Source organism: Melioribacter sp. Ez-97 (genome assembly GCF_051488665.1).
In the GTDB taxonomy this organism is placed as follows: domain Bacteria; phylum Bacteroidota; class Ignavibacteria; order Ignavibacteriales; family Melioribacteraceae; genus Melioribacter.
Genome location: NZ_JBPSEG010000020.1, coordinates 1 through 41,498, shown reverse-complemented (window position 1 = coordinate 41,498; position 41,498 = coordinate 1). Strand labels below are relative to the sequence as shown.

Annotated in this window: 31 protein-coding genes and 1 CRISPR repeat array; of the genes, 11 read left to right on the top strand and 20 right to left on the bottom strand. The window is 41.8% G+C overall.

Annotated features, from left to right (window positions below; translation table 11 throughout):
• Positions 1-30: 30 nt before the first annotated feature.
• A CRISPR array of direct repeats spans positions 31-758; the repeat unit is 46 nt; unit sequence CTTGGTTTTAATATGTCAAAGAAAAAATTTGAAAGCAAATCACAAC.
• A gap of 2,102 nt (positions 759-2,860) precedes the next feature.
• The 8 genes from ACSSWA_RS14575 to ACSSWA_RS14540 form a co-directional block, all read right to left on the bottom strand.
• Positions 2,861-3,697 carry a prohibitin family protein gene (locus ACSSWA_RS14575; RefSeq protein WP_437357325.1) on the bottom strand — a complete coding sequence of 279 codons (837 nt, stop codon included), beginning with the start codon at positions 3,695-3,697 and terminating at the stop codon, positions 2,861-2,863.
• Positions 3,698-3,706: 9 nt separating this feature from the next.
• Complete coding sequence (locus ACSSWA_RS14570) at positions 3,707-4,300, bottom strand: aminotransferase class IV (protein ID WP_437357323.1); 594 nt, start codon at positions 4,298-4,300, stop codon at positions 3,707-3,709.
• Entirely contained in the window at positions 4,284-5,249 is a 966-nt protein-coding gene (locus tag ACSSWA_RS14565) for an aminodeoxychorismate synthase component I (RefSeq protein ID WP_437357321.1), read from the bottom strand. Before ACSSWA_RS14565 ends, ACSSWA_RS14570 begins: the two co-directional genes overlap by 17 nt.
• Complete coding sequence (locus ACSSWA_RS14560) at positions 5,246-6,118, bottom strand: MauE/DoxX family redox-associated membrane protein (RefSeq protein ID WP_437357319.1); 873 nt, start codon at positions 6,116-6,118, stop codon at positions 5,246-5,248. The genes ACSSWA_RS14565 and ACSSWA_RS14560 overlap by 4 nt, the downstream gene beginning before the upstream one ends.
• 1 nt (position 6,119) lies before the next feature.
• Positions 6,120-7,487: a DNA repair protein RadA gene (gene radA / locus ACSSWA_RS14555; RefSeq protein ID WP_437357317.1), complete on the bottom strand. Its 1,368-nt coding sequence runs from the start codon at positions 7,485-7,487 to the stop codon at positions 6,120-6,122.
• Positions 7,488-8,219 carry an ABC transporter ATP-binding protein gene (locus ACSSWA_RS14550; RefSeq protein ID WP_437357315.1) on the bottom strand — a complete coding sequence of 244 codons (732 nt, stop codon included), beginning with the start codon at positions 8,217-8,219 and terminating at the stop codon, positions 7,488-7,490.
• A gap of 120 nt (positions 8,220-8,339) precedes the next feature.
• Positions 8,340-9,851 carry a NapC/NirT family cytochrome c gene (locus ACSSWA_RS14545; RefSeq protein WP_437357313.1) on the bottom strand — a complete coding sequence of 504 codons (1,512 nt, stop codon included), beginning with the start codon at positions 9,849-9,851 and terminating at the stop codon, positions 8,340-8,342.
• 137 nt (positions 9,852-9,988) lie between these two features.
• On the bottom strand, positions 9,989-10,648 hold the full coding sequence (locus tag ACSSWA_RS14540; RefSeq protein WP_437357311.1) for a hypothetical protein: 660 nt from the start codon (positions 10,646-10,648) through the stop codon (positions 9,989-9,991).
• Positions 10,649-10,794: 146 nt separating this feature from the next.
• On the opposite strand from ACSSWA_RS14540, the gene ACSSWA_RS14535 reads away from it, so the two are divergent.
• The 7 genes from ACSSWA_RS14535 (at position 10,795) to ACSSWA_RS14505 (ending at position 18,772) form a co-directional block, all read left to right on the top strand.
• Entirely contained in the window at positions 10,795-12,294 is a 1,500-nt protein-coding gene (locus ACSSWA_RS14535; protein ID WP_437357309.1) for a sensor histidine kinase, read from the top strand.
• Positions 12,291-12,962: a response regulator transcription factor gene (locus ACSSWA_RS14530; protein ID WP_437357307.1), complete on the top strand. Its 672-nt coding sequence runs from the start codon at positions 12,291-12,293 to the stop codon at positions 12,960-12,962. Before ACSSWA_RS14535 ends, ACSSWA_RS14530 begins: the two co-directional genes overlap by 4 nt.
• A gap of 95 nt (positions 12,963-13,057) precedes the next feature.
• Complete coding sequence (gene truA, locus ACSSWA_RS14525; protein ID WP_437357305.1) at positions 13,058-13,861, top strand: tRNA pseudouridine(38-40) synthase TruA; 804 nt, start codon at positions 13,058-13,060, stop codon at positions 13,859-13,861.
• A 3-nt stretch (positions 13,862-13,864) separates the two neighbouring features.
• On the top strand, positions 13,865-14,788 hold the full coding sequence (locus ACSSWA_RS14520) for a mechanosensitive ion channel family protein (protein ID WP_437357303.1): 924 nt from the start codon (positions 13,865-13,867) through the stop codon (positions 14,786-14,788).
• Complete coding sequence (locus ACSSWA_RS14515) at positions 14,781-15,656, top strand: DMT family transporter (protein WP_437357301.1); 876 nt, start codon at positions 14,781-14,783, stop codon at positions 15,654-15,656. Before ACSSWA_RS14520 ends, ACSSWA_RS14515 begins: the two co-directional genes overlap by 8 nt.
• Before the next feature lie 8 nt (positions 15,657-15,664).
• Entirely contained in the window at positions 15,665-17,380 is a 1,716-nt protein-coding gene (locus tag ACSSWA_RS14510; RefSeq protein ID WP_437357299.1) for an amidohydrolase, read from the top strand.
• A gap of 15 nt (positions 17,381-17,395) precedes the next feature.
• Positions 17,396-18,772: a M20/M25/M40 family metallo-hydrolase gene (locus ACSSWA_RS14505; protein WP_437357297.1), complete on the top strand. Its 1,377-nt coding sequence runs from the start codon at positions 17,396-17,398 to the stop codon at positions 18,770-18,772.
• Positions 18,773-18,775: 3 nt separating this feature from the next.
• Here the strand turns inward: ACSSWA_RS14505 and ACSSWA_RS14500 are convergent, their stop codons facing one another.
• From ACSSWA_RS14500 to ACSSWA_RS14480, 5 genes are read right to left on the bottom strand one after another with little or no spacing between them, the layout of a single operon-like run.
• Positions 18,776-19,465, bottom strand: coding sequence for a potassium channel family protein (locus ACSSWA_RS14500; protein ID WP_437357295.1), 690 nt, complete (start codon positions 19,463-19,465; stop codon positions 18,776-18,778).
• A gap of 15 nt (positions 19,466-19,480) precedes the next feature.
• Positions 19,481-21,241 carry a TrkH family potassium uptake protein gene (locus tag ACSSWA_RS14495; protein ID WP_437357293.1) on the bottom strand — a complete coding sequence of 587 codons (1,761 nt, stop codon included), beginning with the start codon at positions 21,239-21,241 and terminating at the stop codon, positions 19,481-19,483.
• On the bottom strand, positions 21,238-22,245 hold the full coding sequence (locus ACSSWA_RS14490; RefSeq protein ID WP_437357291.1) for a mechanosensitive ion channel family protein: 1,008 nt from the start codon (positions 22,243-22,245) through the stop codon (positions 21,238-21,240). The genes ACSSWA_RS14495 and ACSSWA_RS14490 overlap by 4 nt, the downstream gene beginning before the upstream one ends.
• On the bottom strand, positions 22,245-26,732 hold the full coding sequence (locus ACSSWA_RS14485; protein WP_437357289.1) for a cation:proton antiporter domain-containing protein: 4,488 nt from the start codon (positions 26,730-26,732) through the stop codon (positions 22,245-22,247). Before ACSSWA_RS14485 ends, ACSSWA_RS14490 begins: the two co-directional genes overlap by 1 nt.
• Entirely contained in the window at positions 26,729-27,973 is a 1,245-nt protein-coding gene (locus ACSSWA_RS14480; protein WP_437357288.1) for a hypothetical protein, read from the bottom strand. The genes ACSSWA_RS14485 and ACSSWA_RS14480 overlap by 4 nt, the downstream gene beginning before the upstream one ends.
• Before the next feature lie 205 nt (positions 27,974-28,178).
• On the opposite strand from ACSSWA_RS14480, the gene ACSSWA_RS14475 reads away from it, so the two are divergent.
• Positions 28,179-28,607: a SufE family protein gene (locus ACSSWA_RS14475; protein WP_437357286.1), complete on the top strand. Its 429-nt coding sequence runs from the start codon at positions 28,179-28,181 to the stop codon at positions 28,605-28,607.
• Here the strand turns inward: ACSSWA_RS14475 and ACSSWA_RS14470 are convergent, their stop codons facing one another.
• Positions 28,608-29,516: a cation diffusion facilitator family transporter gene (locus tag ACSSWA_RS14470; protein ID WP_437357284.1), complete on the bottom strand. Its 909-nt coding sequence runs from the start codon at positions 29,514-29,516 to the stop codon at positions 28,608-28,610.
• A gap of 46 nt (positions 29,517-29,562) precedes the next feature.
• On the opposite strand from ACSSWA_RS14470, the gene dgt reads away from it, so the two are divergent.
• Positions 29,563-30,828, top strand: coding sequence for a dGTP triphosphohydrolase (dgt, locus tag ACSSWA_RS14465; RefSeq protein WP_437357282.1), 1,266 nt, complete (start codon positions 29,563-29,565; stop codon positions 30,826-30,828).
• Here the strand turns inward: dgt and ACSSWA_RS14460 are convergent.
• The 5 genes from ACSSWA_RS14460 to ACSSWA_RS14440 all read right to left on the bottom strand — a co-directional run bounded on the left by ACSSWA_RS14460 (position 30,801) and on the right by ACSSWA_RS14440 (position 37,463).
• A complete protein-coding gene (locus ACSSWA_RS14460; RefSeq protein WP_437357280.1) occupies positions 30,801-32,036 on the bottom strand; it encodes a 4-hydroxy-3-methylbut-2-enyl diphosphate reductase in 1,236 nt (411 codons plus the stop codon). The genes dgt and ACSSWA_RS14460 overlap by 28 nt on opposite strands.
• 1 nt (position 32,037) lies before the next feature.
• Complete coding sequence (locus ACSSWA_RS14455; RefSeq protein ID WP_437357278.1) at positions 32,038-32,877, bottom strand: DUF2911 domain-containing protein; 840 nt, start codon at positions 32,875-32,877, stop codon at positions 32,038-32,040.
• A 150-nt stretch (positions 32,878-33,027) separates the two neighbouring features.
• The gene (gene pruA, locus ACSSWA_RS14450) at positions 33,028-34,665 is read right to left on the bottom strand and encodes an L-glutamate gamma-semialdehyde dehydrogenase (RefSeq protein ID WP_437357276.1); all 1,638 of its coding nucleotides are present in this window, start codon (positions 34,663-34,665) and stop codon (positions 33,028-33,030) included.
• 1,207 nt (positions 34,666-35,872) lie between these two features.
• Positions 35,873-36,628: a hypothetical protein gene (locus tag ACSSWA_RS14445; protein ID WP_437357274.1), complete on the bottom strand. Its 756-nt coding sequence runs from the start codon at positions 36,626-36,628 to the stop codon at positions 35,873-35,875.
• Positions 36,629-36,833: 205 nt separating this feature from the next.
• Positions 36,834-37,463, bottom strand: coding sequence for a hypothetical protein (locus ACSSWA_RS14440; RefSeq protein ID WP_437357272.1), 630 nt, complete (start codon positions 37,461-37,463; stop codon positions 36,834-36,836).
• 1,089 nt (positions 37,464-38,552) lie between these two features.
• Here ACSSWA_RS14440 and ACSSWA_RS14435 point away from each other — a divergent pair.
• Positions 38,553-39,572 carry a hypothetical protein gene (locus tag ACSSWA_RS14435; protein ID WP_437357270.1) on the top strand — a complete coding sequence of 340 codons (1,020 nt, stop codon included), beginning with the start codon at positions 38,553-38,555 and terminating at the stop codon, positions 39,570-39,572.
• An 842-nt stretch (positions 39,573-40,414) separates the two neighbouring features.
• A complete protein-coding gene (locus ACSSWA_RS14430) occupies positions 40,415-41,227 on the top strand; it encodes a T9SS type A sorting domain-containing protein (RefSeq protein WP_437357268.1) in 813 nt (270 codons plus the stop codon).
• A 46-nt stretch (positions 41,228-41,273) separates the two neighbouring features.
• Here the strand turns inward: ACSSWA_RS14430 and ACSSWA_RS14425 are convergent.
• On the bottom strand, positions 41,274-41,498 hold a 225-nt coding region (locus ACSSWA_RS14425; protein ID WP_437357266.1), incomplete at its 5' end, for a hypothetical protein.

The window sequence follows — 41,498 nt, the reverse complement described above, 5'->3', positions numbered from 1 at the left end:
CAAAGTTATCAAATGCAATATCAATCTTTTCTTGGTTTTAATATGTCAAAGAAAAAATTTGAAAGCAAATCACAACTTGTTGTTGATTTTGTTTGAGACTGAAAACTTGGTTTTAATATGTCAAAGAAAAAATTTGAAAGCAAATCACAACATCTGTTAATGCAGGCTTCGAAACTTGCATCTTGGTTTTAATATGTCAAAGAAAAAATTTGAAAGCAAATCACAACTACTTCAACAACATCCTCACCGCCGACACCTTGGTTTTAATATGTCAAAGAAAAAATTTGAAAGCAAATCACAACTAAATTTAACGTCATTCAGAAGATGTGAAACTTGGTTTTAATATGTCAAAGAAAAAATTTGAAAGCAAATCACAACTTTCAGTTCGTCGTCGATTTCTGCATCTTGCTTGGTTTTAATATGTCAAAGAAAAAATTTGAAAGCAAATCACAACCGCCTTAAGCCTGCGCCAGTTCCCGAACGCCTTGGTTTTAATATGTCAAAGAAAAAATTTGAAAGCAAATCACAACTGTATTCATGATCGCTTTGCAATGTAACATCTTGGTTTTAATATGTCAAAGAAAAAATTTGAAAGCAAATCACAACAAAGGCGGATTGACAATATACCTGTCGTCCCTTGGTTTTAATATGTCAAAGAAAAAATTTGAAAGCAAATCACAACTATATTTACAATAGAAATTTTAACAACAAACTTGGTTTTAATATGTCAAAGAAAAAATTTGAAAGCAAATCACAACATATTACTATTTCCAAACCGACAGATTTGCCTTGGTTTTAATCCGTCAGAGACGGACAGGTATGTCAAAGAAAAAAATTGAAAGCAAATCACAACTCCATCGACAATTCCCAACGAGTTTGCCGTCTTGGTTTTAATCCGTCAGAGACGGACAGGTATGTCAAAGGAATCCCGACATCGTCGGGAGAAAGCAAATCACAACGTTTCTTGGTTATCCCCGATTTGATTTTATTGAAGTATAATAATAAATTTGTTTACCGACCTTACGGCGGCTCTTGAGCCATCGCCCCGCGGCGTTAACCGTAAGCGGTGTAGCCCAAGGCGCGGGACTTGCAAAAGGGCTACGCTTTATAATTTCCCGCTTAGTTTTAATCCTTCAGAGCAGGCTTTTTTAAAACACTTAAAGATTATTTCGAATAGATTCTACTCCCTGCGGGAGGAATGAATAAACTCAACATTTATGAATTTTCAATATTTTAAATAGTCAAAAACAGAAGATACAGATTGCAAAGACGGACAGGTATGTCAAAGAAATCCCGACAAGGTTGAGAGAGAGCAAACCATTATAAACCATAAAGGACATAAAAAGGATTGCTTTGGTAAAATATAGCGTAAGGCTTATCATTGAGAGAGCGCTCATTGATCAGCGGTTAAAACCGCATGAGCATTTCTTAAGAAACGGTACAGAATAACAGCGAATGATCCTTCATTGAACAAAATTAACGGACTAATATACCGACCAGACCTTTAGTTCAAATGAATATTCAATTATGTGAAAAAAAGCAGGTTCTATTGACAGGCAATGAATAATTAGTTATTATAAAAAACGTCTTAAAGTGCTTCCGTGAGCCTAACTTTAAGACGCCCGGCGGCAGGCGCGGAACTGTTAATACCGCCGGCTTTTTATATTTAATAATATATATTTCCTTTATCGTAAATTAGCATTTTCAGCGAGCTTGAGCGGTAAAACATTACACAAAAAGTTATTCCGTATTAATTCCGCTTCCTGCGGGAAGAATGAAGAAACTCTTCTTTTTTTTATTCAAGATTTTGATTCGTCTGACGAAGTAAAAATTTATTTTACAACATCTTGCAGAGACGGGCAGGAATGTCAAAGAAATCCCGACATGGTTGAGAGAAAGCAAATTGCAACATCTTCTTTGTTATCCTCGATTTGATTTTGTTGAAATATAAAAATAGATTTGACTGCCGACCATACGGCGGCCCTTGAGCCATCGCCCCGCGGCGTTAACCGTAAGCGGCGCAGTGCAAGGCGCGGGACTTGTTAAATTCACTGCGTTTTACTTTAAAGATTATGCGAAATACGTTTTATTACGACTTTCGTGACAGAGAGGTTTATTATTGAAATAATATTGAGTTTCTTCACCCGCAGATGGCGGGTTCAGAAAGACAGTGTGGAATATTATCTTCATTGGTTTTGGCGAATAAGGAAGGAACGTGTCCTTTGCGCTCTCAGCGGTTTAAATTGAGTTTGCTTCGTCGTTCCGCCAATTGCGGGACTCCTCGCAAAGACGGCCGTTCTTTCAGAGTTTGCTTTTTCCCGTATTTGGTTGTAGCATCGTTTTTCCTTTCGCTGCCTGTCAATACGAGTCCCGCTGTAAGCGGGACGAAGTAATCTCACTGGTATTCATCAGAGTTTGCTTCGTCGTTCCGTCTTCTTCGGATCTCCTCGCAAAGACGAAGCTTTGTTTAGAGTTTGCTTCGTCGCTCGCTTTGCTCGCTCCTCGCAAAGACAGGGACATTCCCGGTTCGGTTGTGCGGGTGTGCCGGGGTTTGGGAGTTATTAGTGCGGAAGCGCTGAAGTGCGGGCGTTAGGAGCGCCGGGGTTCAATGTTCTTCGTTAAATAGAGACGCATTTTATACGCCCAAACTATCAGCAATTGTCTGTCAACATATAACAAAGAATTTCTGATCACGAATCCCTAACCACTAATCCCTAATCCCTGATCCCTAATCTCTGATCCCTAATCCCTGATCCCTAATCCCTGATCCCTAATCCCCAATTAAACTCCGAACCGAACAATCCTATATCTTTACCGTCTCATTTGCCATTACGGATTCAAAATAACGGGAAGACCCGATTTACCCGAGCCGATAATAATAATTTTGGAATTCTGGGATTTCGACAGATTTTCCCGTGGCTTCGATTCCTTTCCATTTCAACAATTGGTCGCTGATGCCTCGCGATACGATATCCTGAAAGTCGGCTATTCCTTTTGCCTCGATTCTCTTGCGCTCGGCTTCCTGTTCTTCGCGTTTCAATACGAACTGCATTCTCTGGCTTTCCTGCTCTGCTTTCAGTTTCTCCTCGATTGCCGCAGTCAAACCGGCGGGCAATACGATCTGCCTCAACGGAGAAGCTTCGATCAAAATGCCGCGCGGGGCGACGAGCTTTTCGAGCTCGTTTCGTATTTCGGTGGCAAGCAGTTCTCTCGAATCGGTATAAAGAGCTTTGGCTTCATACTTGGCTGTAATTGCGCGGACGACCGACCGGAACTGCGGTATCAAAATTATATTTGTATAATTTTCTCCTACAGTACGATAAATTTTCGAGGCGTTTTCAGGATCGAGACTGTATAAAAGACTTATTTCGAGTTGAACAGTCAACCCTTCTTTAGAAGGCACGTTCATCAACTCTTTGATTTCCTGCGTCTTGATGCTGAACTTAATGACATTTGCAAGCGGATTTACGAAGTTTACGCCGGCTTTTAACGTCCGATCGCTTACGTTGCCCAGAAAATCGACTACGCCCACGGTGCCGGCGGGAATAACCGTGAACATTTGCGAAAACGCTATAACAATTCCGACTGCAAGCGCGCCCAATGAAAATCTGGACTCCTGATAACGTCCGGTCTTCCGCATGCTTTTGTATACAAAATATGACGCTGCGGCGATTAATAATGAAATTACAAATAACATATTTACCTCCTATTGTTTTATCGACTCCGCCGATATGACAACCTCTCCCGGATCGGTCAGAGCGTTTATGAAATGAATTTTCTTAAAGAGCGAAATGTCGGCGCGCCTGATTTCGCTTTCGATTAACATTCCCGCTTCGAGTAATTTTTCCCTCTTTGTCCCTTTCAAGAGCGGTTCTGCGGGAGTATATAATTTTGCGCCGTCGTCGAATACAAGATTATATATCGATGCGTCAGTTAATTTGTTTTTCTTAACGATTATTATTTCGTCGCTTCCGGCTTTTTTTAAAAGAGCGTTTAGCCCGCTTCTGTCTTCGTATTTGAATTGATAGTCGATATCGTCATTGAAGATTAATTTGACGGTATTAATTGTCTTCCTTTTATACGGAATATATTCTACGGAATGAATCTTGTCCGAGTAAACAATGCGGCATTTATATAATTCATCGGTAATCCCTGCCGGCAATGTAAGTATATCCTCGAGTTTGATTTCATCTTCGATTCCGTAGAGAAAATTTCGCGAGGCGTTAAATCGCCGGTTGTGGTATTCGATGTTGTAAAATTTCTTTTTATATACTTTTACAGTTTCAATTAATCGGGACATAAATTTTATTTAATAATTCCTCGTATTCGGATTCGGCGTTGCTCAAATGAGTAATGCCGCCTCCGCTTTTGTAAAACAGATTGCCGTCGATCGATTCGATAAACCGGATTAAAACGCAGCTGTCGAGCGATTCTCCGTCAAATATACCAAATATTCCGGTATAAAAGCCGCGTCTGTAATTTTCCGCGCGTTTTATAATTTCGACCGTCCGTTTTTTGGGAGCTCCCGTTACGGAGCCTGCGGGCAAAAGCGAGAATATTATGTCGCCCAAACGAAGTTTGTAATCGCGCGGCAGTTCTCCCGCTATTTCAGAACTGACCTGCAAAAGCGTTTTGTCGTGGGTTTCGATTCTGTCGATATAACGGAATTTTTCGACGCGCACGTTTTTTGCAGCAATCGACAAATCGTTCCGGATTAAATCGACTATAGTATTGTGCTCGGCGGTTTCTTTTTCGTCGCTCAATATCAATTCTTCCGCATTAGGAACAGAAGCGTCGATAGTGCCTTTCATCGGATAAGAATAAATCTTTCCGTCAAAAATTTTAACGAAGATTTCGGGCGAAAAGCAAACAAAGCGGTCTTTTAGCAAAATCTTATACTTGGCGCGGCTCCGTTCGTAAATTTGTTCCAGACTCAAATCCGTTTTAATCCGGGTGGGAAACGTAAGATTCAACAAATAAGTGTTGCCGTCGTAAATTTCCTTGAATACAATGTCGAAGGCATTTTTGTATTCCTCGAAAGAAGGCGGAAATTTTTCGAGCGTTATTTTTCCCGGGGAGGTTTCTTTCCTGGGTTTTTCGTTTATGCTGAATTTTAATCCGTACTTGTCCGCGTCTTCGGGTTTGCAGACAATCGTATTGTTCATATCGAAATCAATCAGAAAAACGAATGGTTCGGAGGCGCCTCCGTACATATTCATTAATTTAATGGCTTCGCTCTTGCCCGTCATTTTTTTAAGGTTTCTATAAATTCATCGAAATTATCGTCCAGGATATCTTTTACAACTCCGTTGCGGACGACATAAATTCTCGGCGGGGAAGAACCGATTAAATCGAAAAATTCATTGACGCCGATTAACCGGTAAGGGTAATCGTAACCGGTCAATGTTTTAAAAGAATCGACGCTTACTTCGCCTTCCGAATAAAAGAGAGTGAAAAGTTTCGAAGCGAGTTTGCGGTCTTTATCGGATTCGGCAATCTCGCTTGCCAATTCCTGACAGTGCTCGCATTCCGTATTAAAGACGGCTACGAATTTTTCGCCGCTCGAAAGATCGACTCTGCCGGCGCCTTCGAAATGCGTATAATCGGAGAACGGAAATTCGTCCGCGGATTTAAACGGAACAGCTATAAAAACAATAACTAAAGAAACGACTAATACAGACAAAGGAATGATTAAGTTTTTCGGGGATTTCTTTTCGAGTTTATATGCCGTAAAAAGAAGTATGATCAACGCGATATTTTTTAAAGCCGATTCAATCGGCGACATTGCAATGGCGCTGCCGAAGCATCCGCAATTTTGCGAATCGCCGAGAACAAATTCCGTATAAAGAAGATAGAAGGTAAATGCTGTCAGGAAAAGCGCGGCAAGAGGGAGTGTAATTCTTTTAGATTCGTACGGAAGGAAGAATAAAATGCCGAGTCCGAATTCGAATCCTATTAAAATCCGGGTAAGCGCAGCCGCAACTTCTCGGCTGACGGCTATTCCGTGATCGATAAGAATGATTTCGATTAAACCTGGTCCGACGGCTTTGGTATATGCGGAAAATAAAAATATAACGCCGAGCAGGTATTTTATTGCAACGGAAATTTTATTGTTCATATTATCTTTCGAAACTGTGTTGAAGAGCTTTATTCAAATCGTCCGTAAAAATAATTTCAAGTTTATCCTTTAGTCCGGAGTTAAGCGAAGAGAAATTCTTTTTATTTCCCGAAGGAAGAATTATTTTGCCGAATCCGAGCTTAGCCGCTTCGTTAATTCTTTTGTCGATATGCGGGACGCTTCTGATTTCGCCGCCGAGTCCGACTTCTCCTATAATTACAAGTCCGTTTTTTGCAATTCGGTTCTGGAAACTCGAAACAATTGCGGCGCATACAGCCAGGTCGATTGCCGGTTCGTCGATTCTCAAACCGCCCGCTATATTCAAAAAGACGTTTTGCGACGAGAGTTTCAAGCCGGCTCTTTTTTCGAGCACCGCCAGCAGAATGGCGAGCCGTCGGTAATCGAATCCGGTAGCCACTCTTTGCGGATTCCCGTAATATGAAGGAGTAACAAGAGCCTGAACTTCGATTAAAAGCGGTCTGGAACCCTCCAGGCTCGCGGTAACAACCGTGCCGCTTATATTACTGCTCCGTTCGTTCAGAAAAATTTCGCTCGGATTTTTAACTTCCTGAAGCCCGGTTTCGAGCATTTCGAAAATTCCGATTTCGTTTGTATTGCCGAAACGGTTTTTCTGCGAGCGGAGTATTCTGTAGGAATGACTCTTTTCTCCTTCGAATTGCAATACCGTATCGACAATATGTTCGAGTATTTTAGGTCCGGCGATAATTCCTTCCTTTGTAACGTGCCCGATCAGAACGACCGAGCAATTTTGTTTTTTGGCTGCGTTCATCAAGTCTGCAGCGCATTCGCGAATTTGCGTAACGGTTCCCGCCGTATTGTCGAGTTCGGGTTTGTAAACCGTTTGAATCGAATCGACTATGACCACCTCGGGCTTTTCTTCTTCAACTGCCGTAAGAATATTTTCAAGATTCGTTTCCGTAAGAACAGACAGAGCGCCCGCGTTGATTTTGAGTCTTTTTGCTCGCTGGCTTATTTGATTAATCGATTCTTCGCCTGTTACGTAGAGAACTTTGCCTTTTATACGGGACGCCGCCTGAAGAACGAGAGTCGATTTGCCGATGCCGGGATCGCCGCCAATCAGAATTACTGAGCCGGGCATCATGCCTCCGCCCAGAACGCGGTCGAATTCGTTGATGCCCGACTTAATGCGCATTTCGCTTTCGACTGTTGTCTCGCTCAGTTTAAAAGTTTTATAACTGCCGCTGTGCTTTTCTTTGCGGTGTTTGCCCGTTTCGATTATTTCTTCCGTAAACGAATTCCAGCTGTCGCATTCCGGGCATTTCCCGATCCATCGAATCGTTTCGTATCCGCAATTGGAACAGACATATTTTGTTTTCTTTTTGCTCATTTAAAATCCCGTTCTTTTAACGAAGTTTTTTATTACAGGATCTTTCAATTCCAGCATTTCCTCAATTCCGCCGGAAAAATAAATTTTGCCTTCGTGAATCATTGCAATCCTCTCGGCGGTCTTTTTTACGCTGAACATGTCGTGCGTTACAATTATCGAGGTGACGTTCAACTTTGTATTTACTTCTTTAATCAATTCGTCGATTGAATCCGACGTAACCGGGTCGAGTCCGGTAGTCGGTTCGTCGTAAAGAATATATTCGGGATTTGTAATCAAGGCTCTTGCAAGTCCGACGCGCTTTTTCATACCGCCGGAAAGTTCAGAGGGTTTTAAGTTTTCGGTTCCCGGCAGACCGACAAGAGAGAGTTTTTCTTCTACGAGTTTTTCGATTTCTTCTTTGGAGAAGTTATAATTATTTTCCACGAGCGGCAGACTGACGTTTTCGAAAACTGTCAACGAATCGAATAGCGCCGCGCCCTGAAAAAGGAATCCGAAACGTTTCCGCAAATCGTACAATTTTTCTTTCGGGAGATTAGCAACGGAATTGCCGTCTACAAGAATGTCGCCTTCGTCGGGCATTATCAGTCCGACAATATGTTTAAGCAGCACCGATTTGCCGCATCCGCTTTTACCGATTATGGCTATCGACTCGCCCGTATTAATCGTCAGATCGATTCCCCGGAGAACTTTATTGCCGCCGAACGATTTGTGCAGATTTTTTATTTCAATCATAACAATAAGATTTATTAGCCGAATTGAAATATATAAAAGTGCGGCGAGTTTATCGAATGGCGGGGGGTAAATGTAGACTGCGCCGGCGCAATTAATGACCGGCGCAGTTTGGAGTAATTGTTATGGATTCAAACCGGTATGGCAGTCGACGCAGAGCATCTCCTTCCATTGATCGCCTACGTCTTCGCCCGGGTGTCTGAACTCGAGCGATGAATTTACCGCCGCAACTTCGAGATTGTCCGGCGCGCCTTGCGCGTTTATCGAATGGCAGGCGTTGCAGTCTTTACTGATAAGCTTGCCGGTTTCGGTTTTGTGACGGTCGTTGTGGCAGCGGAAACACCCCATGAATTCAAGATGACCTATGTTGTTGGGATAGACCGACCACTTGACTTTCATTTCGGGAAAAATATTTTTGTCGAAAGCCTTCAATATACCGTTTATTGCTTTATCGATTTTGTTTTTTTGTTTGGCATAGACGTCGGGATAATTATCCCTGTAAAAAGTATAAATATAGTCCGTAATCGCTTTATGAGCCGAATCCGTCGTGGGAAAATCTTCTCCGAGAATATCCATCGACGCGAATTTAATCATCGGCAAATCTTGCGGTATGTCGCCGGCTATTATTGCGTCGTTGATAAAGAAAGCCGGCGGTCTGTAATTATGCGAAGGACGATTGTGACAATCCATACAATCCATTGTACGGGTTTCAAGAGTATCGAGTTCGGATTGAGAAAGCGGATTGTCCTCGTCTTGATAAATAAACGTTTTGCCCGTCTTTTTGTTCGTGTATTTTACCCACGGAATCGACTGGCGTTTTTCGTCGGACGCTTTATATTCGATTTTAATGTCGGGATTAATATGCCAGTGAATTCCTTCCTGCAAACCGAGCGCGCTCAGGTTGGCTCCTATTTTCATTGTAAGCGTAATATCCCATTCCGAATTGTTGTAATCGGAAAGATAGTGTCGTTCGTTGCGGAGTTTCCGAGCGTAGAATTTCTGAGGCCAGTGGCATTCCTCGCAGGTTTCTCTGGCAGGACGCAAATTTTTTATCGGCGTTTCGATAGGTCTTGGAACCGTTCCCAAAGTGACTGCATAGACCTGATACAAACCGGAAAGTTTGGAGCGCACATACCAGCTGGCGCCGGTTCCCACGTGGCATTCAACGCAGGCAACGCGAGCGTGGGGCGAGTTTTGATATGCCATATACTCCGGTTTCATAACCGAATGGCAAACCTTGCCGCAAAACTCGACCGACTCTGTGTAGTGAAACGCTTCGTAACTCCCGACAGCCGACGCCAGCAGAAAAATTGCCGTGCCGACGGAAAAAATCATAAACGCGTTTCTTGTCCGCAAATCGTTAAAGTCGATTGTCGGCCAATCTTTAGTCTCTGCTACCCCGACGCGTTTTTCTTTTCGAACCTTTAACCACATGCCGACCGGAATCAAAATCAATCCGAATACGAGTACGGCGGGCAGCGCTATATAAATTATCAGTCCGAGATAAGAATTATCTTTCCCGAAAATGGAACTGACGGTAAACAGAAAAACAATCATAAAAAAACTGATTAGCGCAATGGTAGCGCCGACGAGTGATACCCAGTTCTGGGTCGAATGAGGAAGTTTTAATTTCATAAACCCGCTCTTTTTATCCTATTATGTTATGAAAGTTAAAAAAATCAATTGTATTTGAAAAGAAAAAAATGGGACTGTCCGAAAACGGCGGGAGATAATTCCGGACAATCCCATTATAAGGAGTAAAGATGCGTTAATTATTCTTTTTCTTTTCTTTCTTTTTCGATGATTATCTTTTTGTGAATCTTTTGGGGAGTCGGTACGATATGCTCGCGATGCCGACAGCAGCAGCAATCGCATCTGCCCGTGAAAGGAGGCTCGCCCAATTTAATTCGGAATTTTTTCTGCATGTTTTCTTTCAGAAATTCTTCGGCTTCATCGCCTTCATAAACTTTTGTTGATTCCTTGCCGTCTTTTTTGGTTGTAACGGTTACTTTTTTTACTCCGTCTTTAATTTCAATTTTTACGTCTTTGTCGGTCTCCGCCTCGGGTGAATCGTCAGAATACCAGAACATCATGCGCCCCGGAAGGTCGATGTCGATATCCGGTGCAAAATCAAAATCGAATTCGTCGATTCCTTCCCATTCGAATTCGTCGGGATCGATATTGATTTTTATCTTAGGCGGAATCATTCCCATCAATCTTATTCTGTCGGCAAGCATCTGCGCTTCGTCGCCTTCGAATACTACTTTTCCGTCGTCAGTTTCGACCGTAATGCGCTCGACTTCGCCTTTTAGTTTTTTTAATTTGGAACGGAATTCATCTCCGGAATCCTGGGCTCTTAGCGTTATTCCCAAAAGACCGAATAATAACAGCAATACGATGAAAAATAATTTTTTGTTGTTTTGCTTTTCCATAGAACAAATCCTCCTTGTTGAATGTCTAATGCGTCATATGATACATCGTTTTTCTGTTAAATGATTCTTAAAGAATGTTAAAAAATGTTAAAACCGTTTAATTTTTTGTTTTCTTCGACTATTATAGACGCATGAAAGAGAAAAAAGTGAAAATATTGATTGCAATAATGACCGCTTCGTTAATCGGAGTGGCGATTGTGCAATTTTACCTTATCGGAAAATCGCTCAAAATCGAAGAAGAAAAATTCGACCGCAACGTCAGTTATGCGCTTATGAGAGCGACGGACAAACTGGAAAAAGGGCATACAGCCAAAGCGGTTATTAAAGAATTCGACGACGATAATTTTTTCCCGCATCGCGATTCCGGAAAGGATACGGCATTTTTTTTCGAACACGGAGACGACTTCGACTTCGATATTAATGTGATTGTTAAAGACGATTCCAACCGGATTAAGATAAATGCAAGAAATATCCGGAAACTTCCCGCTCCTCCTCCGGCAGTCTGGATACGGAAAGTTGATACCGTCATTCAAAAGAATCTGGTAACTAATGTCTTGAAAGATTTGTTTGCCGACAGGGACAGTCTCGAAAGAAAATTGAAGAAAGACGAAATAGAGAAATATCTCAAAGAAGAATTAACCGACGGTTCGATCGAAACGGATTTTTATTTCGGCGTTCATAAAATTGACGAAGACAAATTCGTTATAGTCAAAGCCGGCGCGGACACTACCGGACTGAAAAAGAGCAGATACCGCGCGCCGCTGTTTCCGCGCAGAATATTTGCCTCGCCGTACGAACTGATTGTTTATTTTCCCGATAAAGATTATTACATCTTCAAATCCCTCGCTTTAATGCTGGCTGCCTCTTTTGTGTTTATTACGGTAATTGCCTTCGTGTTTTATCAAACGGTGCGAATGTTTTTAAAGCAGAAAAAGATAACCGAGCTAAAAAACGATTTGATAAACAATATAACGCACGAATTTAAAACCCCGATATCTACAATTTCGATTGCATGCGAAGCGCTTGGGGATCCGGAGCTTGCAGTTAATGAAAAAATTGTAAAAAGATATTCCGGCATTGTAAGAGAAGAAAACGAACGCTTGAAAAGACTCGTCGAAAGTTTATTGACTACGGCGGCGCTCGAAAAAAACGGAGGTTCGTCTTTTAACCTGGTTAAAAAAGAAATATCCGTCGACGATGTCGTCAATGAATGCGTGAAAAGTTTTGCAGAAAGGGCGCGGGCGGAAAATTTCTCAATCGAAACTATAGGAATCCCTTCCGGAATTATAATTAACGGCGACAAATATCACCTGATCAATGTTCTCGGCAATTTAATAGACAATGCGGTCAAATATAATCTGAGAAAACCCGACGTTAAAATAAGCGTTTCGAAAGGCGGCAACAGATGCATTGTCGAAGTATCGGATAACGGCATTGGAATTCCGCGGGGCGAAACGGACAAAATCTTCGATACTTTTTACAGAATACCGACGGGCAATATTCACAATGTAAGAGGAAACGGTCTTGGACTCAGTTACTGCAAAAACATTGTGGAACTTCACGGCGGAAAAATCGAGGTGGTAAGCAAACCGAACGAAGGAAGCAAATTTATTATTTCATTGCCACTAGCGGGAAATAAATCATGAAAAAAATTCTTCTTGTGGAAGACGACAATAATCTCGGCGCCATTCTTTCCGAATACTTATCCTTCAAAGGTTACGAAGTAGACCATCAAACAAACGGAGAAGAAGCATGGAAAGCCTTTAACTCGGACAAATACGATATTTGCATAATCGACATTATGATGCCTAAGATGGACGGTTTTGATCTGGCAAAGAAAATAAGAAGCGCCGGCAATGCGCCTTTCCTTTTTTTGACGGCTAAATCGATGGTCGAAGATAAGATAGAAGGATTCAAACTGGGCGCGGACGATTATATTACAAAGCCATTCAGCATGGAAGAATTGATTATGAGAATTAACGCAATATTGAACAGGTATAATCACGTCAACCTTAACGGTAATGTCGAACTCGGAAAGTACAGTTTTAATTATGACGAACGGATTCTGAAAATCGAAGACAATGTAAAAAAACTGACGGCAAAAGAAGCGGAATTGCTTAAAATTCTCTGCGACAATAAAAACAAAGTAGTTGAAAAACAGATTATCCTGAAAAAATTATGGGGCGAAGATTCCTATTTTGCCGCAAGAAGTATGGACGTCTACGTTTCAAAACTTCGAAATTATCTTAAAGACGACAATTCTATTGAAATTACCACAATCTACGGTACGGGCATTAAATTAATCGTCAAATAAACCGTAACGTTTCTTGTTAGTCATACCGAGCCGGTTAAGAAATCCGTTAACAATAATCATCTTTCTGATTATATTGCTTTCAAAAAATAAAACTTATGGGCAGATTCAGACTCGATATAGAATACGCAGGCACTCGTTACAGCGGCTGGCAAAAGCAGAAAAGCGGCAGGACGATTCAAGGCAAATTGATCGAAGCAGCTGAAAAAATATTCAAAGGCGAAAAAGTCGATCTTCAAGGCTCCGGCAGAACCGACGCAGGAGTGCATGCGTTGAATCAGGTCGCTCATCTGGAAGTTAAAACTATGCTTGCCCCCGAAATAATAAAAATGAAATTAAACGATTTACTGCCTGCCGACATAAATATATTGGAAGTATCGAAAGCCGGCAAAAATTTTCACGCGCGGCACGACGCCGTTGCTCGCAGTTATATTTATCAAATTTCCAGAAGAAGAACGGCGTTCGGGAAGCAATTCGTCTGGTGGATTAAGGACGATCTCGATCTCGGGCATATGAAACACGCGGGTAAATTATTCGAAGGGATGCACGACTTTGCCTCTTTTGCAGATAAAGATTCCGAAGACAAATCCACGAAGGTTCTTGTAGAAGCCGTTCAATTTAAAGAGGCGGGGGATTTGATTCTAATACGTATCGCCGGTTCGCATTTCCTGTGGAAAATGGTTCGTAGGATGGTGGGCGTTCTGGTTGAAACGGGCCGCGGTAAATTAAACGGGAAAGACGTTGAATCGTTCCTGAATACTTTTTCGCGCGAACCCGCCAGGTATACCGCTCCGCCGTCGGGGCTGTTTCTCGAAAAGGTGATTTATGAAAAAAATTATCAATGGGACGAATTAGAACCCGTTATTAATCTGACGCCGGCAATAAAATTCGGAAGGAGATAAAAAATGAGCGAATTTATCCACAGATATCTCGGAATAGACGCGGAGACTCAGATGAAAATTCTGAGCACGCTGATTTTGTTTCTTGCGCTGTCGTTTATTTACCGCGTTATTGCAAAATATATTATCGGAAGGCTGGACGACGTCAAACAAAAATATCAATGGCGAAAAATCGCTCTATACCTGAACGCATTTATCGGCTTTTTGCTGTTGTTGAGAATCTGGTTCGGTACGATTCACGGTTTGACTACGTATCTGGGTCTGCTTTCGGCGGGCGTTGCAATTGCGTTTAAAGATCCGCTTGTAAATCTCGGCGGCTGGATTTTTATTGTCATAAGAAAGCCGTTCAAACTCGGAGACAGAATTCAAATAAACAATGTTATAGGCGATGTGGTCGATATCAGAATTTTTCAGTTTTCCGTGATGGAAATCGGAAATTGGGTGGACGCCGAACAAAGCACCGGCAGAATTATACATATCCCCAACAGCGTCGTCTTTACTACTCCGCAGGCGAACTATACGGCGGGGTTCGAATATATCTGGAACGAAATTCCCGTGTTGGTTACGTTCGAAAGCAATTGGAAAAAAGCAAAGAAAATACTCGAAGATATACTCGACAAACATACCGAGCATTTCAGCGAGGCTGCGGAAAGACAGATAAAAGAAGCCGCTAAAAAGTTTTTGATTTATTATACCAAACTGACGCCGATAGTCTACGTTTCGGTTAAAGACAGCGGGGTGATGCTCACATTGAGGTATCTTACGCGCACCCGCCAGCGCAGAGCTACCGAAAATGATATCTGGCAGGCAATACTCGATCAGTTCGCTCTGCACGACGACATCGATTTTGCTTATCCCACACAAAGATTTTATAATAATCTGTTGGAAGGAAAACCCGGCACAAAACCTGGCGATCAATCCGGTGAGTAACTTAAAGATAAAATCTTATTGGAAACCCCTTGCATCGGTTGTAATCTGGGGAGCTTCGTTTATTGCAACAAAATACCTGCTCGACAGCCTGAAACCCTTGACGATTATTCTTGCGCGCCAGATTCTGGCGGTATTGCTGTTGACGCTAATCGCAATAAAAAGGGGCAGAAGCTTCAGGATAAATCTTCACGACCATTCGTGGATTTTTGTTCTGGCATTGATCGCCTCTTTTCATTTGTGGATTCAGGTAACAGGAATGCAATTTACTTCCGCCTCCAATACCGGCTGGATAATCGGTATTACGCCCGTGTTTATGGCTCTGCTCGGAATGATTTTCTTCAGGGAAAGTCTCACCGCTGGACAATGGAGCGGTATTTTGATTGCTTTCTCAGGTCTGCTTCTTTTGATAAGCAACGGGAATATTTCATCTGTAAGTTTAATAGAAAACAAAGGAGATTTTTTGATACTTGCCAGCGCATTTACATGGAGCGTCTATTCGCTGGTGGGCAAAAAAATTACTTTGAATTATCCGCCATTGATGACAATCCTTTATTTATTCATTTTTATGTCGCTTATACTAGCGCCGTTTACGATTAACGCAGAAAATATTAACGCCATTGTTAGTTTATCGGTTGAAAGTATTGCGGCTCTATTGTTTCTCGGATTCTTCTGTTCGGGAATAGCATACGTGCTTTGGGCGGAAGCTATGTACGAAATGCCTTCGTCTCACGTGGGAGCTTTTTTGTATCTTGAGCCGTTCGTTACCGTTTTCACGGCTTGGATTCTTCTTTCGGAAAGAATATCTTTATTGACATTGATAAGCGGAGTTGTCATTATTATCGGCGTAATAATCGTCAACAGAAAATGAGAGTGAGAATGATTAAAAAAATTTTTGTATTATCGGTCTTTATTGGCTTGCTTTTTAATTATGGCTGCGGGGAAAACAAGGTGAAAGACAGTTGCGATCTGGCGCTGCTTAACGGCGAGATTTACACGGTTAACGATTCGATACCCTGGGCTGAAGCGATTGCTGTTAAAGGAGACAGAATCTATAAAGTCGGGTCGAACGAGGAGATCGAAAAATATATCGCCGATTCGACTACGGTCATAGACCTGAACGGCAAATTCGTTATGCCCGGCTTCATCGACAGTCATGCGCATTTAATCGGAATCGGCGAAAGTTTGATCGATGTCGATTTAAGAGACGCTAAGAATTGGGACGAAGTTATAGCCGCGGTTGCAAAAGCGGCATCCGAAATGCGACCCGGCGAGTGGATTATCGGACGCGGATGGCATCAGGAAAAATTCGATCCCGAGCCGGAGCCGAATGTTGAAGGCTATCCCGTTCACACGGCGCTGAGCAATGCGGTTCCTTATAATCCCGTAATGTTGACTCACGCAAGCGGACACGCCGTCTTTGCCAATGCAAAGGCAATGGAATTGGCGAAAGTTGACACTATAACCGCCGACCCGCCTGGCGGCAGAATTGTACGCGATTCTACGGGCAATCCGATCGGCGTATTCGAGGAAAATGCGGAAAACATAATAAGAAATGTCTACGAAAGATATCTTAGTGAGAGAAGCCGTGAAGAATTGAACGCTTCGGTAATTAAGAAAATCAAACTCGCTTCCGATCTCTGCTTGAAAAACGGAGTCACAACGCTGCACGATGCGGGCGAGACTCTGGAAACCATTGAATTAATCAAAAAGTCGGTCGATTCGAATTACGTAAAGCTCCGTTTATATGTAATGATTAACGATACGCTCGACAAGCTAAAAGGGAAACTGAAAGATTATAAACTAATAGGCTACGGGGAAAACCGCCTGACGGTTAGAGCTATAAAACAATATATCGACGGAGCCCTCGGTTCGCGCGGAGCCTGGCTGCTTGAACCGTATTCCGACCTTCCCGATAGTTACGGTTCGAATGTAACGCCTTTGAAAACGCTCGACAATTACTGCAGACTGGCGGCTGAAAACGGTTTTCAAATGTGCATTCATGCAATCGGCGACAGAGGCAATCGCGAAACGCTCAATCTGTATGAAAAATACTCCCGACAATATGATAATTTTAAAGACATGAGATGGCGAATTGAACATGCTCAGCACGTAACGCCATTCGACGTAAAACGAATCGCACGTTTAAATGTAATAGCGGCGATGCAGGGAATTCATTGCACTTCCGATGCGCCGTTCGTTATCGAAAGGCTTGGCGGCGAAAGAGCCGCTTCCGGAGCTTACGTATGGCGAAGTATGCTCGACCGTGGAGTTATAATTTGCAACGGCACGGACGCGCCTGTGGAATCGATTAATCCGATTGCCTCGTTTTACGCTTCGGTTACCAGAAAAAACAAAGACGGGGTAGGATTCCATACCAAACAAAAAATGACGCGAGAGGAAGCCATTAAAACCTATACGTTTAACGGAGCCTATGCCGCATTCGAAGAAAATATAAAAGGCTCGCTGGAAGAAGGGAAATTAGCCGACATAGTCGTATTGTCGAATAATTTAATTAAATGTTCCGAAGACGATATTCTTAACACGGAAGTTCTGTATACGATTGTCGGCGGTAAAATTGTTTATAAAAAATAAAGCCGGGAGGCAGAGATGAATAAGAATTTCCGTTTGATAATTTTGCCGGCAATTATTACGCTTCTTACCGTCCGGGTTGCAACCGCGCAAAATGCTTTTAAGAGAGATTTATCGATAGCCGAAATGATCGATAAAATATCGGCGGACAGTTTGAAAGCTTATGTCGTTCGATTGACGGAATTTAAAACGCGTCATTCTCTCAGCAGTCAAACAAGCGATAAGGAAGGAATTGGCGCGGCGGCAAGATGGGTTAAAAATAAATTCGAACAATTTTCTTTGAAATCAGACGGCAGGATGACTGCGGATATAGATTATTTCGAAGTCGAACCCGACGGCGGAAGAATTGACCGTAAAATAAATCTGATGAACGTTGTCGCCACATTAAAAGGAGTTGACGAAAAAGACAAACAGTTGATTGTTATAGGAGCTCATCTCGATTCGCGCGTGGCAGACATAATGGACAGCGCGTCGTACGCTCCGGGCGCAAACGACGATTTGTCGGGAGTGGCTGCCGTATTGGAATTGGCGCGCGTAATGTCTTCTGCAAAATTTCCCGCTACAATAATGTTTGTCGCTTTTACGGGCGAAGAGCAGGGACTCTACGGTTCGAGACATCTGGCGGAAAAAATCAAGGCGCTGGAATCGGAAGGGAAATATCGTTTGATTGCTATGCTCAATAACGATATGATAGGAAATACTGTGTCAAGCCAAACTAAATTGAAAGACAATATAAACGTTAGAGTATTCAGCGAAAGCGTTCCCGCTGTAGAATCCGATGCAGAAAAACGCAAACGTATTTTGTCCGGCTCGGATTACGACGGAATTTCGAGACAGCTTGCCAGATACATAAAAGAAGTGGGAGAAAGATACGTCGACCAGATAAACGTTAAATTGATTTTCAGGCGCGACCGTTTTTTGAGAGGGGGGGACCATACTCCGTTTAACCGTCTGGGCTTTGCCGCGGTTCGATTCTGTGAAATGAACGAAAATTATTTTCATCAGCATGAATACGTTCGTAAAGAAAACGGAATTCAATACGGCGATTTGCCCGAATTCATCGATTTTGAATACGCCCGTAAAATAACCGCCGTTAATTGCGCCGTTACGGCGAACCTGGCTTTGGCTCCGCCTCGTCCGGAAAACGTTAAGATCGACGTAAAGCAATTGTCAAACACAACGAAAATTACCTGGGACGAACCCGAAGGAATTAAACCCGCAGGCTACTATGTTCTTATGCGGGAAACTTATATGCCTTTCTGGGAAAAGAAAATTTTCACGGAGTCGAAAGCCATAGAACTTCCGTATTCCAAAGACAACTACTTGTTTGCCGTTCAATCGGTAGACGGGGAAGGACACGAAAGTTTGCCGGTCTTTCCCGATCCCGATTTTTAATTGTCAGTCGATGACTTTTTTAATGTCCTTTTCTTTTCCGAAGAGAACGAGAATGTCGTTTTCTTCGACTATGGTTGTAGAAGTGGGAACGCCGTAAATTCTTTGTTTTGTTAATTCTTCGCCCGTGGCTTCGTCGACTACTTTATATTCTCTTTTGATTGTAATCAAATTCAAATTGTAACGGATTCGCAGGTCGATTTCCTGAAGCGATTTTCCTATAAAGGCTTTCGGAGCGCGTATCTGGAAAATGCTGTATTCTTCTCCGATCGAAATAAAGTCGAGAATATCGTCGCTCATTAAAGTATTTGCTACTTTATTCGCAATCTCGAAATCGGGCGAAATTACCTGGTCGACGCCGAGTTTTGTCAAAATCTTTTCGTGTATTTTAGAGGTGGCTCTCGCAATTACTTTTTTGACTTTCATCTGAAGAAGCAAAACGGACGTTAGAATTGTGTCTTCGAAGTTCGTTCCCATCGAAATTATAACGGCGTCCACTTTGTCGACTCCGAGAGATCTCAGAGCTTTTTCGTCCGTTGAATCCATACGCACGGCGTAAGTAACTTTATCCTTGATGTCTTCTATAATTTCCATGTCGCGGTCGATGGCAATCACTTCGGCGCCTTTTTCTGCCAGCGAAAGCGCAACGCTCAATCCGAAATCGCCAAGACCGATAACTGCAAATTTCTTGTTCATGTTTATACCTTTTAATTAAAGTATTGAAATGTTTTCATGCGGCAATTCATAATAATCTTCCTTCGCGCCGGTCATAAAAGTATAAAGGAAAGCCAAAGGACCGACCCTGCCGATGAACATAAGCAGAACTATGATTATCTTTCCTCCCCATGTTAATTCCGGCGTCAATCCCATAGAAAGTCCTACGGTGCCGAATGCGCTGAAAGCTTCGAAAGCTACCTTGGTTAAATCGGCGCGCTCGGTTATGGTTAGCAGAAAAATACCGAATGTAATGAAGAAAATCGAGAGACCCGCTTTGATCAACGCTTTTATTATTACTTCGTTGGGAATAGCGCGGTTATATATGTAAACTTCTTTTTTGTTTTTTAAGATGGCAATCGAACCGTAAAACAAAAGAGCGAACGTTGTTGTTTTAACGCCGCCGCCCGTGCCGCCGGGAGAAGCTCCTATAAACATCAGTAAAAAAAACAATACAGCCGTGGGTGTCGTTATTAATCCGAAATCAATTGTATTGAATCCTGCGGTTCGAGCCGTTACCGATTGAAAATATGACGCGTTTATTTTTTCGAATAAATTCAAGTTCCTCAATGTATTGTGCTGCTCAAGGAAATAGAAAGAAACTGCGCCGAATATAATTAATAGAATTGTGCTGACGATTACAATGCGCGTTTGCAGCGGCAGCTTGATGGATAATTTCCCCATCTTGCTTGTGATATTTTTGAATTTCAAAAGGGATATAATCGTAGGGAATCCCAATCCGCCCAATACAATTAATATTGATATTGTGGTAGTAAACAGATGATTGTAGCGTACGGCGGGGTCCATCAAATTCATCGTAAAGAGCGAAAAACCTGCGTTGCAAAATGCCGAGACGGAATGAAAAATCGAAATGAACAGAGCATCGTTAATGTTGCTGAAAGAATTTCTGGAACTGTAGAATAAAACAGCCGCGCCTGCGGCTTCGATAATAAAAGTGATGGCAAGCAAATATGTCAATACTTTTGTAATTGCTCCGATGTTTTCTTCTTCGAGTAAATCGTGGAGCAATATCCTTTCTTTAATACCGAGACCGCCGGATAAGAAAATTGCAAAAAACGTGGTGAAGGTCATCAAGCCGAGTCCGCCGATCTGGAATAACGCCATAATTGTCAGTTTCCCGAATGTGGTAAAATACGTAGCCGTGTCGACGGTAATTAAACCGGTAACGCATACAGCGCTGGTAGACGTAAAAAGCGCGTCGACAAAAGATATTTTGCCTTCGACTGTGGCTGCGGGAAGCATTAAAGCGAACGTGCCGACAATTATGGTAAACAAAAAGCTGAATATAAAAAGCCGCGACGGGTGTATTTGAGATTGGAGCAGTTTAATGTTGTATCGCAAAGTTCCTGAAATTATTCCGACGACAATAAATATTTGCGCAAAGACAATATATAGATAAGTTATGTTCTTGAGTTTTAAAGCCGCGCCTATTCTTTCTACCAGGCTTAAATTGAAAAAAGAAAGCAAGCCTTCCAGCAAAATAAAGGAGATAATAAGCATTTCGGATTTGTGGGATTTTATATGGGCGGCTTTGTCTTCGGCAATGTACAATTGGAGAATGTGATAGAGAATGAATATGATAATAACGCCGATTGTGATAAAATGAAGCGTTCCGGCTTCGTCGCTCTTTATACGGAAACCGTATTCTACAATGATCGAAGCTATGCCGAGTATGCTCGAAATAATTACGATAATTTTGGAGAACCTGGCTATATTTTCTCGTAGTTCTTTTTTCAATTAACGGTATTTAATTTGTTTGCCACAATTTGATTAAAATGATTCAAAGTCTCTTCGTAAAATTGCCTGTCAAAAATATAAAAATTTACTTCATATGTGTAAGTGTTTTTAAGAGCGTCGAATTTTTTAAGAAACACTTCCGCTTTCTTTCGGGTGTATAAATAAGGATTGGAAAGAGAAGCTTCCTTCAAAACGTTAATTATATAGTCGTGCTCAATGGAAGAAGGAAGTTCTATTTCGAGCGTAATCAATTGTTCCCGGTTGCCGATATTTATATTCTCCACCGGGTTGTTTAAAAACAGCGAATTCGGCAGCGAAACGTTCGATCCGTTGTCGGTAACAATTATTGTGTGCCTCCAATTTATGTCCGTAACTTTTCCGGTAAAATTGCCGACGTGAATAATATCCCCTTTTTCGAAAGGCGGGTTGTAAGTCAATAGAAAACCGCCGATTAAATTTTTAACCACCGGCACAGAAGCAACCGCCAAAGTAATTACGATAATTATTAAAAACGCAAGCAGTATCTCTTTCGATACGCCGAATGTCAGATTGATAAGCAAATAGATCGCCAGTATTATTGTAATGGCTTTCAAAGCCGGAACGAAACGCGACGCATAAAAAGGAAACCGCCGGGCAAAAGCCGATTTGTTGCTCCGGTTGAGCAATCGGAATATTGTAAATGTAATAAATATCAGAAGCAGCGCTTCGAGTATCGTTATAAAATCGATGGATTTGAAAATATCCACAACGCGTTTTGACTGATACGGCTTGGAATAATTTTTCGCCGGCGATTTTATTGCTTCCTTTGCAGCGTCCGTCGATGCAATAACTGAATCTTTCGCTTCGTCTATCTGATGGATAGGCGCGGATTTCAACAGTGTGTCCCGAGTGTATACGGCGGGATTTAAAGAGCGCATTGTGCCGCGCGTTAATAAACTGTCCTGCGAAAAAGCATTGCCGGCAATTAGCAATGCCAATAATGCTATGTAATATTTCGTCTTCACTATATGATGTTTCTCTTTTTTAATTCTCTTTCGATTAATTTGAAAAAGAAACGGTTAATAAAAAAGTGAGCCGAACTGACGCTCCATTCGTGCTTTTCGATCAAGTTTTTTGTGTAAAGATAATCGAGTATTTCTTTCGACTTGCTGATAGGCAGATTGAATAAGACCGCATGCTCGTCGTATGTCAGAGTTCCGTGCAAAACAATGCTGAATAACGAAAGCAAATAAATATCTTCCAGCTTCGCTAAAAGTTTTGACTCGATTTTTCTGGGCACTTTAATGAAAACTTTATTGTCTTTTATTTCTTCGATCGAAAGAAGCCAGAAGAACATGGCGGCGATTATATTGCCTTCGGCAAATTTCTCGAGTTTGTCGAAGTAGAGCGACGCCAGTTCCTTTTGTTCGTCTTCGTGCGACTTAGGCTTTACGAATTTCGATTTGAATTTGTATAACTCCGAAGGTTTGAATACGAGATTATAACCGGTTGCGTTGTGCCTTGTCGTTATAATTGTGCGAAGATCTTTTTTGTGAAGGTCGTTTGCAATTATTTCTTTTTCGAAAGCGTGTCTGTATTCAAAATTATCCCTTATAAATTCCCAGCTGTATTTATCCGAAGTGCAAATCCATAATGTGTTTTCCGAAGTCGAATTTATCAGATAACGCAAAGCGTTCAACGCGTCGTAGCCGGAAAGCTTGCGAAGGTATAATTCGTTCAAGTTTTCGAGTACTATAACTCTTTTGTTGCTTTTATCGTTCAGGAGGAATACGAGTTCGTTCAGCGAATAAGTGTGATTGTATCCCAATTCCCGGCATAATATACTCAATAATTCGCGCTCTTCGGTAACAGTGTTTGTAAATTCATAACGGACAATGTTATATGGTTTTAGATAGTTGTTAATAATGAAATTCAACAAACTTGATTTTCCGCTGCCTGTTTCGCCGGCAATCAGAAGCGAAGATTTTTCGTTTCTTTTGTGCCGTTCGACGACATATTTAATCGTCTTTTCCACCTGGTCGAGCCCTACAAACAGATTGTAAGTTTCGATCGGCGTCCCGTCGAATAGCTTTTTGTAGATAAAGGGGAGTTTTTCGATTTTGGATTTATTGAACAAAGATTCCGAATCGGCGTTTCCTTCTTCTATCTTGATAATGTTGTATTTTACAAGGAGGTCGTTGATTACGTATTTGAAGTACAGGTCGTAATTTCGTTTTAGGATTACTTTGTATTTTCTGAAAAAGTATTTTAATTCGCCGCGTATCTGATTGTATGCTTCTATCAGTTTGCCCTTTTGCTCGGTTTTCACGAGGTATGTTTTGATGTCGCCGTACGACTTTTTCATTATCAAATCGTTAATCGATACGAGACTTGCGGAAACTCTGTCGGTTAGTCGTTTATTGATATCAGTTTCTATACGGTCGATTAACTTGTTTACCTCTTCGATGCGGAAGGACATTTTTTCGTAAAACGAATTGGCGAGATTGATCGCCAGCTGTCTGTCAGGTTCGGGTTTTTCCAGTTCCTGAATGGCTGTGTCGAAGTGGAAATTTATTATCAGCAGGTAATTTTTAACCTCTTCGGTGATTAGCGAAAACTGATTTACCATCAATTCGTTTATTTCGCCGATATCGACGGAAAGTTTATTGTGCAAAATTGTATTTGCAATAGATCGAATCGGAACCGCCTTGAGCGATTGGAGTTTCGGAATTCTTTCTTCGAGCACCAGGTCTTCTTCTTCGAGCAGTTCGATGGTTTCCGGCAAAGACGCCGCAATGCTTTTGAATCTGCCGATAAAATGGTCGAACAGGAAGTCGATTTTCTTTCCTTCGCTGACTTCCTTTAAAATTTTTAGCTGCCGTTCGATGACATTTATAAAATGAGAATATTTTTCTTCGTGAAATAGCTGCTCGAGTTCCTCGTTGCTTAACGAATCGACGTCGGCTAATTTTTGACGGAAGAATTTCAATTCTTTCACTAAGAGAGCGTTGGTTTCGCGTATGTCTTTATTGATTTCTTCCGATACGCTTATAAGAGATTCGGCGAGCGTTACGTCGATATCGACTTTCAATTTGTCGATGTATGCTTCTTTCTGGAAAAGACCGATAATTCCCGCGTAATAGATTGTCCAATAACGTATCGATTGAAGAGCCAATTCTTTTGCCCGTTCGCTCTTTTCGAATACTTTCGAAAAACGGTATTGTCTTTCGTTGAACTCGTGCGTGCCGGCTATATGAAGCGTATCGATCAACTTGTTGAAAGGATTTGCGACTGCATAAAAAAGACGCCGTCCTATCTCTTCAACCGTGGCGTTTATTTCATTTGTGTAAACGGTTATGGAAGACGTCATCTGTTGATGAATCTCGTCGAGTTTTTCGATCAAAAGCATCGGAAGCGCGACGTTGTCTTTTTCGTTCAGCGCCGTTTCGAGAAGTTGGTCGAGCTCTTCGTTTGTCTGTTTGTAGAAAGTTCTGAGAATTTTCAAAGTGGTGAGTCTTTCGATTCCCACGAGATTAACCGACTCGAGAATTTCCTGCGAAGATTCGCCCACGAGATAATACTTTGTCAGATTGCGGTATTTGATTCTTCTGCGGAGTTTGTACTCTTTATTAAACAGCCTGTTGATTTTAAGCTTGGAGCGCAGTAAGAACTTTCGCAGTTTAAGCGCGGCGCCGTCGTCCGGCGACGGAGTGTATTTTTCTTCCTCAAGATCGACGAGGTATTCGTATTTCAAACCGTCGGTCAAATCGATAAAAGCGTAGAACAGGTCTCTAATTAAAGGCTCGAGATTGAGAATTCTTTTTTCGGTTTTCTTTCTTTCTTCGCAAAGCGAGATGAGCCACTCGGAAAGATTCTTTTTAGCCCTCAAAATCTCCATTCGTATTTTCGAATGAGTTATTGCCGGATCGCTCAGGAGTTTCTTGAGCGATTGATATTCGTCAGAATATTTTTCCGTTAGACTGACGAGCAGCTCGAGCGATTCTTCTCCGCGCGATTGAATAAACTTTTTGTCGAAATCGGAGAGTATGTTGTTTACTTTGATTAATATATTATAGAGCGATTTGTTCAGTTCGTCGTGATGAAGATCGGGCTCTTTGAATTTTGCTTTAACTTTTGCGGGTTTTATTACTTTTTCGATTTCTTCCTTTGGAAGTTCCGCAGCCTGCGCTTCTTCTGTTTGAGAATACGATTTCGCTTTTGCAATACCGATCTTAAACAATACGGGTCCGATAAAAATATTCAAAGCCACTACCGCGGTAATCAAATTTTTGAGTTCGGCTCCCAGACCCGGCAATTTTTGACTTATTATCAACCCCAGTCCGAGCATCAAACCGCCGATAGAAAGAAATCCCATCCAGCTGAATTTCGTTATTTCAACCGTTTCGCGCGTCGCTTTGGTTGCGAATGTAATCGAGAGATAGAAAGCGAGCGCTCTGACCGACACGATTATTATGCCGATTACAATCGCTTCGGAAACGGAAATTAGATTGAGAGAGGCTCCGGCAATAGTGAAAAATGTAATAAATATCGGCAGTGAAATTTTTTCGAGAGGTTTGTGTATCTGCCCGCCGAAATCGCTGAAATTTTGAATTATAAAGCCCGCAGTTACGAACGTTACGAGCATTTCCAGATGAAGCATCATTGCTATTTCGCTGCCGAAGACTACGAATGCAATTAAAAATAAAAGCAATTCCCTGTTAATATATTTCATGTAGAGCAAACCCGCGCCTCCGAGAATTCCGCCGAAGAGTATCGAGAAGAGGAGCTCTTTCCCGAGCGCAATAAACGGAGATTCGCCTCCCGATGAAAGCGACAATAGGGAAGCGGAAACAGTAAGCACGATTGCAAGCAAAAGTATTACTAATATGTCTTTCAGTATGGCGGTGCTCAATATCAAATCGACAAATCTGCCTTTTGCATTCGATTCGTTAGCCACCACAAGTGTAAGTTCTATCGACGTGCCGAGCGCAATTACGGAAAGTATTAGTCCCGAAGCCAATTTGGGAGCCCAGCTTTCTCCCGACAGGAAAGGTATGAACGGCGACAATAAATATACCGTTCCCGTAATCAATACAAAAACGGCGAGTGTTTTGAATAGCAGAATCAGAAGCGAAGATTTAAGAAAAGATTTAATCGCGTTGACTTTCAGTTCCAGTCCCGCTGTAAGGGCAATGAGCGCAAGCGTAACGTTGTTGACCAGACTTATATCCTTGATTACCTGGTTGTTAAATACCTGAAGGAGTTTCGAGCCGAATATAAAGTAGGAATACGGACCGAAGATTATGCCTATTAAAAGATAGCCGATAACGCGAGGCAGTTTGATCAATGCAAAGATTTCGCCTAACGCAAATGAAGCTATAATCAAAAATCCGAGAACAGCGAGCGTTTTGGGATTGATAATTCCCGTCGTCTCTACCTGAATTGTTTCGACGAACAAAAAAATCGAGAATAAAATCGATATAACTATTATTCTTCTAAGAACAGGAATCATTTTGCCGCTCCTCTGATTTCGCCGGCGTCGATCAACAGCCGTTTGGACAGCCGGTAGCTGATCAATCCGAAGAAAATCATGGATGTTAATATACAGCTTACAACAAGATTTGTGAATTCATTCTGATATACGTTGATGTAATCGACGACCATGGCGCACACAATTATATCCTGAGGCAATAAGCCGAGTCCGATGTTCGGTATCAATTTGTCTTTTTCAAACGACGAAGCGTAAGCCAGATAGCCCGAAAATCGTTTCGAAACGAAGCGTATTAGTATAAACGCCGCCGTCGCGGATACAAAGAATATCGGCTGCAACGGAATCCAGTTGAAACCCGCCATTATTACAACGAGTATTCCTACAGGCTCGCTTATTTTTGTGAGCGGTTTTTCTATTTTTCCCGCTATCTTGGAAAAATTCGCAAGTATAAAACCGAGAATGAAATTCATAAAGAGCGGAGAGATATTGATAAAATAACCGATTCCGCTCGTGAATACTATCGTGCCGATAATCGCCACAAAGAATTTTTTTTCGTCTTCTTCTCTGCCCAAAAAGATATTGAGTAAAATTCCGATTAACAGCGCAAGCAGTATGCTCGTTACTATCCATTCGATGGGCGATTTAATGAACGTATTGGTAGAGCCGATGTGAATAATTCCGAAGAGCAGTCCGAAAAGGAAAATATTAATGTCGAGATTTATCTTCGTCGATACGTCGAGCGCGGATGTAATTTTACCGGTAATCTGATATCGGTTCATAATCGATTTGATCAATGAGTTCGAAGAAACAGAACCCATTATACCGAGCGCCGCCGAAGCCGCGAGTATAACCTCGATCTTGGAACCGGGAAAAAGATAAAAATAAAAGACGGAAAAGGATATTCCGCCTATAACCAATACGGAAAAAATAATGTCGAAAGTGGCTACGCGAATATGCTCCGAGTCGGCGTTTTGAAAATCGCTTACTTTGAATTTGAGTCCGTATACAAGTCCGATTATTCCGGTAGCAGCCGCAATCCCCGGCGCCATTTGCCTCAGTAAATCGTCGTTGACAAGATTCGGAATGTTGAAACCGAAATTGACGTTAAGCCAGTTAGAGAATGAAGGTCCGAGGAGTATTCCGAGCAATATATATTCCAAACCCGCAGGCAGAGAAACTTTAGTTAACAGTTTTTCCCTGAACAGGTTAGCGCCTAAAAATCCAACAACAAGAACAATTAAAAAAATAAAAAGAGGCGACATAGCCTTATCGTATTATTCTGAAAAATCACCCGTTAATTTAACGAAAAAAGTTGTTTTTTCTGAATAAAACATTTTATCCCGTATCCTTGACGGGAAGCGGATTAAAAGCTTCTTTGCGGCTTGTAATATTGTTTGAACGAAACCGTTTTTTAAACGAAATCCGTGAACTTAATTTTTTATATTTGTGTCAAAAAAAACAATTGTTATGACGATAGCCGAAAAACAGAAACAATTGGTCGAAGAATTCGAACAGTATACCGACTGGGAAGAACGCTACAAACACTTAATCGAGCTGGGGCGGCAGATGCCCGAAATGAAAGAAGAACTGAAAATCGACAAATATAAGCTCGACGGATGTCAGTCGCAGGTTTGGATTAAAGCCGAACTGAAAGACGGCAGAATTTATTTCGAAGCCGACAGCGACGCGGCAATTGTTAAAGGCTTGATTGCGCTTCTTCTTAAAGTTTACTCGGGGCACACGCCCGATGAAATTTTGTCCAATCCGCCCGAATTCTTGAAACAAATAGGCATCGATAAACACCTTTCCCCGACTCGCAAAAACGGCTTGGCTGCAATGATGAAGCAGATTCAGATGTACGCCGTCGCTTTCAAAACTCTTGACGGCAAGAAATGATTATCTGTGTTGTTCGATCAAATCGGATTCGGGACATTGATTGCACTCGAATTGCAGCGTAATATGATGAATGTCGAATCTGTCGTGTAACCGTTCGATTATCTTTTTCCTTAGCCTGTCGCTTTCGCTGATTTTCATATCTTGAACGTTAACGTGCGCCTCGAGATGTATATCGTTTTCGCCCACCATCCACATATGTATGTGATGGATGTTTTCCACTTCCGAAAATTTTTCCACTTCCTCTTGAATTTCTTCGACGGAAATGTTTCCGGGCGCTCCTTCCATTAACACGTGAATCGCTTCGAGAAGAATCGAATAACTTTCTTTAATGATGTAAATGCCGATGAGTATCGTCAAGAGTGGATCGATCCAATGAATCTGCCAGAGAAATATCGCAATTCCGCCTCCCAAAACAGCAACGGACGAAATCGTATCGCTTAACAAATGAAGATACGAAGAGCGGATGTTCATGCTCGATTTCGAATCTTTTCTGAGAAGTAAAACAGCCAGCAAATTTGCCAGCAATCCGACGAAGGCGACAATGCTCATTATTCCCGGTTCAATTACCTCGGGCGAAGAGAACCTCTTTGCGGCTTCGTAAAACAGATAGACGGATATTACAATCAACACCGCGGAATTTATTACGGCGGCGAGTATTTCGGCGCGTTTAAGTCCGAACGTATGACGCGGCGAATTTTTCCGGTGTTTCAGTTTCAAAGCAATGTAGCTTATTACGATCGAAACGCTGTCGGAAAAATTGTGGAGCGCGTCGGATATCAACGCCAAACTTCCCGATATCAATCCTCCTATTACTTCCGCCGCGGTAATAACGAGATTCAACAGTATTACAAAAATCAGTCTGCCTTTGGTTGCCGTCAGCACGTCGCTATGTGAGTGATTGTGTCCCAATTGTAATTATTTATTATTTTTAAGTACAAAAATCAGCATAGACGGAATGAAAAACAAATTTTATAATGCTTTCGATATCAAACGTTTGAAAGAGAGCGAACGTTCAAACGACTATCGCACTCCGTTTCAAATAGACCGGGACAGAATAATTCATTCGTCGGAATTCCGAAGACTGCAGGGCAAAACTCAAGTGTTTTTGCCGGGCGAATACGATTTTTACCGCACGCGTTTGACGCATTCGATTGAAGTGGCTCAGATTGGCAGGTCTATTTGCAATTACTTGTGCAAATCGCATAAAGAGTTTTTCAATGACGAATTTCATATCGACGCCGACCTCGTAGAAGCAATTTGTCTTGCTCACGATCTCGGGCATCCGCCGTTCGGACACGCAGGCGAACGGATATTGAATAAATTGATGCTCGACTACGGCGGCTTCGAAGGGAACGCTCAAACTTTGAGATTAGTAACGGAAATTTTCTACCGCGACGGAAATCGTTATCGCGGTATGAATCCCACGCGCGCTTTCCTCGACGGAGTGCTGAAATATAAAGCCCTGTTCAACCAATTCGACAAACCGGAGAATCATTTCCTTTACGACGAACAGTCGGTCTATATCGATTTTATATGGGGAAACGGGTACGAATCCGTTAAGAATGATACGGAATTGTTGAACAATTTTCGCAGCATCGAGTGCCAGATAATGGATTGGGCAGACGATACGGCTTATGCTGTTAACGACCTGGTCGACAGCATTTCGGGCGGATTTATCAACATTGCCAAACTCTCCAAGTGGAAACAAAATAATTGTAAGACTGGGCAAGAGGAAGAAATCGTAGACAGCATTATCGACTGGATAAAAGAAGATAATTACAAGCAAAAATTCGGAGCGCAAATAGGCGAGTTTATCGCCGCGTGTTCGATTGAAGAAAGAAACACTTTTCTGGACGAACTTACAAACAGATACGCGTTCGAACTGATCGTTCCCGATGAGATAAAAAAGCGGGTTGAAATCTACAAAAAAATTTCGGTCGATCTGGTCTTCCGTTCGCCTACGCTTCATCAAATCGAATTCAAAGGAAATTCGATGATCGAAAAAGTGTTCAAGCTGCTCGAAGAGAATTATATCGTGGAGACGGGCGCAAGCAAACTTCTGCCCGATTTCAACGACAGAATAATTCGATCCGAATCGGAGAAAAACCGCAGAGCCCGTTTGGTTTGCGATTATATTGCCGGGGCTACCGATTCTTATGCAATGCGGATTTACAGAAGACTTTTCGATCCGGACTACAGTTCGCTTACCGACCTTGTCTGATTGTTAAGAATTTCGGGCGTGAATTCGGCGTCGTAAAAAGAAAGTAATTTCCTGATTACTGCTTCGACGAGCGAGTCCGGGCACGACGCTCCGCTTGTTATTGCAACTACGGGCGGTCTGTCCTTCGGCAGAAAATTATTTGCCGCCGTTTCTTTTTTTTGCTTGATGTCGAAATAAACGATTTCTTCTTTTGAAATTATATTGTCCGGGTCGGAAATAAAATAAGTCGGGAATTTGGACGAAAGGATTTCGACAAGATGCGAAGTGTTCGAGCTGTTGTAACCGCCCACCACAATTGCCGCGTCGGCATTTTGTTTTGAAAGTTCGTATGTAGCCGATTGATTGTCGTTTGTAGCGTAGCACAGAGTATCGCGTGTGTCGGCAAAATGCTCTTTGAGATTTTCCTCTCCGTATTTTTTCGTCATTGTTTGTTTGAGCAGATTTGCAATCTCTTCGGTCTCTTCCGCCAACATTGTCGTTTGATTGACCACTCCGATTCTTTCCAGGTCTTCGGGAAATTTGAAATCCGGAGTAAGTTTGTTTTCGAAAAAACGGTAAAATTCTGTTTTGTTTTTGTTACCCAAAATGAAATCGGAAAGAATAGCGGCTTCTTTAATGTCCCGCACAATTATCGAAGGGGCATTGAGAGAGGCGTGCGAAAATGTGGCTCGCGTTTCTTCGTGATAATGCTTGCCGTGAATTACAATCGTATAGCCTTTGCCGCCAATAGCCGCCGAACGATTCCATACTTTCTCTACAAAAGGACACGTTGTATTGTACTTTACCGTATCGATGTTTTTGCTTTTGAGCAGGTTTTCCGTTTCGACGGTGGTTCCGAAGGCTGGAATTATTACAATGTCCTCGCTTGTAATTTCGTCCCACGGCACAAATTGATTGCCGTGACTGTCCATTATAAAATTGACGCCGTTGCTTTTCAAATCCTCGTTGACGTGAGGATTGTGAATCATTTCGCTCAGCAGAAAAATTCGTTTACCCGGATTCGACTTTACTGTTTTGTATGCAATTTCGATGGCGTTTTCCACGCCGTAACAAAATCCGAAATGCCGCGCAATCAATAACGTAATAGAGCCGAAATCCAGACGCGTCGGCGAAAAATCCTTTTTCAACGGGTCGGATGCTTTTCGGTTTGCTTTTATTGCCGAAATAATCGGACTTCTGTAAAAATCGGGTATATCGAATTTCTTCATTTTAGTTCAGTTTTTCGCGAATTCTTTTTTCGAGAAGGTCTACTTCGTAAACGTATCCCGGATAATCGTCGTTATTTCTTCCGGCTTCCCTGCAAAGCTCAAGCGTATCGAGCGCTTCGGCAAATTTTCCCTGACGGTAGAGGAGTTTGGCTTTTATCAGATATGTATAGAAATTTTTAGTAATAGAAAGCGCCTTTTCTATCCACGCGCCCGCCTCGTCAAGGAAGACGCCGTTTTCTGCTGCGTAACGCGCCGCCACAAGATAAACCTGCCAGTCGTCCGAACCGGCTTTTGCCAATGCCTCTTTGATTCGTTTGTAAACTTCTTCGTTTAATTTAATGGCGACGTCGAATGAAATCTTAAGATTTTCCCAGCGCATTTCGACGGTGCATACCGAATCGGAAAATTCGGGAAATAAGAAGAGCAGCCGTTCGGTAAAATCGGTCTTTTCGGGTTTTGCTTTGAATCTTATCAGGTCTAATTCCGGGTCGTAATCGAGTCCCCAGCCCAGCTTTTTGTTAAGAATGACCGTCCATTCGTTTTGAGAAGGAATAGTAAAAATAGAATAGATGCCCGCCGGAACCGTTTGACCGTCGATTATTACGTCGGTTGTGAATTTGATTCTGGTCGATTCGTTTGCACCCGTTCGCCATACTTTGTCGTACGGCACTAATCCGCCCCAGATCTTTCTGCCTTTAACGCCGGGACGAGAATATTCGATTGAAATGTCTGTGTAGCCGATTCGCTGATAAACTTCGGCTTTCGGACTCAAACGCGGCAGCTCCAGCTGTCCGTATAATACGCTCGAGACTAAGATTAAAATTGTTAATAGCTTTTTCATCGGGTGACCTTTCCATAAAATTAATCGGGTTACCAATAATAATAAAGTTTCTTAAAATAAAACAAACGGCGGAGCGTTTAAGTTCTTATAAAATACGGCGACGGCAGCGCAACAAAAAAAGGCTGCCGGTAAGGCAGCCTCGTATTGTTTTTATTTATCCTGCATAAAAGGATATCTGTAATCCTTTGGCGGAATGAAGTTTTCCTTTATTGTTCTTGCGGAGACCCACCTGAGCAGATTGAGATAGCTGCCGGCTTTGTCGTTTGTGCCGCTTGCGCGCGCGCCTCCGAAAGGCTGCTGACCTACTACGGCGCCGGTCGGCTTGTCGTTAATATAGAAATTGCCTGCGGCGTTCGTAAGGATTTTATCGGCAAGTTCGATTGCCTTTCTGTCCTGCGCAAAGATTGCGCCCGTCAACGAATAAGGCGAAGTCTCGTCGCAGAGATGGAGCGTTTCTTCGTATTTATTGTCGTCGTAAACATAGATTGTCAAAACCGGACCGAATATTTCTTCTTCCATTGTTTTGAATTTGGGATTGGTAGTCAGGACGACGGTCGGCTCGATGAAATATCCGATTGAATCGTCGTAGTTTCCGCCGAACAGGATTTCGGCTTCGTTCGAATTTTTGGCGTATTCGATATAACTTGTAATCGAATCGAAAGCGTTTTTGTCGATAACCGCGTTCATAAAATTCGAAAAGTCCTGAACGTCGCCCATCCGTACTGTTTTTAGTTCGTCTATCATAAATTCTTTAAGCGAGTTCCAGATCGATTTAGGAATATAAGCTCTCGAAGCCGCCGAGCATTTTTGTCCCTGGTATTCGAACGCGCCTCTAATAAGAGCCGTACCGAGCGCTTTCAGATCCGAACTTGCGTGGGCGAATATGAAATCTTTTCCGCCGGTTTCGCCGACTATTCGCGGATACGATTTGTATTTCGACAAATTATTGGCGGCTGTTTTCCACATCGACTGGAATGTGGGAGTGCTGCCAGTAAAATGAATTCCGCCGAAGTCGGGCGAATCCATGACTATTTTGCCGACTTTGGAACCGGAACCCGGTATAAAATTGATAACTCCTTCGGGTAATCCTGCCGCTTCAAGAAGTTTCATAATCCAGTAGGCAGAATAGACCGAACTCGACGCCGGTTTAAGAAGGGCTACGTTTCCCATCAACGCGGGTGATGTCGGCAGATTTCCGCAGATCGAAGTAAAGTTGAAAGGAGCAACTGCAAAAATAAATCCTTCGAGCGGGCGGTATTCCATTCGGTTCCACATTCCGGGCGGCGAGTGGAGCGGCTGGTCTTCGTATATTTTCATTGCGTAGTATGCGTTAAAACGGAAGAAATCGGCAAGTTCGGCGGCAGAATCGATTTCAGCCTGGAAAACGTTTTTGCTTTGTCCGAGCATTGTGGCGGCGTTGAGTATATAACGCCATTCTGTTGAAGAAAGGAGGTCGGCGGCTTTAAGGAATACCGCAATTCTGTCGTGCCATTCCATTCTCGACCAGACTTTGTGAGCCTTCATCGAGGATTCGATTGCCAATTGAATCTCTTTTTCTCCGGCTTTATGGTATTTAGCCAGTACGGTTTTGTGGTCGTGCGGACAGACGGAATCGGCGGTGTCGCCGGTTTTGATTTCTTTGCCGTCGATAATCAACGGAATTTCGATAGTCTGCCGCGCCATTGAACTGAGCTGCTTTTTTAAGGCGTCGCGTTCCGGGGTTCCCGGAGCATAACTTTTAACCGGCTCGTTGGGTGGCGCCGGTACGCTGAATTTTGCATTTGCCATAACATCCCTTTTTATTGTGAAAGGATAAATTAATTTATGACATAAAATTAGAAAAAATATGACAATTAAAAACCGGAATCGACAGGAGGGGGGATGATTTGGTTTGTTCGAATATCTGCTTGCAAAATCATTTTTTGAGTTGGACTAAAAGATTGTCTTTGCGAGGAGCGAGCAAAGCGAACGACGAAGCAAACTCGAATTAATGTCAGCAGAGATTACTTCGCCCGCTGAAAGCGGGGCTCGTAATGACGGACAGCGAAAGGAAATCTATACTGCACACAAATTCGGAAAAAGAAAACTGTGAAAGCGCTTCTGTCTTTGCGACCCCAGAATGCGGGGGAAACAAACTCTAAACAAAACTTCGTCTTTGCGAGGAGTGAGCAAAGCGAACGACGAAGCAAACTCTTATGAATACCAGTGAGATTACTTCGCCCTGCTGAAAGCGGGGCTCGTAATGACGGACAGCAAGAGGGAAACTATGCTACACCTACATACGGGAAAAAACAAACTGTGGAAGCGCCTACATCTTTGCGACCCCGCAGAATGCGGGGGAAACAAACTCTAAACAAAACTTCGTCTTTGCGAGGAGCGAGCAAAGCGAACGACGAAGCAAACTCGAATTAATGTCAGCAGAGATTACTTCGCCCTGCTGAAAGCGGGGCTCGTAATGACGGACAGCGAAAAGAAATCTACACTGCGCCCAAATAGGGGAAAAAACAAACTCTGAAAGGACGCCCGTCTTTGCGAGGAGATCCGAAGAAGACGGAACGACGAAGCAAACTCAATTTAAGCCGCTGAGCGCGCGAAGAGCTCAAAGACACAGTCTTTCCAAATCAGCCAACATTAATTAAGATAATATTCCACGCTGTCTTTCTGAACCCGCCAACGGTGGGTGAAGAATCTCGAAAATCTGTCGTGCGGATTCTTCGACATGCTGCCAACGGCGGGTGAAAAAACTCTGTCTTTTCCCTTATCATTCAGCCTGTAGCGGCATTCCTCAAAATTGTAAGAGGATGTGTTTGTTGATGTAAGTCGGAAAATGAAGACTACTCAAAAGCTACGGCAATTTATTTTGAAATATATAAACAAAGTAAAAAACAAATTTCGTAACATACCCCTTCGTTTTTCAAAAAAGAAGCGGCTCGCACGCGTATATTAAATGAACAGATATCCATTCAAAATATAAGCGTAGGAGCCGCAACTAATTTTATTCATATTGATAAGTCATGCTCAAAGAATGTTTTCCGTCGCCTGTAAAAATTGTTTCGGTTAACGGAAAACCGTCTGGGTCATATGTATATGTAAGACCGATTCCGTTTGATGAGCCTTCGGACGTAGTAATTTTATTGATAATGTTGTTTTTACTTTGCGTTGAAGCTTCATACAGAATATCTTTAAAATTATGCCAGGGATTAATTTTATCGTCGTATTGCATGATGTGCCGGTACGTCAATTTATTCAGGTAAAATTCTTTTATTTCGACTACGTTGTCAGCGTTATCATAATCATATTCGATGTAATAAAACAGGCTGCCATGAGTAAGATACTGTTCTTTTTTTATCAGTCTGTTTTGATCGTCGTAAATGAATTTAAGATAGCCGTAGGGAGTGGAATTATTTCCTATATACAAATCCTGCTTGTCCAGTCTGCCGTTCGAATCGTAGATAAACTTTTTAAGTATGGACGTCCCGGATTCGTATAGTAATTCATTCAGAGGTTTATCGTCGTCGCCGTATTCAAATTCCCTCGAAGTATAAATTTCCGAATTGATAATCTGTTCGTATTTTATCAGACGGCTGCCTTCATAATAGAACGCGGAATAATTTTGTTCATTCTGAACTATTTTTGAAAGGCGTTTTGAAATGAGTTCATTCTCAGGCATAACCGCGTTGTTTTCTTTGCAGCCCGGGAATAAAACGACGGTGAGAAGCGATAAAAGGAAAAATGATCTTATGCGTGACATTTTACTACTCCTTTTTTGTGTGTGGAAAAAAGAGTAGAGTTATTTCATCTTTTCCTCGTTATTAATTATAGAATATTCTCTTTTCATATTTGTTTCGAAATACCGGTACGGGATCATCGCGAAGCCGGTAATTCCGGCCCGGCTTCGCTGTCTAAATTTATTTCCGTTCGATTTCTTGAATCATATTGTCTTGCTTAAACGAATATTAGAAATAAACGCTTAAACCGAATAACACCAAAGTAGTCATTGATAAAGCGTTCGATTTTTCTTTAACAATCGGAAGCTGTTGTCCGTTGGCAAAAATTTTTCTTTCCGTATTATTCCAGCCGTAGGAAAGAAACGTTAAGTATTCAGCGTGAATGCCAATATTCTTACTTATAAACCATTCGGCTCCCAGTATTCCCCTTAATCCGGCAGTAAAACCGGTTCTGTCTATTTCGTTTTTATAATTGGAATAACCGCCTTCGTCGTTCTGACTTGAATATAACAACATAAGACCGCTGCCGCCGTACATAATAAAGTCGTCTTTTTTAATCAGCTTCCAGAGATAATCCGCTCCAATGCCGAAGTCCAAGCTTGTTTTGTCGTTTTCCGAGACCACAGAGCTGTCTTCATGTGAAAAGTCATATGTATTAATCGATGGAGAAATAAAAAATCTCAGTTGATTTGAATTCTCCAACATTTTCTTGAAGGCAATATTCATATCGAATTTACTCAGAGTGAAATTATCCGAAATGCCGAAAGTAAGCGCGTATCGTGAATTCGCTGTATCGCTTTGAGCCGATACAAATGACGATAACAACAAAGAGACAATTACTCCAAATACGGTTTTCATTTTCTGCTCCTCTTAAATGTGGTAATATGATTTTGTTAATACGCTTGCTTAAATTGGAAAACGAAAGCGTATGAAAAAATCCGGATTCATAAATTATTATTGTCCGTCTTTTTTAATCCGCTCCTGTTCATATAAAAGGAGCATGGCTATTAAGTTAGCTGAAATTAAAACGGGTTATTATTGAATCCTGTAGAAATTATTGAGCGGTTGACCCTCGTTAAATATTTCTAAGTATGAATGCTTTTAAAATATTTGCATTGAATATAATTTAACCTAATAAAAATGTCAAGAATAATGTGAAATTAATACGGAGGTTATTCTCTGTTAAAAGAAAGATGGATTTTTTACGGCATGCCCGCGTTCAATGCCGGGCACCTGCATTCCCTTACTTCAAATACAAACTCGTCTTTTCGATCCCCAGAATGCGGGGGAAGCAAACTCTAAAAAAACCTTAGTCTTTGCAAGAAGCGAGCAAAGCGAACGACGAAGCAAGCTCTGATGAATACCAATGAGATTACTTCGCCCCGCTGTAAGCGGGGCTCGTAATGACGGACAGCGAAAAGAAATCTATACTGCATACAAATCCGGAAAAAGCTAACCGTGAAAGCGCTTCTGTCTTTGCGAGTAGCGAGCAAAAACGAACGACGAAGCAAACTCTGATGAATACCAGTGAGATTACTTCGCCCCGTTGCAAGCGGGGCTCGTAATGACAAATAGCGAATAGAAATCGCCGGCTACGGAAAAAACAAACTCTGAAAGAACGGCTGTCTTTGCGACCCCGCAAAATGCGGGGGAAGCAAACTCACTTTAAGCCGCTGAGCGCGCGAAGAGCTCAAAGACACAGTCTTTCCAAATCAGCCAACATTAATTAAGATAATATTCCACGCTGTCTTTCTGAACCCGCCAACGGCGGGTGAAGAATCTCAATTCTTGAGAACCGAAACGCCGGATAAACTGCAGACCAAATGACAAAGAATAAAAAAGCATTAAATTTAAATGAGAGAGTTGATTTTTTTTTTTTCTAATTGTTATTATCTTATCAAAGTAAAATTAATTAGTTTAATACGAGGGTAAAACGGGGGCAATCCGATGAAAAACCTGATTAAAACAATACTTGTTGTAGTAATACTACTTGTAAATTCCTGCGGAGAAGGAATAACCGAACCCGAACCAGGAAGACGGGACTATATATGGGAGGTGGATGAAATTAATCCGGGTTATGAATCATTATCCCTGGGAAGAATCTGGGGAAGCTCTCCGAATGATGTCTGGGCGGTCGGTTCAAGCAGCTGGACTGCAACAAGTATATGGCATTATGATGGAATTAAATGGGAAACCGATTCGATTCCAAGGGCAGTTGATCCTACGGCCATATGGGGATTATCAAAGAACGAAGTTTGGTTGGGGAATTATGATTACAATAATAACATTTGGAGATATAACGGATCAAAATGGTCGTTATTTGGAAGTTATATATTAGATGGTTATGATATACTTTGTATTAACTATTTTGATGGAACGTCATCGAACAATATTTATGGCGTAGGTTTTGTAGAGTTATATGGAAAAAGTAAGTGGAAAGCTATTATAATGCATTATAACGGAACGAATTGGAGGTTTGTAGATATACCAGAATCAAAAGCGAGCTTTGAATCCGTTGCGATAGTTCCTGGTAGCGATATATTAGTAATGGGTGGAACAATATATGATCCCAAAGGATTTATAGCAAAAGTATACTGTTGGGATGGTAAAGAATTAAAGGAAATATTTTCATCATTAGGGGGATGGACGTTTGTGGTAAGACTCGGCAATGAAATATTTATTTCCCATTCTTCGCAAATTTATAAGTATTCCGATAAGAGATTAACGCTTTGGATGGATAATCGTGGTAAAGGAATAAACGGTAATATAATTTGCGGGAGAAGCAGAAATGATTTTTTTATTGGAGGTGATGAGGGGATTTATCATTATAATGGAAAAGAATTTTATAATATATATAATACAGAATTAGTAGTTCGTCGAGGGTATATATTTGAAAGAGATGTGTTTTTTATCGGCTTAGATTATGCCAATGGTAAAAATTATATAATACACGGCAAACTAAAGTAGGAGGCGTGAGTAAATAAATTAAGAGAGGGTGATTGCGGCACCCTCTCAAAGAATGCAAATAAAATCAGGCTGCTCACCTAAGCCTTAATTGGTTAAGGCATTTTTATTTGCGAAATAAAAATAAAATAAATCAAGGAAAAACAAAAATACCTGGAGGCGTTATGAAAACGTTCATTACATTCTTTCTCCTATTTCTTTTTTTCGGAAATATTTATTCTTATGAAATACGCTTTATTAGACCTCAATATGGAGAGGTGTTTTATTGTAGCTCAGAGGGAACGGCTTATATAAATATTCAGACGTATTCTAGTGGAGAAAAAAAACTCCATTATTATTACAGGAAATTATTTACCGAAGATTCTATTTATGTTAGGGACGCTGTTCCTCAATGGAAACACGTAGGACATGGAATACATACATGGAAGATCGAACTTTGGGAGGGTGATATTTTTACCGGGCAAGAATATAAAGTTGCAGAGAACACCGTAACCTTTCATGTTAAATATTTAATATATGTGAAAAACAATTTCAACTCCGGTGTTATTAAAATCGATGGAGTGGAGCGAAATAGCGGTTCTTCAGTGGGAAAGTTTATAGGAGAAAATATTACCTTAGGAGCTATAGATCAGGATGATGGTCAAGGATATTATAGAATATGGAATACGAGCGGTATGAATAACAGTAAATGGAAATTAAATGATGTCCCTATAGTTGGTGCAACATCCCGTAATTATACACATACAGTTCATAATGATGATAACCTCGCAACAATAACAGCTGATCTTAAGAAGGTTTGCAACGTAACCTTCGAGAATAATTTCACGAGCGTGGGCAACGGGGGCATGATTAAAGTCAACGGGGTTCAATACAGTTCTCCCACGTCCCAATTTCAGGTCGTGGAAGGCAACACAATAACAGCCGAGGCTGAATATTATTACCACATAAACGGTATTAACTATACTTTCCTGAATTGGAGCGACGGATCGACTTCGCGCAGCCGTACGTTTTCGATTAGTCAGCACGAAGCAGTAAAAGCAAATTACAGAGGCAAACCGACAAATAACGGCGAGTATATCCATTTCGGAACGCAGGTGGGACAACCCATAGTAATATACTGGACGGACAATCCGAATGCTAACGTAACTCAATATCAAATATGGAGAAAAGTAAAGCATAACGGAGTAATGGGGAGCGAACAATTAATAGCAACGGTAAGCAGAGGAACGGGCCAATATACCGACCGCGATTACGTATTGACGTCGGGTTACACTGACGACATAATCTACTACGATGTCAGGGGCTATTATTCGGTGGAAGGCACGTATTCCGATCCGGATTACGTATCGGTCTACGGCGCCGAGCCGCTTTATAAGTCGGGTTTATCGGGAAAGCCTGCGGAGTATTCGATCGGCGCATATCCGAATCCGTTTAATCCGGCAACCACAATAAAATATCAATTGCCGGAGAGAGGACACGTGACGATAAAGTTATATGACGTAACGGGCAAAGAGGTAAAAGAGCTGGTAAATGAGATAAGAGATTCGGGATATTATGAAGTAGAGTTGAACGGAAGAGATTTGTCGAGCGGGGTTTATATATGCACGATAAAAGCGAACAAATATAACAAGAGCATAAAACTGATGATGGTAAAATGACGGATTATGAATGTGTCTGTAACAGTATTCGCAGGGGTTCGTGCGTTCAATGCCGGGCCCCTGCATTCTCTTGTTTCAAATACAAACTCGTCTTTGCGACCCGCAGAATGCGGGGGGAAACAAACTCTAAACAAAACTTCGTCTTTGCGAGGAGCGAGCAAATCGAACGACGAAGCAAACTCAAATTAAATAATAGAGAACGCAAAGGTAAAGGACACAGTCTTTCCGAATCAGCCAGCATTAATGAAGATAATAATCCACGCTGTCTTTC

Coding starts and splice junctions, on each gene's coding strand:
- ACSSWA_RS14575 (WP_437357325.1), bottom strand. CDS start 3,697: ATGTTATTTGTAATTTCATTATTAATCGCCGCAGCGTCATATTTTGTA.
- ACSSWA_RS14570 (WP_437357323.1), bottom strand. CDS start 4,300: ATGTCCCGATTAATTGAAACTGTAAAAGTATATAAAAAGAAATTTTAC.
- ACSSWA_RS14565 (WP_437357321.1), bottom strand. CDS start 5,249: ATGACGGGCAAGAGCGAAGCCATTAAATTAATGAATATGTACGGAGGC.
- ACSSWA_RS14560 (WP_437357319.1), bottom strand. CDS start 6,118: ATGAACAATAAAATTTCCGTTGCAATAAAATACCTGCTCGGCGTTATA.
- radA (WP_437357317.1), bottom strand. CDS start 7,487: ATGAGCAAAAAGAAAACAAAATATGTCTGTTCCAATTGCGGATACGAA.
- ACSSWA_RS14550 (WP_437357315.1), bottom strand. CDS start 8,219: ATGATTGAAATAAAAAATCTGCACAAATCGTTCGGCGGCAATAAAGTT.
- ACSSWA_RS14545 (WP_437357313.1), bottom strand. CDS start 9,851: ATGAAATTAAAACTTCCTCATTCGACCCAGAACTGGGTATCACTCGTC.
- ACSSWA_RS14540 (WP_437357311.1), bottom strand. CDS start 10,648: ATGGAAAAGCAAAACAACAAAAAATTATTTTTCATCGTATTGCTGTTA.
- ACSSWA_RS14530 (WP_437357307.1), top strand. CDS start 12,291: ATGAAAAAAATTCTTCTTGTGGAAGACGACAATAATCTCGGCGCCATT.
- truA (WP_437357305.1), top strand. CDS start 13,058: ATGGGCAGATTCAGACTCGATATAGAATACGCAGGCACTCGTTACAGC.
- ACSSWA_RS14520 (WP_437357303.1), top strand. CDS start 13,865: ATGAGCGAATTTATCCACAGATATCTCGGAATAGACGCGGAGACTCAG.
- ACSSWA_RS14510 (WP_437357299.1), top strand. CDS start 15,665: ATGATTAAAAAAATTTTTGTATTATCGGTCTTTATTGGCTTGCTTTTT.
- ACSSWA_RS14505 (WP_437357297.1), top strand. CDS start 17,396: ATGAATAAGAATTTCCGTTTGATAATTTTGCCGGCAATTATTACGCTT.
- ACSSWA_RS14500 (WP_437357295.1), bottom strand. CDS start 19,465: ATGAACAAGAAATTTGCAGTTATCGGTCTTGGCGATTTCGGATTGAGC.
- ACSSWA_RS14485 (WP_437357289.1), bottom strand. CDS start 26,732: ATGATTCCTGTTCTTAGAAGAATAATAGTTATATCGATTTTATTCTCG.
- ACSSWA_RS14480 (WP_437357288.1), bottom strand. CDS start 27,973: ATGTCGCCTCTTTTTATTTTTTTAATTGTTCTTGTTGTTGGATTTTTA.
- ACSSWA_RS14475 (WP_437357286.1), top strand. CDS start 28,179: ATGACGATAGCCGAAAAACAGAAACAATTGGTCGAAGAATTCGAACAG.
- dgt (WP_437357282.1), top strand. CDS start 29,563: ATGAAAAACAAATTTTATAATGCTTTCGATATCAAACGTTTGAAAGAG.
- ACSSWA_RS14460 (WP_437357280.1), bottom strand. CDS start 32,036: ATGAAGAAATTCGATATACCCGATTTTTACAGAAGTCCGATTATTTCG.
- ACSSWA_RS14455 (WP_437357278.1), bottom strand. CDS start 32,877: ATGAAAAAGCTATTAACAATTTTAATCTTAGTCTCGAGCGTATTATAC.
- pruA (WP_437357276.1), bottom strand. CDS start 34,665: ATGGCAAATGCAAAATTCAGCGTACCGGCGCCACCCAACGAGCCGGTT.
- ACSSWA_RS14445 (WP_437357274.1), bottom strand. CDS start 36,628: ATGTCACGCATAAGATCATTTTTCCTTTTATCGCTTCTCACCGTCGTT.
- ACSSWA_RS14440 (WP_437357272.1), bottom strand. CDS start 37,463: ATGAAAACCGTATTTGGAGTAATTGTCTCTTTGTTGTTATCGTCATTT.
- ACSSWA_RS14435 (WP_437357270.1), top strand. CDS start 38,553: ATGAAAAACCTGATTAAAACAATACTTGTTGTAGTAATACTACTTGTA.
- ACSSWA_RS14430 (WP_437357268.1), top strand. CDS start 40,415: ATGATTAAAGTCAACGGGGTTCAATACAGTTCTCCCACGTCCCAATTT.